This is a genomic window from Arthrobacter rhamnosi (genome assembly GCF_054510855.1).
The window spans coordinates 1-55,140 of record NZ_JBTNDT010000011.1 but is presented as its reverse complement, the minus strand read 5'-3'; the positions used below and the strand labels follow the sequence as shown (position 1 = coordinate 55,140).

The following is a 55,140-nucleotide window of genomic DNA, read 5'->3' as shown; positions in this document are numbered from 1 at the left end:
GAGGAAGTGGCGCGTCATGAGATTGCCTCCCGGGCTGGGGTCTTGGCGGTGGCGAGGATCCCGGGCAGGGCGTCGAGGAAGGTCGCCGCCTGCTCCGTGGTGAGGATGAGGGGTGGTGCGAGGCGGAGGGTCAGCGGGCCCGTCGCGTTGATGATGAACCCCGCGGCGAGGGCGGCCTGGACCGCCGCCGGTGCGTACTCGCCGTCGAGGTCGAAGCCGATCAGCAGCCCCTCCCCGCGGACGGCGACGACGCCCTCGATGGTGGCGAGGCGCGACCGCAGGAAGGCACCGACCTCAGACACGTGCCGGAGGGCGTCGGACGCTTCGAGGGCATGCAGCGTGGCGAGGCCGGCCGCCGTGGCCACCGGGTTGCCACCGAAGGTGGTGCCGTGCTGTCCGGCACCGATCAGCGACGACGTGTCCTCGCCGAAGGTGATGAGGGCACCGATCGGGAAGCCGCCGCCGAGCCCCTTGGCGAGCGTCATGGCGTCGGGCACGACGCCGTCGACCGCCTGGTGCGCGAACCAGCGGCCGGTCCTGGCGATGCCCGTCTGGACCTCGTCGAGGATGAGGAGTGCGCCGTGGCGGCGCGTCAGCTCGCGTGCGGCCCGCAGGTACTCCGGCGAGAGCGGCCGCACGCCGGCCTCACCCTGGATGGGCTCGATCACCAGGGCCGCCACGGTATCGTCCATGGCGCTCCGGAGCGCCTCGATGTCGTTGAACGGTATGTGCTCGACGCCGGCAGGGAGCGGTTCGAACGGTTCCCGATAGGCCTTCTTCGATGTGAGGGCGAGCGCCCCCATCGTCCTCCCATGGAAGGCACCGTCGAGCGCGAGGATCCGGGAGCGGCCGGCCGTGCTGTTGCGCCGGGCCAGTTTGACGGCGGCCTCGAGTGCTTCGGTGCCGGAGTTGGTGAAGAACACGCGCGATCCCGCGGGAGCCTGGGACAGCGTCAGCAGTTTCTCGGCGAGCGCCACCTGGGTGGGGCTCGTGAAGAAGTTGGAGATGTGCCCGAGGGTCGCCAGCTGGCTCGCGATGACGGACGTGACGAACGGGTGCGCGTGGCCGAGCGCATTGACGGCGATGCCGCCGAGGAGGTCCAGGTACTGGTTGCCGTCGGCGTCCCACACATGGCAGCCCGAGCCGCGGACCAGCACACGCTGCGGGGTCCCGAAGACGCCCATCAGTGAGCCGCTGTAGCGCGAGAGCCAGGCGGCGCCCGAGTCGCCGCCCGTGAGGACGTCCACCGTCCCGTCGCTGCCGGCGGCGGGTTCGGCGGCGTGCCGGCCCGTCACGGTGCCGGTCGCGGTGCCGGTCTCGGTGCCGGTCACAGTGCCGGTCGGGGTGCCGGTCTCGTTCATGGGTGCACTCCTGCAGTGTCGTCCACGGCGTTGTCCGTGGTGTCGGCGTTGTTCGCTGTGCCGGCGTCGTCGGGCACCACCTGGGTGCCGATCCCTGCGGTGGTGAAGGTCTCGAGCAGCATGGAGTGTGCCAGGCGGCCGTCCACGATGTGCGCGCGCTCCACCCCGGACTCGACGGCCTGCAGGCAGGCCGTCATCTTGGGGATCATGCCGGACTCGAGGCTCGGCAGGAGCTCGCGGAGCTGGGATGCCGAGAGGGAGGAGATGAGCGACCCGCGGTCCGGCCAGGCGGCGTACAGGCCCTCGACGTCGGTGAGGATGACGAGCTTCGACGCGCCGAGCGCGGCGGCCAGCGCAGCTGCGGCGGAATCGGCATTGACGTTGAGGACCTGCTGCGTCGCGTCGCCGTCGGCGTCGTACTCCGGGGCGACCGTGGAGATCACCGGGATGCGCCCGGCCTGCAGGATGTCGAGGATGGCGCCGGGATGGACCGCCGTCACCTCGCCGACTAGGCCGAGGTCCACCTGCTCGCCGCCGACCACGGTACCGGTGCGGATGGCGCGCAGCAGGCCGCCGTCCTCGCCGGACAGTCCGACGGCGTAGGGCCCGTGGGAGTTGATGAGGCCGACGAGTTCGCGGCCCACCTGCCCGGTGAGGACCATCCGGACGACGTCCATGGCCTCGGGGGTCGTCACGCGCAGGCCGCCCTTGAACTCGGACTCGATACCCAGGCGCTCGAGCATCGCGTTGATCTGCGGTCCGCCGCCGTGCACGACGACGGGACGGATGCCCACGTGGTGGAGGAACACGATGTCCTCCGCGAACGCGCGGCGCATCTCGTCGTTCACCATGGCGTTGCCGCCGTACTTGATGACCATCGTGGTGCCCGCGAACCGCTGGATCCAGGGCAGGGCCTCCATCAGTGTGGCGGCCTTGTCCTGTGCCTTCAGCGTCGACGCCGACGGCGACGACGGGGCAGGAGCCTTGCCGGTCGATACCTCGCTCATGGTGTCTCCCGTCAGCTCGAGTAGGCGGAGTTCTCGTGCACGTACTCGTGCGTGAGGTCGTTGGTCCAGATGGTCGCGCTCGCAGGTCCGGCCGCGAGGTCGATCTCGACCGTGACGTCCCGCCCGGTGAGGTCCACGAGGTCGCGCGACTCGCCGATGCCGCCGTTGCGGCAGATCTGCACGCCGTTCATCGACACGTTCAGCCGGTCCGGCTCGAACGCGGCGTCCGTCGTCCCGACGGCGGCGAGCACACGTCCCCAGTTGGGGTCGTTGCCGAAGATCGCGGTCTTGAACAGGTTGGACCGGGCCACGGCGCGGCTGACCGTCTCGGCGTCGCGCTCGGAGGCAGCATTCACGGTCCGGACGGCGATCGTGTGACTGGCGCCCTCGGCGTCGTGGATGAGCTGCGCGGCGAGGTCGAGGCAGACATCCGTCAGGGCTGCGGTGAACTGCGCCGGGTCGGGGTTCACGCCGGCGGCGCCGGAGGCGAGGAGCACGACGGTGTCGTTGGTCGACATGCAGCCGTCGGCGTCCGTGCGGTCGAAGCTGACGCGCGTGGCGTCCCGCAGGGCGGCATCGAGGGCCGCGGGGTCGAGGACGGCGTCCGTGGTCAGGACCACGAGCATCGTGGCGAGGCCGGGCGCCAGCATGCCGGCTCCCTTGGCCATGCCACCGATCGTGTAGCCCTCGCTCGCGGCATCGGCGCTCGCGGGATAGCGGGCCTCCTTGGCCACGGTGTCCGTGGTCATGATGGCCTCGGCGGCACCGGGACCGCCTCCCCTGCCCAGGGAACCGGCGGCGTCCGTGACCCCGGCGAGGAGCCGGTCCATGGGGAGCTGTTCGCCGATGAGGCCCGTGGAGCACACGAAGACGTCGGTGGCCGAGACCCCGAGGAGCTCGGCCGTGACCTCGGCCGTCCGGTGGGTGTTCTGGAAGCCCTCCGGGCCGGTGCAGGCGTTGGCGCCGCCGGAGTTGAGGACGACGGCGTCGACGCGCCCGTCCGAGACGACCTGACGGGACCAGAGCACGGGAGCGGCGGCCACGCGGTTGGAGGTGAAGACGGCGGCCGCGGAGTGCAGCGGCCCGTCGTTGACGACGAGCGCGACGTCGGGCTTTCCGGTGCTCTTGAGGCCGGCGGCGACGCCCGCGGCGCGGAACCCGCCCGGGTAGGTGATACTCACGGTGCGATCCCCTGGATGGTCAGGCCGGCGGTCTCGTCGAGGCCGAGGGCGATGTTCATGGACTGCACGGCTCCGCCGGCGGTCCCCTTGGTGAGGTTGTCGATGACGCTGCTGACGATCACGCGGCCCGCGTGCTCGTCGAAGGCGAGCTGGAGGTTCACGTAGTTCGAGCCCAGCACGGACTTCGTCGAGGGCCACTGGCCCTCGGGGAGGACGCGCACGAAGGGCTCCTGCGCGTACGCGGACTTCCAGGCCTCCCGTAGCTGCGCATAGCCGACGCCGGGCCGCACCTTCGCGGTGGCGGTGGTGAGGATGCCGCGCGCCATGGGGGCGAGGGTCGGCGTGAAGGACAGCGAGACGCGCTCGCCGGCCGCGAGGCTGAGGCCCTGCTCGATCTCGGGCGTGTGGCGGTGCCCGCCGCCGACGCCGTAGGGGCTCATGCCCCCCATGACCTCGGACCCGATGAGGTTGGGCTTGGCCGCCTTGCCCGCACCGGAGGTGCCGGACGCGGACACGATGACGACGTCGTCGGACTCGAGGAGTCCGGCGGCGAAACCGGGAGTGAGCGCGAGGAGCGCGCTGGTGGGGTAGCAGCCGGGGACCGCGATGCGCCGCGCCCCTGCAAGGTCGGCGCGGTGGCCCGGGAGCTCCGGAAGCCCGTAGGGCCAGGTCCCGGCGTGCGCCGAGCCGTAGAACTTCTCCCAGGCCGCGGGGTCCTGCAGGCGGTGGTCGGCCCCGGCGTCGATCACGAGAGTGTCCGGTGACAGCTGCGCGGCGATCTCCGCGCTCGCGCCGTGCGGGAGGGCGAGGAAGACGACGTCGTGTCCTGCGAGCGCCTCGGGCGTGGTCTCCTGCAGCACGCGGTCGGCAAGGGAGTGGAGGTGGGGCTGCAGGTCCCCCAGCAGCGCGCCCGCGTTGCTGTGGGCCGTGATCGCCCCGACCTCGATGTCGGGGTGGTTCGCCAGGAGGCGCAGGAGCTCGCCTCCTGCGTAGCCACTGGCCCCGGATACTGCTGCGGTGAACGTCATTCCCCAAGCGTACAACAAAGGTATGCGTAGCTAGACATAGTTATGCATCCCCACGGTCGGAGCCCCGGGAATAGCATGAGGGAACACCATCGAAAGGACTAGCACCATGCCCTCAGCCATCGTCGTCTCCGAACCGGGCGGTCCGGACGTCCTCGCCGTCGCGACCGTCGAGCGTCCCGAGCCGGGGCCGGGCCAGCTCCTGGTGAAGGTGGCGGCGGCCGGCGTCAATTTCATCGAGACCTACCAGCGGAGCGGCGCCTACGCCATGGAGCACCCGTTCACTCCGGGAGCCGAGGCGGCAGGGACGGTGGAGTCGGTGGGCGAGGGTGCCCGGGGGTTCGCCCCCGGCGACCGGGTCGCATTCGCCGAAGGCCGGGGCACCTACGCCCAGTTCGCCGTGGTCGACGCGGAAAAGGCGCTCCCGGTACCGGAGGGCGTCGACCTCGAGACCGCGGCCGCCCTCCCCCTGCAGGGCATGACGGCCCACTACCTCATCAATTCCACGTTCCCCGTGCAGCCCGACTCCACCGTGCTCGTCCATGCGGGAGCGGGCGGGGTCGGACTGCTGCTCATCCAGCTGATCAAGGCCAGGGGTGCCCGCGTGTTCACCACCGTGTCCACGCCGGAGAAGGAGGAGTTGGCCCGCGGCGCGGGCGCGGACGAGGTGCTGCCGTACGAGGGATTCGCCGACGCGGTCAGGACCGGAACGGACGGGACCGGGGTGGACGTCGTGTACGACGGCGTCGGCAAGGCGACGTTCGACGAGTCGCTGGCTTCCCTCCGGACCCGCGGCACCCTCGTGCTCTACGGGGCCGCGTCGGGGCCCGTTCCGCCCGTCGACCCGCAGCGGCTCAACAGCGGGGGCTCGCTGTTCCTCACGCGGCCCACGCTCGCGCACTACCTGCTCTCACCCGAGGAGCGGCGCTGGCGGTCCGAGGAGCTCTTCGGCGCGGTCGTCGCCGGCCAGCTCGACGTCCGGATCGGCGCCCGCTACCCCCTCGCCGATGCCGCGCGGGCCCATGAGGACCTCCAGGCGCGGCGGACCACCGGCAAGGTACTGCTGATCCCCTGACCTGCCCGGCTCCCCTGAGCTGCCGAACGACCGAAGGCCCGTCCATCCGGACGGGCCTTCGGTCGTTACCTGCTGCGGTCAGCGCTGGACGGCGCCGAACCGTTCGGCGGCCAGGGCGACCGCGGCATCGCGTGCCGCGCTCGCCTCGTCGGCGGTCAGGGTGCGGTCCGGGGCACGGAAACGCAGGGCGAAGGCCAGCGACTTCCGCCCCTCGCCGATGCCCTGTCCCGTGTACACGTCGAACAGGCTGACGTCCTCGAGGAGCTCCCCTGCGCCCTCGCGGAGCGTCTCGAGCACATCCCCCGCCACCACGCCGGACTCCACGACCAGCGCCACGTCCTGCGTGGCCGGCGGATAGGTGGACAGCGGCCGGGCGACGATCACGTCGGCGGCGGCGTCGAACAGGAGGTCCGCGTTGATCTCGAGGGCCACCGTGCGCGCCGGCAGGTCCTGCGCGGCGATCAGCTTCGGGTGGAGCTCCCCCGCGTAGCCCAGCACCTCGCCGCTGCGCAGCGAGAACTCGGCGGTGCGTCCCGGGTGGAACGCCTGGTGGCTCCCCTGCCGGACGACGACGTCGACGCCGGTGACCCGCCCCATGAGCTGGACGACGTCGATGGCGTCGGCCCAGTCCCATGCACGGGGGACGATGCCGGCCGACGGCGTGGTCTCGTGCCCGGTGAACAGCGCCGCGATGGTCTGCGGCTGGTCGGGGATGCCCGCGTACAGCCCGTCAAGGACCTCGTCGTCGGGCCGGATGCCCAGCGGCGGGATGGAGTCCGTCCCCAGGGCTGCGCCCGGCAGGAACACCGCACCCGACTCGAACAGGGCGAGGTCCCTGAAGCCGCGCGAGGAGTTGCGCTTCGCGAGCTCCACGAGGCCGGGGAGGATCGACCGGCGCAGGTAGCCGAGCTCCGCGCTGAGCGGGTTCGCGAGCTTGACCGAGGCCGCGGGGGCTCCCTCGTCCGGCGTGCCGAAGACGGCATTCGCGTGTGCGCTGACGAACGGGTAGGAGAGGACCTCCGTCAGTCCTGCCCCGGCGAGCGCGTTCAGCAGGCGCCGCCGCTGCTGCTGGAGGCGCGTCAGGCCACGCCCGGGAGGGGCAACGGGCAGGGTCGAGGGGATCGTGTCGTACCCGACGAGCCGGATGATCTCCTCGGTGAGGTCCTCGCGCGTCTCGAGGTCCGTGCGCCAGCTCGGAGCGGTGACGCGGTAGCCGCCGTCGACGGCGTCCACGGTCGCGCCGAGGTCGGTGAGGGTTCCGCGGATCTGCTCGTCCGTGAAATCGCGCCCGATCAGGCGGGCCGGGAAATCTGCCGCCAGATCGATGACGCGCGGTGCCGGCGCCTGTCCGACGTCGGTGACGGCGTCGTCGGCCGTGCCGCCGGCGAGGTCGAGGAGGAGTTCGACGGCGCGCTGCGCGGCCACGTCCGCGACGTTCCAGTCCACGCCGCGCTCGAAGCGCTTGGAGGCCTCCGAGGGCAGCCGGTGGCGGCGGCGGGAGCGGCCGATGCCCACTTCCTCGAAGTGGGCGGACTCGATCAGGACGTTCCGTGTTTCGTCCGAGACCTCGGTGGCGGCCCCACCCATGACGCCGGCGATGCCGATGGGCCCCGATCCGTCCGTGATGAGCAGGTCCTCGGCGTCGAGCGTGCGCTCGCGGTCGTCGAGTGTCCGCAGCGTCTCCCCGGCAACGGCACGTCGCACCACGATGTCGCCCGACAGACGGTCGAGGTCGTAGAAGTGCAGCGGCTGGCCGAGTTCGAGCATCACGTAGTTCGAGATGTCCACCACGAGGGAGATGGAGCGGATCCCGGCGAGGCGGAGGCGCGCCGACATCCACGGCGGGGTCGGCCGCGACGGGTCGACGCCGCGGACCGTCCGGGCGACGAACCTGTCGCAGCCGGGCCTGCCGTAGATCGGTGCGGAGTCCTCGAGGCGCACCGGGTAGCCGGCGTCCTTCGCCTGCGGCACGACGACGGCGCCTGCGGGGTCGGTGAAGTCCGTCCCGGTGGCGTGGGCGTATTCGCGTGCCACGCCGCGGATGGAGAAGCAGTACCCGCGGTCAGGGGTCACGTTGATCTCGGCGGCCTCGTCGTACAGGCCGAGGAGCTCCAGGGCGTCGGTGCCGACCTCGGGGTCCAGCCCGAGGGTCGAGAGCACGAGGATGCCGTCATGGTCGTCGCCGATGCCGAGTTCGCGCACCGACGCGATCATGCCGGCGGAGACGTGGCCGTAGGTCTTGCGCGGGCTGATCCGGAAATCCCCGGGCAGCACGGCGCCGGGCAGGGTCACGACGACCTTGTCGCCCTCGACGAAGTTGTGGGCGCCGCACACGATGCCCTGCACGCCCGACGGGTCGATGCCGTCGCCGGTGAGGGTCTGCTCGGCGCCCTCGGGCACCACGCGGACCTCGCACCAGTTGATGGTCTTGCCGTTGGACTGCGGCTCCTTGACGACGCTGAGGACCTGGCCGACGACGACCGGACCCCTCAGCTCATCGGTGGGACGATGGACGTCCTCCTCCTCCAGGCCCACTTTCACGAGCTCGGCCATCACGTCTTCCGCGGTCGCATCCGCGGGCACGGCTGCGTACTCGCGCAGCCAGGACAGTGGGATTCTCACCTAGATCTCCATCCCGAAGTGTTCGCTGAAACGTACATCGCCCTCGATCATGTCCCTCATGTCGCTGACCTCGTTGCGGAACATGAGCGCCCGCTCGATCCCCATGCCGAAGGCGAACCCGGAGTAGACGTCCGGGTCGATCCCCGTGGCGCGCAGGACGTTCGGGTTGACCATGCCGCAGCCGCCCCACTCGATCCAGCGGGGGCCGCCCTTGGCACCCGGGTGCCAGATGTCGAGCTCGGCGCTCGGCTCCGTGAAGGGGAAGTAGTTGGGGCGCAGGCGGACCTTCGCCTCGTCGCCGAAGAGCTGCCGCGTGAAGTGCTCGAGGGTGCCCACGAGGTCGGCCATGGTGAGGCCCTTGTCGATGGCGAGGCCCTCGAACTGGTGGAACACCGGGGTGTGGGTCGCGTCGAGCTCGTCGGTACGGAACACCTTCCCCGGGCACAGCACGTAGATCGGCAGGTCGCGCTCGAGCATGGAGCGGACCTGCACGGGCGACGTGTGGGTCCGGAGCACGAGGTGGGCTTCGGGAGGCTCCACGAAGAAGGTGTCCTGCATCTCGCGGGCGGGGTGGTCCGGCTTGAAGTTGAGCGCGTCGAAGTTGAACCATTCCGACTCGAGCTCGGGGCCTTCGGCGATCTCCCAGCCCATGCCGACGAAGACGTCGCTGACCCGCTCCTGCAGGGTGGACAGCGGGTGCCGTGCCCCGGCCCGGCGACGGCGGGGGGCGGCCGTGACGTCGACGGCTTCCTCGACGAGGATCCGGGCGTCGCGCTCCGCTTCGAGCTCGGTGGTCCGGGCGGCGAGGGCCTGGTTGATCCGGCCGCGGGCCGGGCCGATGTTCTTGCCGGCGGCGGACTTCTGCTCCTTCGGGAGCGCACCGATCCCCCGGTTCGCGAGGCTCAGCGGCGACTTCTCGCCGGCGTGCGCGATCCGGACCGCCTTGAGCGCGTCGAGGTCGGCTGCGGCTGCGATGTCCGCGAGCGCGGCGTCGACGGCAGCGGCGACCGACGAGGCGTCCAGCGGATCGGGGACCTGGGCATCGGGGCTGCCGGGCCCGGCGTGCTCTGGGGTTTCGGACATGGGGATTGCTTACCTTGCACTCTCGGATGTGCGGCGGGCGGCGTGCAGCCGCGCCGTGGACAGGAAAACGCCGGGTCGCAGCGTGGCGCACCGGCGGATCAAGTCTAGGCGACCGGTTCGGCGGCGCTCCACCCCGACGGGAGCCGGTCGGTCCGCGGGACGGGCCCTGCGGCGTCCCCGTACGATGACGGCATGAAGCGCAGGCTCGTGCCGTTCCTGAACTGGATCAACCTGTCGACGCCGTGCGGCCTCGCCCTGGCCGCCCTGACCGGCTGCCGCGTGTCGGCCGGCCCCTCCGGGGTCCTGCTCGCAGAGGGGTACCGGGGCCGGCTGCCGAAGGCCCGCGCCTTCACGGTGGGCAGCGTGGTGCTGCTGCGGGGACACGTGCCGCGGGGCGCCTCCGCGGGCTTCACCCGCCTGCTGGAGCACGAGGCGCGCCATGCCCGCCAGTACGCGGCGTTCCTCGGGCTGCCGTTCCTTCCCGCGTATCTGCTGGCGGCGGCGTACTCCCTCCTGCGGACCGGGGACCCGGCGTCACGGAACCCCTTCGAGCGGAGGGCGGGGCTGTCCGACGGGGGGTACCGCGAGCAGCCGCTCCGGCCGATCGGAGCAGCGATCGGCGCCGTCCTCCCCACCCGGTGGGCACGGCGCTCCTAGATCCTCAGTGCTCGGCTCCGGCAGGAACCCGCAGGTCGGACGTCCTGCCCGCGGTCGTGCTCGCGATGGCCGCAAGGGCGCTCGCCATGTCCTCGACGGCGAGTCCCGGCTGCCGGTTGGCCTCGCCCTGTTCCGTCGAGTACGGGACGTGGATGAAGCCGCCACGGGTTCCGGGACGGGTCGCGAGGAGGTCCATGAGGCCGTAGAAGACGTGGTTGCAGACATAGGTGCCCGCCGTCTGCGACACCTCGACGGGCACTCCGAGGCGCAGGACGGCCTCGCGGCACGCCTTGAGAGGAAGGGTGGAGAAGTAGGCGGCCGGCCCGCCCTGGACGACGGGCTCGTCGACGGGCTGCCGGCCGGCGTTGTCCGGGATCCGTGCGTCGTCCACATTGATGGCCACGCGTTCGAGGGAGATGCGTTCGCGCCCGCCGGCCTGCCCCACGCACAGGACGATCCCCGGCCGGACCCGCTCGAGGGCGCCTTCGAGCACGTCGATACTCGAGCCGAAGACACAGGGCAGCTCGACGGCCACAGCCTCGTGTCCCTGCCCGGCCAGGAGCCCGGCAGCCCGCCGGGCCGCGGACCAGGACGGATTGGTGGACTCTCCCCCGAAGGGTTCGAAGCCTGTCAGCAGGATCATGCTCCCAGCCTAGGCGTGCGATCGACGCACGGTGACACGGTATTAGTACGCGTGTTCTAATTGCGGAATGCGGTGGGAAGGCCAGAAAATCCAGGACGACGGCGGAGCCGAGTCCGCCCTGCTGCCCCTTGCGGGGTTGGTGCGGACGGTCCGAACCCCGGAGTTCGCCGGGATCACCTTCCACGAGGTGACCGCGAAGTCAGTCCTCAACAGGGTGCCGCCTACGTCGTCGATGCCGTTCTCCTGGACGATCAACCCCTTCCGGGGCTGCTCCCACGCCTGTGTGTACTGCTTCGCCCGGAAGACGCACAGCTACCTCAACCTCGACACCGGACTGGATTTCGATGCGCAGCTCGTCGTGAAGATCAATGCGGCGGAGGTGCTCCGCCGCGAACTGGCCCGCCCGTCCTGGTTGCGCGAGCATGTGGCCCTCGGGACCAATACCGATCCCTACCAGCGCGCAGAGGGCCGGTACGCGCTGATGCCGGGCATCATCTCGGCCCTGGCCGATTCCGGCACGCCCTTCTCCATCCTGACGAAGGGCACCCTCCTCGCCCGCGACATCCCGTTGCTGAAGGCCGCTGCGAAGTCGGTGGGCGTCGGGATGGGCATCTCGCTCGCACTCGTTGATCCGGTCCTCGCCGAGGCGATCGAGCCGGGCACCCCTGCCCCGCGGGCCCGGCTCGCCCTGATCTCGCGGCTGCGCGAGGCAGGACTGCCGTGCGGCGTGATGGCCATGCCGATCCTGCCCTGGCTCACGGACGGCGACGAATCACTCGACCGGCTGTTCGGCGAGCTGGCCGCCGCTGGAGCCACGGGTGTGACAGCCGGCCCCCTGCACCTGAGGCCGGGCTCGCGCGAGTGGTTCATGCAGTGGCTCGCCGCCCACCATCCCCACCTCGTCCCGAAGTACGAGGCGCTCTACCGCGGCGGGAGCTACGCGTCCAAGGAGTACCGGGAGTGGCTCTCGGGCAGGATCCGGATCTTCCGCCGGAAGCACGGACTCGCCGCGGGCGCGGGCTTCTTCCGCAATCTGTCCCCGGGCGGCGGGCAGGAGCCGGTTCCACCGGCGCCGGCCCCTGCGTCCCGCGCCGTGCAGGCGTCGCTGTTCTAGCCCGTCGCTGTTCTAGCCCGTCGCTGTTCTAGCCCGTAGCTGTTCTAGCCACTCGCTGTTCTAGCCAGTCGTTGTTCTAGCGCTGGCTTCCTCCGCCGGCCTGGACCTGCAGTCCCGTCCTGGCTCTCAGCGCGACGAGGATGGGTCGATCGGCGGGAATCCAAGGCAGGGCATCCAGCTCCTGGGCGGGGTGTAACGGCACCCAGCGCAGTTCGTCGTGGTCCTGCAGCGGCGCTGCGTCGCCGGCGGTCGCCTCCACGAACCAGACCCGCATCGCGGCCGCCTCGTTGAGCGGCCAGCCCTGTGCACCCGGACCGGGGATCTCCTCACCGAGGCGTGCCTGGATCCCGAGTTCCTCCTCGAGTTCACGCCGCAGCGCGGCCTCGCAGGTCTCCCCGGCCTCGACCTTCCCGCCGGGGAACTCCCACATCCCGGCGAACTGCGGCGGTGCCGTCCGCCGCGCCACGAGCAGGCGGGTCGGACGGTCGAGGGAGTCGACGACGGCTCCGCCGACGATCTGGCGGAGCTGGTCCGGTGCTGGTTGCGTCACCCGCCGAGTCTATCGACGCCGTCGTCCTGTCTCGGTGCCCCTCGGTGCCGTCAGCTCTCCTCGGGCGAGGCGAGCTTGCCGCCCGCGGCCGTCTGGTGTTCCGGGTTGTCTCCGCGCCGGTACTCGCCGTGGGGACTCAGTCCGGGGACCTGCTGCCCTGCGTTGAGTTCCGTCGAGGTGTAGGTCTCCTCCGAGAATTCCGCGGCGCTCTCGGCCTCGGGCTCCTGCGGCAGGTTGATGTCCTCCCGCAGGTGCTCGCTCTGCGGCAATTGAAATGAATGCGGTGTCCAGCCCATGGTTCGATCCAATCATCCGGTGGTGCGTTGTTCCAGCCTTCGGTCCGCGTGCGTGCGCCCTTGACGGTCGCACGTCTCCTCAGGAGGACGACGCGCGACCCCAGCCCCCTGTCCTCACGAGGCTCCGGCGTGCGGGTCGGCGTGCCGCCTCGTGGTGCTCGGCGATCCCTCCGCGTGCCAGGTTGGTCACCCGGACCGCTTCCGAGACGACGTCGCCCAGCTCGCCCCTGCGGAGCAGCAGCTTGCCGTCCATGCCGAACCTGCCGGCCCGCCACGATGCCATGCGCACGGTGGCGGTGGGCACGGGGAGCGGCGCACCGCCCGCACGCCACTCGCGCACGGCGGTCTCGACGAGCCCTCGGGTCAGGAGCGCTATCAGGACGGCGTCGTCCGAGTAGAGGCACATCGCTGACGCGCACCTCCACGGTGGGGTGGTGATGGCTCAGGCGCGCATCGAAGTAGATCTGGCCGAGATCCACGGGAACGGCAGTATCCAGGAGGCCGCTCACCATGGCGTGGTAGCGCTCGGCCGTTCCGAACACGTCGCACGGGCCGGCCATGGGCCAGCGGCTCCAGGCCTGCGACCGGTAGCTGGCGTATCCGGTGTCCGTGCCGTTCCAGAAGGGCGAATTGCCCGAGAGCGCGAGCAGGACCGGCAGCCAGGCGCGGATGCGGTCGAGTACCGCCACCCCCTCGTCGTCGTCCTCGACACCGACGTGGACGTGGCAGCCGCACGTCAGCTGCTCGCTCGCGGTCAGGGCGAACCTGTCCTGCGTCTCCTCGTACCTGCTGCCGGGCGAGGCCAGCGGGGCTGCGGGCTGGGGCGACGTCGCCAGGGCCGCCGCCCGGGCTCCGATCCGCAGGGCGGCCGAGTCGGCGAGGGCTCGGCACCGCGCGATGTCCAGCGCGAGGTCGTTGACGTCCGTGTGCGGCCGTGTGCCCGTCTCGATCTGCTCCTGCTTGATCTCGCAGGTGAGGCGATCGTCCGTGCACCCGCCGAAGGCCACCTGGCCCAGCGGCACGGGATACCCGGTCTCGGCGTCCACCAGGAGGAACTCCTCCTCCACTCCGAAGGTCCTCATGACGCCACCACGCTGGTCGATGGGTGTGCTGCACGCGACGCTGCGGGCCGGACGGTTGTTTCCATGGCGGAACTCTTGAGCAGGAGAATCGACTGGCCGCTGCTCGACCAACGTCGTCCATCAACGGTAAGTGGGCTGATCATTCTGCCGCAGACTCTGCGGGGCGTCGTTGGTGGTTGCATTTCGGGACGGAATCGGGTCATCACCTAGGCTGGAAGGCGACGACGGCGTCCGCGTCGCCGTCCCGCTCCGCCCGATGCAGGGTGCTCCGGCGACCGATCTCCGTCCCCGACCGATCCCGCCGCTAGGACACCCATGACTTCCTCCGCTCCCCCTCCCGTTCCGCTCCAGCGCCTTGCAGGCCGGCGGCTGGCCCTGGCCATCGGCGCCCTCGCCGTGGGCGGCTTCGCGATCGGGACCACGGAATTCACCATCATGGGCCTGCTCGAGGACATGCGCGCCGACCTGGGCGTGGACTACGCGCAGGGCGGCCACGTCATCTCCGCCTACGCGCTGGGCGTCGTCGTGGGAGCACCGGTCCTCGCGACGCTGGGGGCGAAGAAGCCCCAGCGCACGGTGGCCCTGGCCCTGATGCTGGTCATCACGCTCGCCAATCTCTCGTCCTTCTTCGCCTCGGGTTTCGGCTGGATGCTCGTATCGCGGTTCCTGTCCGGTCTGCCGCACGGCGCCTACTTCGGCGTCGCCGCAGTGATCGCAGCGTCCCTCGCCGACCCGGCGAAACGCGGCCGGGCGATCTCGATGGTCATGCTCGGACTCAGCATCGCCAATGTGGTCGGCGTCCCGTTCGCGACCTGGCTGGGACAGCAGTTCGGCTGGCGTTCCATGTTCCTGCTCGTTGGGCTGATCGGGGCCGGCACCCTCGTCCTCATCAGGACTCTCGTGCCGGTCGTTCCCGTGCGGCCCGGTGCGAGCATCCGGGGAGAGCTCGGAGCCCTGCGGCGCCCGCAGCTCTGGATGACCCTGCTCATCGGCATCGTGGGCTTCGGGGGGTTCTTCGCCGTCTACTCGTACATCTCACCGGTCATGACCGAGGTGGCGGGCGCGGGCGCTTCGCTCCTGCCGCTCGTCGTCGCGCTGTGCGGGGTGGGCATGGTGGTCGGCAACGTCCTGGGGGGACGGCTGGCGGACAAGTCCATCATGGGGAGCATCTACGCCGTGATGGCGACGATCGCGGCCGTGCTGCTGCTGTTCCCCCTCGCCGCCACCAGACCGTGGAGCGCATGCCTCTTCGTGTTCCTGGTCGGCGCGACCGGATCGACGCTCATCCCGCCCCTGCAGGCGCGCCTGCTCGACGTGTCACCCGGCGCACCGTCGCTCGCGTCCTCGCTGAACCACTCCGCGCTGAACATCGCGAACGCCCTGGGCGCGACCCTCGGAGGTGCCGTCATCGCCGCGGGCTGGGGCTTCACCGCGCCGGCGCTCGTAGGAGCAGTGCTCGCCGTGCTCGGACTCGGCGTCGCCGTCCTCAGCGGGCGGCTGGACCGCCGGGGCCAGGGCCGGCCTGTCGCCGGCGACGTGGCATCAGCGCTGCGCGCGGGCTGAGGCGTAGAGGCACACCGTGGCGGCCGTCCCGACGTTCAGGGATTCGGCGCTTCCGTAGATGGGGACGGCCACGCGCGCGTCGGCGCCGGCGGTCACCTCGGCGGGAAGCCCCTGCGCCTCGTTGCCGAAGAGCCAGGCGCCGGCGTCCTCGAGCCGTACCGAGCTCGCCGACGGTCCGGCAGCGCCCTCGTCCGGCCCGCGTCCGGATTCATCCCGGCCGTCGTCGTCCCCGGCACCGAACCTGCGCGCCGCGCTGGCGTCCTGCAGGTCGTCGAGGTTCGTCCCACCGTAGCCGTCGGCCGCCAGGACCGTCAGCCCTGCGTCCCGCAGCCGGTCCGTCAGTCCGTCCAGCTCGACCCCGATCACGAGGGGGAGGTGGAACAGCGAACCGACGGTGGACCGCACGGTCTTCGGGTTGTAGGGGTCGACGCTGGCGCCCGTCAGTATGACCGCGCCCGCTCCGGCCGAATCGGCGGCGCGGATGATGGTGCCGGCATTGCCCGGGTCCCGGACCTCGACCAGCACGGCGACGAGGCGCGGCCCTGCGGCGAGCACGTCCTTGAGCGGGACGTCGACGAACCTGCAGACCGCCACGAAGCCCTGAGGGGTGACCGTCGACGACATCGCCGCCAGCACGTCGGGGGTCACCCGCCGGAGGGAGGGCGCACCCTCGCGGTCGAGGAGAGCCGCGACATCGGTGTGCCGTTCGAGGGCCTCCGCCGTCGCGTACACGTCGACCACGACGCCGTCCCTGCCCGCGTCCTGCCGGTCGAGGTGCAGTCGCACGGCCTCCCGCACCGCCTGCGGCCCCTCGGCCAGGAACTCCCGGCGCCTTAAACGCGACGGACGCCCGGCCAGGCGTGCCACCTCCTTCACCCGGTCGGCCTGGGTGTTGGTCATTAGTGGCGCCTGGGGGCGTCCGTGTGCGCTCATCATGTATCGGTGCGCGGGCCGGAAGGCCCGCAGCGTCCGATGGTCCTAGGCCGAGGCCTTGAGGGGAGCCGACGTGTCGGCCGGCAGGGAATCCTTGGCGATCTGGACGAGGGCTGCGAAAGCAGCGCCATCGGTGACGGCAAGGTCCGCGAGCATGCGGCGGTCGACCTGGATCTCGGCGGCCTTGAGGCCCTGGATCAGGCGGTTGTAGGTCAGGCCGTTGGCGCGGGATGCAGCGTTGATGCGCTGGATCCAGAGGCGACGGAAGTCACCCTTGCGCTTGCGGCGGTCACCGTAGCTGTAGACGAACGAGTGGAGCAGCTGCTCCTTCGCCTTGCGGTACAGGCGCGAACGCTGACCGCGGTAACCCTTGGCGCGCTCGAGGATGACCCGGCGCTTCTTGTGGGCATTGACTGCCCGCTTCACACGTGCCACGTGCGTACTCCTTTTGTTCTTCTTCGGTCACGGCCGCAGCCGCAGCGTCGCACCTTCAGGTGCGTGCGCTTTCCCGAGGGGGTGGATTGGTGGTTAGACGCCCAGCATCTTCTTGATGACCTTGGCGTCGGCCTTCGAGACGATCTGGTCGCTCGCGAGGCGGCGCGTCACGGTCGAGGACTTGTGCTCGAGGTAGTGGCGGCGGTTGGCCTGCTGGCGCTTGAGCTTGCCGCTACCGGTCAGCTTGAAGCGCTTCTTGGCGCCGCTGTGGGTCTTCATCTTCGGCATGGGAACCGATCTCCTTTTGATAGCCGGGGCGGTTGCACCCGGAATTCGGCACCCGAAGGTGCCTGCTGGTGTTCGAACGTGCCCGTAAGGACAGGGCCGAGGCCCTAGTCCTCGGTTCCGGGCTTCGGACGGCTGGTGGGGCTCGTGGGCGCCGTCCTGCCGGCAGGCTTGGGCGTCGCCGACGGTTTCGGCGCTCCAGGCTTGGGCATGGCCGAAGGCATGGGGGCTGCGGACGGCTTCGGTGCCGCTGCCGCCGGCCTCGGGACCGGGGCCGCGGCGGGACGTGGTGCCGGTGCAGCCGTCGCCGGGCGCGGCGCCTGCTGTGCCGGTCGCGACACGGCCGGACGCTCGGCCGCAGGCCGTGGGGCCGTCGACCGCGGAGCCGACGACGTCCGCGACGGAGCCGACGAGGTCCGCGCCGGAGCAGCCTTCGGTGCCGGAGCGGCGACCGGGGCTTCCGTGGCCTGCGGAACAGCCGTGGGCTCCGCTGCGGGTGCCTCCGGAACGTCCGCGGCGGGTGCTTCCTGGGCGGGAGCCTCCGGTGCGGCGGGCTCGGGCTCGCTCGTGATCGAGTAGCCCTCGGGCAGCAGGTCGGCGAGCGACTGCGTCAGCGGGGCAGTGCTCGCCCGGGAGGTGTCGATGCGCTTGACCTCTCCGCCGGCCTTCACCGCTTCGTTGGCAGCCTTCGCCTCGGCCCGCTGCGTCTCCCGGCGTGCCTCCGCCTTCGCTTCGGCCTTGTTCTTGGTCGGACCGATGACCATGACCATGTTGCGGCCGTCGATCCGCGGCGACGACTCGACCACACCGACCTCGGCGACGTCCTCTGCGAACTTCTGGAGCAGGCGGATACCCATCTCCGGACGCTGCTGCTCGCGACCGCGGAACTGGATCATGGCCTTTACCTTGTCACCAGCGCCGAGGAAGCGCATCGCGTGCCCGCGCTTGGTCTCGTAGTCATGGGTGTCGATCTTGAGGCGGAACCGGATTTCCTTCAGGACCGTGTTGGTCTGGTTCTTCCGCGCCTCGCGGGCCTTGACGGCCGCTTCGTACTTGTACTTACCAAAATCCATGAGCTTGGCCACCGGAGGCTTTGCCTGCGGTGCTACCTCGACAAGATCCAGGTCGGACTCGGCAGCAAGTCGGAGCGCGTCCTCGATACGGACGATTCCTACCTGTTCGCCGGCAGGTCCGACCAACCGCACCTCGGGAACGCGGATACGATCGTTGATTCTTGGCTCGCTAATGTGTGACTCCTGTGGATTCTCAAACCGGAACCGCCTGCAAACGAAAGAAGGCCTCCCATTGCATGCGCAATCGAAGGCCTCGGCAGCCGGTTCAGGGGGGTCGGCGGAAGCGTAGGCTTCCCGCACGATCGTCCGCAGGACCGACCAGGTGACCCGGCTACCTGCAATGCGGCCAAGGGCTGCACCAGGCAAACGCGGGTGGGAGAGGACTCCGCTTGCATCCCGGCCCGTTGCCTCCGGCTCCCGGAAGGAGCACAGCAAGTAACAGCGACCGGTTGGTCTATGCCAAGCTTACCAGTATGAACACCCCACACGACAATCCGCAGCACGCCTCCGACGTCGGGCCGGCCACGCCCTCCCGACGCAGCTTCGCGGAGGAGCAGGAACACGCAGCCGGCCCCTCGGCGGCCGAGCAGGACGTCCGCCAGCAGATGCGCGACATCTCCGAAGTGGCCGCCGTGGAGGTCATCGTGACCTCGGCGGTCCACCTGATGAGTGCTGCCGCTGTGAAGTGCGGGCTCGGGCACGAGGAGAACGCCGAGCAGCTCAAGGACCTCGACGAGGCGCGCAAGCTGATCACCGCCCTCGCGGGCTTCGTCACCGCGGCCGCGCCGGAGATCGGGTCCCAGCACGCCGGTCCCCTGCGCGACGGACTCCGCTCGCTGCAGCTGGCGTTCCGGGAGGCCTCGATCATCCCCGATCCTCCGGGACAGGGCCCCGGCGAGAAGTACACGGGTCCGGTCAACTGACCCGATAGTCCCACCCCCGCGGGCCGAAGGCGCCGCACCGGTTCCCGGTGCGGCGCCTTCGTGGTCCCGGCACCTACACCTGTCGGGCCACCCGCTCAGGATCGGTCGCCGGGTGCCGGCCCAGGCCGCGCGCCGCAAACCCGGCCGCGCCGATCAGCGCCGAGACCACGGCCACCGTGATGAAGCCGCCCCACGGGCCCGTGGCATCGATGAGGACGCCCGCCAGGGGAGCGCCGAGAGCGACCCCCGAGGTCAGCGCCGAACCGTACCAGCCCATCGCCTCACCCCTCCTGTCCTCGGCGACAAGGTCGGCGACCTTCTCCGAGGCGGCCGAGAGCACCGGCGCGCACAGCAGGCCCGCGGGGATCGACAGCAGGGCCAGCGACAGGGTGCTCTCCGCGAACGCCATCGGCAGCGTGAGCAGCGCCATGCCGATCAGCAGGAGCGACGGCGGTACCGGTCGGTGCAGTGCCCCGTAGAGGAGCCCGCCCACCACGGATGCGGCGCACCACGCCACGAAGACGAGGCCGAGCTGACCCTCGTTCCCGGAGAGCTCGAGCGTGGCGACGATCCCCACCTCGGAGCCCGACAGGACCAGTCCCGCCCCCGCGGCGATGACCATGACCACCACGAGGGGCACCGTCAGCCAGGGGAAGGCCCGGCTGATGCCGCGGCGGAGCAGCGAGGGACCGCGGCGGAGCCCGGAGGCGGCGTTCCGGGAGCCGATGAGGTCCGCGGCGGTCTCGCCGATCCCCGCCGGCGCCACTGCCGGGACGGTCCCGTCGTCGGGCAGTTGCGCCGACCGGGTGGGTGGGTTGAACCACATGAGGAAGAGCCCGGCACAGGCCGTGGCGAGTCCCACCAGCGTCAGGCCGAGCACGGTGGAGACCTGGGTGGCCAGGACGACGCCCACAGCCGGCCCTGCCATGAAGATTACCTCGGTGGCGATCGCATCGAGCGTGAACGCCGTCCGGCGCCGGTCGCCGTCGACCAGGACCCCGAGCGCCTGGCGGATGACGGAGAACGCGGGCAGGGTGAAGAGGCCGCCGACCAGCGCGGCGACGAGCAGCCACTGGTAGGGCAGGTGCGGAGCGACGGACCAGATGACGGCCTCCGCGAGAACGGAGGGAAGAAGTGCGCGGCGCAGGCCCACGCTGTCGATGCGCCGGCCACGCCAGGGCGCACCGGCGGCGATGCCGATGGTGACGATCGCAGCGACGGCTCCCGCTTCGGCGTACCCCCGGTCCAGGGTCTGCACCACGTGCAGCGTCAGCAGCACTCCGGCCGCCGAGTGCGGGAAGCGGGCGATCATCCCGACGATCAGCAGCGTCCGCACGGAGCGGATGCGCAGCAGATCCCGGTACACGGCGAAGTTCACGGCCAGTCCTTCTCCGCCGACGGCTGCGTCAGCGGGTGAGTTTGATGTCGAGCGAGTCGACGCGTTCCACGAATTCGGTGAGGTCCAGGAGCCTCGCACGGAAGGCCGACACGGCGTCCCGCACCTCCTGGGGCGAGAGTCCCGCGCGGAGCCGCAGGTCCATGCGCAGCTCGGGGCCCGGTCCCCCACCGGAGGCAATGCTACCGCCGGCCGACCGCGTGAGGACGCCGGCCCCGGGCCTCAGGGCCACGGAGAGGATGTCCTCCCCCTTGTCCGCCGCGACCTCGACCAGCGACGCCAGCGCCGGGTCCTCGTAGGACGGAGTCCATTCGGCCTGCTGGGCCAGCGCCCACACGGCAGGACGACGGACGACGAACGTCACGTCGGCACCGGGGTCGAGTACCAGGAGCTCCGCCTGCTCGGCCGCGGCGGCGAGGGCCGCACGCGGGGCGTAGGCCGCCACGGGCCGCGCGTCCGGGTGCCAGCGCCCGAGCGCCTGCGTCGAGGAGAACACCGGCAGGGCCTTCCGCCCGTCGGGCGCCGTCAGCGTCACGAGGGCCATGTCCGCCTCCTTGTCGGCCTGCAGGCCGGAGGAGGTGTCCCCGCCCTCCCCGAGCTGGGCCACGATGGGGATGAAGACCCGCGCGGTCCGGAGGGCGGTGAGGACGGCCCGTTCGTGCGGCCCCGGCTGGTCCGCCGGCCCGAGGAGCCCTGCCACCGCCTCGGCGAGCCGCGGGTCCGCTGCCCCGTCGTCGTCGTCGAAGGAGTGCAGCGGGTTCTCCGGACCGGACAGGTCCCGCCCGGCCCAGGGCCGGCCGGCGGAATCGGCGGTGTTGCCTGCCAGCGCCGCCGCGATGTGAGCGGGCAGCTGCCGGCCGGTCACGCGTCCGCGGCGGGCAGTCCTGCCACGTCCAGTGCCTGGGGCAGGGTGAAGGCACCGGCGTAGAGGGCCTTGCCGACGATCGCTCCCTCGAGCCCGAGCGGCACCAGGTCACGGAGTGCCGCGATGTCGTCGAGGCTCGAGATGCCGCCCGACGCGACGACGGGACGCGTGGTCTTCGCGAGGACCTCCTTCAGGAGCTCGATGTTCGGGCCCTTCAGCGTGCCGTCCTTGGTCACGTCCGTCACGACGTAGCGTGCGCAGCCGGCGTCCTCGAGGCGCTGCAGGACCTCCCAGAGGTTCCCGCCCTCCTCGGTCCAGCCGCGCGCCGCCAGCGTGGTGCCGCGGACGTCGAGTCCGACGGCGACTGCGTCGCCGTAGCGCGCGATGGCGAGCTCGGTCCACTCCGGGTTCTCGAGCGCGGCGGTCCCGAGGTTGACGCGGGTCGCGCCGAGTTCCAGCGCGGCGTCCAGTGACGCGTCGTCACGGATACCACCGGAGAGCTCTACCTTGATGTCCAGGTGCTTGACCACGCGCTCGAGCAGGTCCCGGTTCGAGCCGCGGCCGAACGCGGCGTCCAGGTCCACGAGGTGCACCCACTCCGCGCCGGCTTCCTGCCAGGCGAGCGCGGCGTCGAGCGGGTCGCCGTAGCTGGTCTCGCTGCCCGCTTCGCCCTGCACCAGGCGGACGGCCTGGCCGTCGGCGACGTCGACGGCGGGAAGGAGCTCGAGCGTGGGTGATTCGGTCAAGGGGCTCATCGTCTGCTGTGTCTGCTTTCGTAGGTGCGGCGAGGGCCGCTGGGTCTGGGCGGTCGGGTGCGGGATCCGGCTAGTCGCCGGGAAGGGTGAAGAGATAGGCGGCGAGCAGCGAGAGCGCGGCCAGCACCAGGAACGCGATCCACACCCAGCGGGGGAAGTCCTGGCTGCGCAGGGAGAACGCTCCGCCGATGAGGAGGCCTGCGGCTCCCATGAGCACGAGGCTCAGCATCCGCTCACCGGAGTCCTTCGATCCAGTTCCTCAGCAGCTGGGCTCCCGCGTCCCCGGACTTCTCCGGGTGGAACTGGGTGGCGCTGAGCGGGCCGTTCTCGACGGCGGCGATGAAGCGTCCTCCGTGGTCGGACCAGGTGACCTGCGGCGGCTTCATGGCCGGCTGGGTCACGTCGAAGGACCAGTCCTGGACGCCATAGGAATGCACGAAGTAGAAACGCTGGTCCGCGATGCCGTCGAAGAGGACGGAGTCCTCCGGTGGCTCCACCGTGTTCCAGCCCATGTGCGGAACGACGTCGGCCTTCAGCCGCTCGACCGTCCCGGGCCACTCGCCCATGCCCGGCGTGCGCACACCGTGCTCCACGCCTTCGTCGAACAGCACCTGCAGTCCCACGCAGATCCCGAGGACAGGGCGGCCGCCCGCCACGCGCCGCCCGATCATGCGCAGGGCGTCGACGTCCTTCAGCCCCTTCATCACGGCGGCGAACGCACCGACGCCGGGCACGAGCAGTCCGTCCGCGGTGAGGACGTCGTCGGGCTTGGCGCTGAGCACGACCTCCGCGCCCACGTGCTCGAGCGCGCGGACCACGGAGCGCACGTTGCCCGATCCGTAGTCGAGCACGGTGACGGTACGCGCGGTCATAGCGCTCCCTTCGTGGACGGGATGCCCTCGACCCGGGGGTCGGGCTCCACGGCCGCGCGCAGCGCGCGGGCGAGGGCCTTGAACTGGGCTTCGACGATGTGGTGGGGGTCCCGTCCCGCGATGACGGTGACGTGGAGGCAGATCTGGGCGTGCAGGGCGATGGCCTCCAGCACGTGGCGGGTCAGGGACCCGGTGAAGTGGCCGCCGATGAGGTGGTATTCCTGCCCGGCGGGCTCGCCGCCGTGCACGAGGAACGGGCGGCCGGAGATGTCGACGACGGCGTTGGCCAGGGCCTCGTCCAGCGGGACGGTCGCCTCGCCGAAGCGGCGGATGCCGGCCTTGGTGCCCAATGCGAGCCGGAGGGCCTCACCGATCGCTATGGCCGTGTCCTCGACGGTGTGGTGGACGTCGATGTGCGTGTCTCCGGAGGACCGGATCGTCAGGTCGATCAGCGAGTGCTTCGACAGCGCCGTGAGCATGTGGTCGTAGAAGGGCACGGTGGTGTCGATCGACGAGGCACCGGTGCCGTCGAGGTCGAGTTCCACGAGGACACTGGACTCGCTCGTGACGCGCTCGATGCGGGCCGTGCGGCCGCGGGCGGCATCAACTGTCATTGCATTCCTTCTGTGCGCTTCCGGGCTTGCCGGACGCTGATCGACGGGCTGGGCGACGCGGGGTCGCGGGTGGTCCCTGCACTCCAAGTCTAGGAGAACAGCACCCGGCGCCGGTGCGGGGACCCCTGCAGGGAGAGGGGACGTGCTACAGCAGCGTCCTCAACGCAGTGAGGAACACCGTGGTCTCCTGCTCTGTTCCCGCGGTGACCCGCAGGGACCCGGGGATGCCGACGTCGCGGATCAGCACGCCCGCCTCGAGCAGGCCCTCCCACACCCGGTGGGGGTCCTCGAGGCCGGAGAAGAAGACGAAGTTGGCGTCCGACGGAGCCGGGGAGAGCCCCAGCTCGCCGAGCTCCCGCACGATGCGGTCCCGCTGCACCTTGATCGCCTCGACGTTGGACAGCAGCGTGTCCGCGTGGGTGAGGGCCGCGTTGGCCGCCGCCTGCGTGATGGCGGAGAGGTGGTACGGGAGGCGCACCAGCCGGAGGGCGTCGGTGACCTCCGGGGCTGCTGCGAGGTAGCCGAGCCTCGCCCCGGCCAGGGCGAAGGCCTTGCTCATCGTGCGGGACACGAGGAGCCGGGGACGCCCGCGGAGCAGCGTGAGGGCGCTCGGCGTCCCCTGGTGCGCGAACTCCCCGTAGGCCTCGTCCACGATGATGACGGCCCGCGCATCCTCCCCGGCCTCGTAGGCGGCTTCGATGACGTCCAGCCCGAGGGCCGTGCCGGTCGGGTTGTTCGGCGAGCACAGGAAGACGATGTTCGCGGCCGAGTTCCGCACGGCCTGCGCCGTCGCCTCTGCCGTCATGGTGTACGCGGAGCCGCGCTCGGCGGTCACGTACCGGGTACCCGTGCCGCTGGCAAGCAGCGGGTACATGGAATAGGTGGGAGGAAAGCCCAGCGCGGTGCGTCCCGGTCCGCCGAAGGCCTGGAGGACCTGTTGGAGCACTTCGTTGGAGCCGTTGGCCGCCCACAGCTGGTCGGGCGTCAGCCCGTGCCCCAGGTAGTCGGCGAGGTTCTTCCGGAGCTCGCTGAACTCCCGGTCCGGGTAGCGGTTGAGGCCCTGCGTAGCCTCCGCCACCGCCGCGACGATGGCGGCGTGGACGTCGGCGGGGACGCCGTGGGTGTTCTCGTTGACGTTCAGCAGGATGGGTACGTCCAGCTGCGGGGCGCCGTACGGGTGCAACCCGACGAGGTCATCACGCAGGGGAAGGTTCGCGAGGGCGTCGACGGAGGATGGCACCCTTCGAGTTTAAGGGATGCTTCCGGTCTCAGCTAATGCCGCGTCGCCGCACCGGGCGCCCACTCCGCCCCGACTATGCGCCGGCGGGCACCGCGATACTCTGCCCCGCCCGGACGAGGGAGGTGTGCAGGTCGTTGAGTTCCACGATCTCCGCCACCACGTCCCGCGGGTCGCGCTCCGGCGCGTACCGGATGGCGAGGTCCCACAGCGTCTCCCCCGCCGTGACACTCACCTCAACCGTCGACGACGATGCGGGAGCCGACTCCCCGGCCTTGGCCTGCGAGGTCAGGAAGGCGCCCAGGAGGATCAGGGCGGCGACGCCCAGCGCGATCGGCAGGCCGACCAGCAGCAGGCGTCCGCGGCGCGTCAGGGTCAGCGCATGCGCCGCACTCCGCTGCGTGGAGGTGCGGGACGCATCCGGCTGTACGTGCGGAAGCCGCACGAAACCGGACGCCGACCGGAGGGACGGTGCGGGGGTGGAGCGAGGCGCGGCATGGACGAGCCGGAGGCGGGCCTCCGAACGAACGGGCGCCAGTGCCCACAGCGCGGTGCTGCCGTGCAGTGCCGGTGCTTCAGCCATTGCCTTACCTCTTTCCCTTCGAATGTCCTCCTCGAACAATCCGTTCGATTCGAACACGCGTTCTAATTCCACGTTGCCTATTTCTAGCACTCACGGACGAGCGTTGTCGAGACTCGCTCGAACATATGTTTGATAACTGCGCCTGTCTGTCCTAGCGTGAACAGGACAGGACATCACCGGCGGAAGCTGCCGCTCAGGGCAGGCAAGCCGGTGGTGTATCTCAGACAACCACCCGCCTCTGACAGAAAACCTCCCAGTGATCGGCAGGCGGACGACATGGGATCTGCAGTCCCAGGCGAAAGGCACAACAGTGGCGGAATCAACACCGGCAGCCCGGCAGGAATCGAACACCGCCGACGTTCCGACCGACGCCGTGCCGATCTCGGCGGGCCGTGGACGCCCGCGCGGCCGCTCGGCGTCCAAGGGGCTCACCGCGCGCCAGCTGACGATCCTCGAGACCATCCAGCGGTCGATCGCCGACAAGGGCTACCCGCCGTCAATGCGGGAGATCGGGGATACTGTCGGCCTGGCGAGCCTCTCGAGCGTGACCCATCAGCTGTCGCAGCTCGAGCGCCTCGGGTACCTGCGGCGCGACCCGAAGCGCCCGCGGGCCATGGAAGTGCTGCTGCCGCTGACGCTCGCCTCCGAAGCGGCTCCGAGCGAGGACGGCTCGTCCGCCGACCGCAGGGCAGGACACCAGATCGCCGTGGACACCGCCCTCGTGCCGCTGGTCGGGCGCATCGCCGCGGGTGGGCCGATCCTCGCGGACCAGGTCGTCGAGGACGTCATGCCCCTGCCGCGACAGCTCGTCGGGCACGGTGACCTCTTCATGCTCAGGGTCTCCGGGGACTCCATGGTGGATGCCGCCATCTGTGACGGCGACTGGGTGGTCGTCCGGCGCCAGCAGAGTGCCCAGAACGGTGACATCGTCGCGGCACTGCTCGACGACGAGGCGACCGTGAAGACCTTCCGCCAGCGCGACGGCCACACCTGGCTCCTGCCGCAGAACACCCGCTACGAGCCGATCCTCGGCGACCACGCCAGCATCATGGGCAAGGTCGTCTCGGTGATGCGCGCCCTCTAGCTGTACTGGGCCGGGGTCCGCCGGCAGGGAAGCCTGATGGGTGCCCTGCCGGGGGCCCTGCCGGGACCATCGGGCAGGAACATCTGGCCGGCAGGGCCGCCCGGGCCGCACGCGCGCGGCCCTGCCGCGGCTCAGCGGGCCGAGAGCCGCTCGAGGATGCCAGTGACTGTCGCCCTGTCCGTCGTCGCCCAGAAGGGCGGCAGTGCCGCCCTGAGGAAGCCGCCGTAGCGCGCGGTGGCGAGACGGCTGTCAAGAACGGCGACGACGCCGCGGTCGCCCGTCGCGCGGATCAGGCGTCCCGCGCCCTGCGCGAGCCGCACCGCCGCATGCGTGGCGGACACACTCATGAAGCCGTTGCCTCCATTGCGCGCCACGGCCCTTGTCCGGGCCGTCATGAGCGGATCGTCCGGGCGCGGGAACGGGATGCGGTCGATGACCACCAGGCGGCATGACGAGCCCGGCACGTCGACGCCCTGCCACAGGGACATCGTCCCGAACAGGCAGGTGTCCGGTTCGTCGGCGAACTGCGTCACGAGGGCGTTGAGCGAGGACTCACCCTGGCACAGGATCCCGAAGTCGACCTTGGGCCGCAGGGCCTCCGCCGCTTCCTCGGCGGCCCGTTTGGAGGAGAACAGACCGAGCGCTCCCCCGCGCGACGCCGTGAGGAGCGCCAGGAGTTCCTCCAGTTGCGCGTCCGAGGTGCCTCGTTCGGGTTTGGGGAGATCCTTCGCCACGTAGAGGACACCCTGGCGCGGATAGTCGAACGGGCTGCCGACGTCGACACCGGTCCAGGCGGGGGCGCCGGGCCCGCTCAGCCCCAGGGATCCCGCGACGGGCCCGAACTCGGAGCCGATCGCGAGGGTCGCCGACGTGAGGATCACCGTGTGGTCCTCGAACAGTCCCTCGCGCAGCCTGCCCGCGACGGAGAGCGGAGCGACGTTCAGCGTCGCGGGCGCGCTGTCGTCCGGCTGTGCGTACCCGGAGCCGGGCGTGAACGTGCTCGGGCGCGAGGCCCACACGACCTCGTTGAGATCGGCGGCGGCGAGGATCCGCTCCGCGAGCTCGAAGACCAGTGTCGTCCGGGAGCGGGCGACCTGCCGGCCGCCGTCGGCGTCGGCCTCGGATTTGCCGTCGGTCTTCGTGTCGGATAGTGCGGCGCGTGCCGCGTCCCGCACCTGCGCCAGGGCCTGCTCGAGGTCCTCCGGCAGGGCGCCGGGCAGCAGCCCGGACGGGACGAGCTCGGACGCGGCCTCGAAGGCGTCGGCAGCGGTATCGAGGGATGCGGTGCCGATGGATGCATGGCGGCGGAGCGCGGTTGCGGCCGCCGTGACCATGGAGGCCGAGAGCTGTCCGGAGACGGCCCCGGTCACCCGGTCGTGGAGCTCGTGCGCCTCGTCGATGACCACGACGTCGTATTCGGGCAGGACCGCGAGCCCCTCGAAGGCGCTGATGGCGAGCATCGCATGGTTCGTGATGATGATGTCGGCGTCGGCTGCGGCCGCGCGTGCCTTCTCGCTGAAGCACTCCTGCGCCACCGGGCAGCGCGCGGCGCCAAGGCACTCCATGCTGGAGACGGAGACCTGCCGCCACGCGCGGTCGCTGACACCGGGCACCAGGTCGTCGCGGTCCCCCGTCGTCGTCTCCTCCGCCCACTCGCGGAGCCGGACCACCTCCCTGCCGAGCGCCGACGCGGGCGCGCCGCCTCCGCCTGCGGGCGAGGGATGCGGAGCCGCGTCCTCGCCGAGGCTGAAGAGCGCACCGGGGGCGTCCTCCTCGGGGAAGCCTCCGCCCGTCTTGTGCAGGCACACGTAGTTGGAGCGGCCCTTGAGCAGCGCGACGTCGACCGGACGTTCGAGCGCCGGCCGCACGGCGTCGAGGAGCCTCGGGAGGTCCCGGCCGACGATCTGCGCCTGCAGGGCGAGCGTCGCGGTCGAGACGACCGAGGGGCGATCGCTGTCCATCGCATGGGCGATCAGCGGCACGAGGTACGCGAGCGACTTGCCGGTACCGGTGCCGGCCTGGACGAGCAGATGGTCTCCCGTCCGGATGGCCTCGCTCACCTGCCGCACCATCTCGTGCTGGCCGGCGCGCATCTCCCCGCCCATGGACCCGACGGCGGCATCGAGCAGGTCGAGGGCCTGCTGTGCCTCGGATGAGTGTCGCGGCGCGTCCGGCGCTGCGACGGCAGCACCGGACGGCGCGCTGTCACTCATGCCGGACGAACTGCTCCAGCTCGGCGGCCAGGCCTTCCCGCACCATCACTCCGAGGCGGGTGCCCTCGTCGAGGTGTTCCGTACTGAGGATCTCGACGTCCTCCTCGTGGAGGCGGCTCACGACCTCGCCCCGCTCGTAGGGCACCAGAAGGTCCAGCTTCACGGCCGGGCGCGGGATGTTCGTGCTGATGAGCTGCTGGAGCTCCGTCAGTCCTGCACCCGTGCGGGCGGACACGACCACGGACCGCGGCTCGCGCTGCCGGAGCCGCTCGATGACGAACGGATCGGCCGCGTCGGCCTTGTTCAGCACGATGATCTCGGGCACCTTGCGCGCATCCACCTCGGTCAGGACGGCGCGCACTGCGGCGATCTGCCCCTCCGGATCCGGGTGCGAGGCGTCGACGACGTGGAGGATCAGGTCGGCGTCCGCCACTTCCTCGAGGGTCGAGCGGAAGGCCTCGACCAGCTGCGTCGGGAGCGACCGAACGAACCCGACGGTGTCGGCCAGCGTGTAGCCGATCCCGTCCGGGGTCTCGGCCCTGCGGATGGTCGGATCCAGTGTCGCGAAGAGCGCGTTCTCGACGAGGACGCCCGCGTCCGTCAGCCGGTTCAGCAGTGACGACTTGCCGGCGTTCGTGTAGCCGGCGATCGCCACGGAGGGCACCTGGTTCCGACGGCGGTTGGACCGCTTGGTCTCGCGTGCGGGCTTCATCCCTGCGATCTCGCGACGCAGCTTCGCCATGCGGGTCCGGATCTTCCGACGATCGAGTTCGATCTTCGTCTCGCCGGGGCCACGGGAGCCCATGCCGGCGCTTGCGCTACCGACCTGGCCACCCGCCTGGCGGGACATCGACTCGCCCCAGCCACGAAGACGCGGCAGAAGGTACTCGAGCTGCGCGAGCTCCACCTGCGCCTTGCCTTCCCGGCTCTTGGCGTGCTGCGCGAAGATGTCCAGGATCAGTGCCGTGCGGTCGATGACCTTGACCTTGACGATGTCCTCCAGGCCGCGGCGCTGCGACGGCGACAGCTCGCTGTCCACGATCACCGTGTCCGCTCCGGTCGCGTGCACGATCTCCTTCAGCTCCTGGGCCTTGCCCGAGCCGAGGAACGTGGCGGGGTCCGGCTTCAGGCGTCGCTGCACGATACCGTCGAGCACCTCGGATCCTGCGGTCTCGGCGAGTGCGGCCAGCTCCTGCAGCGAGTTCTCCGCGTCCTGCGCGGTGCCTTCGCTCCACAGTCCCGCGAGGACGACCCGCTCCAGCCGCAGCTGCCGGTACTCGACCTCCGTGACGTCCTCGAGTTCGGTGGACAGTCCCGCCACGCGGCGACGTGCGTTCCGCTCGGCCAGGTCCTGCTGGTCACCGTCGGCGTCGGAAGCGTCCTCGTCGCCCGACAGTGCGAGGGCATGCGATCGCCACGTCTTCTCGGCGGGCGCCGTCGTCTCCTCCGGTTTCGCTGTTCCGTCCTTCGCCCTGGTCTTCGCCGCTGCAGCTTCGTCGCTGGCGAGGATCCGGTCGATGACGGCCTGGATCTCCTCCCGGCCCATGTCGGACCCGGTGGAGTGTCCGTTATTCGTGGTCATAGTCTCCCTCAATGGATGTAGTCCGATTCTACGGCCGCCCGCCTGACGCGTTCCAGCCACTTCTCCCAGCGCGAAACCTCCCCGCAGCGACGGGTTCCGGCGTGGCACTAGGCTTTTCGTCATGGAGTCACAGCACTATTTCAGCGCCCAGCCGGCCGGCCCGGATACCCGCAGGCCCCTGTCCGTAATCCTTGCCGGCACCCGCCGGGACCTCGTGACGTCGTCGGGGCTCTTCAGTCCCGATGGCGTCGACAAGGGGACTGCCATTCTCCTCGGCTCGGTCCCGGACCCCGAGGGACACCGGATGCTTGACATCGGCTGCGGCTGGGGACCGATCGCCCTCACGATGGCGCTGAAGGCCCCGGAGGCGGAGGTCCATGCGGTCGACGTGAACGAGCGGTGCATCGCCCTCACCGCCGAGAACGCCGAGCGCCTCGGGCTCCGCAACGTGATCGCGGGCGCACCCGACGACGTCGACCCCGCGCTCGAGTTCGACACGATCTGGTCCAACCCGCCCATCCGGATCGGCAAGCAGGAACTGCACGGCCTGCTGCTCCGCTGGCTGCCGCGCCTCGCTCCCGGAGGACGGGCCTGGCTCGTGGTGCAGAAGAACCTCGGCGCGGACTCCCTGCAGCGATGGCTCGGGGAGGAACTGCCCGAAGGGTTCAGCGTGCGTCGCGCGGAGACCTCCAAGTCGTTCCGCATCCTCGAGGTGCACCGCCCCGCCTGACCCGAGGTGCACCGCCCGGCCCGACTCGAGGAACACCGCCCGACCCGAGGCGGGCGCCTGGACCGGGACGGCCGGGGCGTCAGCCGGTCGGCAGCAGCACGACGTCGGCCACGAGGACGGCCGGCCCGCTGAGCTGGACGTGCTCTCGCCCCTCGGGACCGTCGAAGAACGTCACACCGACGACTCCACCGGGCACGCTCACCAGCCACTGTGCGGGGGCGCCCTCTCCTGCCCAGTACCTCGTCGCCGCGGCTGCGGCACACGCTCCGGTTCCGCAGGACTGGGTCTCGCCGACGCCGCGTTCGTGCACGCGCATCCGGAGGCGCCCGACGCCGTCGTCCCCCACCAGCGGATCGGCCGGAACCACCAGTTCGACGTTCGTGCCGGCCGGCGGAACGGGCCGGACCGCGGGTGCCCTGTACAGCTCGGTCCGTTCCAGTTCGGCGTGCTCGGCCAGCGCCACCACGGTGTGCGGGTTGCCCATGCTGATGGACAGGGCGGGCCGGTCGACGTCGAGCCCTCCGATGCCCACGAGGGAATCCGTGCCGCGCGCCACGGCGGCATCCGGGAAGATGAATTCCCAGGGTCCCATGTCCACGGCGTACCCGTCCCCGGAACGGGTGACGCGCTTGACCCCTGCGCGGGTCCCGATCGCGAGAGCGCCGCCCTCGGGCAGTGCGGCGACGCCCTTGGCGAGGAGGAAGTGGGCGAAGACCCTCACGCCGTTGCCGCACATCTCCGAGACGGAGCCGTCCCCGTTGCGGTAGTCCATGAACCATTCTGCAGCAGGGTCGGTCTGCAGCAGGGCACGGCCTTCGGGAAGCGCAGCGGACCGGACGGCGCGGATATACCCGTCGGCACCGAGGCCCCGGTTCCGGTCGCACAGGGCGGCGACGAACGAGGCGTCGGTGGGAGCGGCGCCCTCGGGGTCGAGGGTCAGGAGGAAGTCGTTGCCGGTGCCGTGGCCCTTGGTGAAGGACAGGCCCGCGGCGTCGGAAGGGCGCGGGGCTGCGGAGGACGGTGCTTCGGCGAGGGAATCGGTCACCGTCCTAGGATAGGTCCCGGCGCCGTTCGACGATCCCGACCGCCCGCTCGACGAGGCCGGGGTCCTGCCAGTCGGTCCAGGCGACACGGGGGTCGCCGCGGAACCAGGTCAGCTGGCGTCGTGCGAACCGGCGGGTGGCGGCGATCGTGTCCTCGATGGCCTCCGCTTCCGTGAGGGAGCCATCCAGCACCCGGAGGAACTGCGCGTAGCCGAGGGCGCGCGACGCCGTCCGACCGTCCCGGAGCCCGGCTGCGGCGAGGCGCTCCACCTCCTGTCCGAGGCCGGCGCGGACCATGGCGTGCACGCGGTCGGCGAGTCTCTCCCGCAGCACCTCGCGGTCGACGCCGAGACCGATCTGCACCGTCGGCTGGTGGTACTCGCGCCTCGGCATGAAGGCGCTGAAGGGCCGTCCGCTGACCTCGAACACCTCGAGGGCCCGGATGAGCCGGCGGTCGTCGTCGATCCGTTCCGCGGACACGCTGTCCACGGCGCGCAGCCGCTCGCGGAAGGCCTCGCTTCCCACCCGGGCGATGTCCACCTCGAGCTGCGCACGCACCGCGGGGTCGGTGGGCGGGAACTCCAGCCGGTCCAGGGCTGCCCGGACGTACAGCCCGGATCCGCCGACGAGCACGGGAACGCGCCCGCGGCTGCGGATCTCGTCGATGATCCTGCGGGCGTTCTCCTGGTAGGCGGCCACGCTGGCCTCCTCGGTGACGTCGAGCACGTCCAGCAGGTGGTGCTCGATGCCCCCGCGGTCATGCTCGGGAAGCTTCGCCGTGCCGATGTCCATGCCGCGGTAGAACTGCAGGGCGTCGGCGTTGATCACCTCTCCCCCGAGCCGCTGCGCCAGGGCGACGCCGAGGTCGGACTTGCCCGACCCGGTGGGACCGACGACCGCGACGACCGGAAGGGTCAACGGCCGCTCCCCCGCACCGGCAGGGACGGCATGCCGAGGGACACGGCGCGGGGGGCCCCACCGGCCGGCGCCGTGGCAGCGCAGGAGTCGGCCTGGCTCCTGTCCCAGGCGTCGCCGGCGCGTGAGCGGCGCAGGGAGTACTGCTCGGTGGTCGGGTCGGACAGCAGGTGGAACGACGCCGCCTCCGTGACGGGCAGGGTGACGAAGTCACCCGGGCGTGGCACGTCGGCGCCCGCCGGGACCGAGAAGTGCACCAGGCGCTGGTCGCGGGCGCGGCCCGTCAGGCGGTGCGTCTCGCCTCCCTTGCGGCCCTGCTGGTCGGTGACGAGCACCTCGACGAGCGTGCCCACCTGGCGTGCGTTCTCCTCCCGGGCGATGCGGTCCTGGAGGGCGGTGAGGCGTTCGAAGCGTTCCTGCACGATGGCTTTGGGCAGCTGGTCGGGCAGCTCGGCCGCGGGTGTGCCGGGCCTCTTCGAGTACTGGAAGGTGAAGGCGGTGGCGAAGCGGGACTGCTCGACGACGTCGAGGGTGGCCTGGAAGTCCTCCTCCGTCTCGCCGGGGAAGCCGACGATGATGTCGGTGGAGATGGCGGCGTGCGGCATCCGCTCCCGGACGCGGTCGAGGATCCCGAGGAAGCGGCTCGACCGGTAGGAGCGGCGCATGGCCTTCAGGACGGGGTCGGAGCCCGACTGCAGGGGCATGTGGAGCTGCGGCATGACGTTGGGCGTCTCGGCCATGGCGTCGATGACGTCGTCGGTGAAGGCGGCGGGGTGCGGGCTCGTGAAGCGGACGCGCTCGAGCCCCTCGATCGACCCGCACGCGCGCAGCAGCTTCGCGAACGCGCCGCGGTCGCCGAACTCGACGCCGTAGGAATTGACGTTCTGTCCCAGCAGCGTGACTTCCACCGCGCCGTCGGCCACGAGCGCCTCGATCTCGGCGAGGATCTCCCCGGGCCTGCGGTCGCGCTCCTTGCCCCGCAGCGACGGCACGATGCAGAAGGTGCAGGTGTTGTTGCAGCCGACCGAGATGGACACCCACCCCGCGTAGACGGATTCCCGCTTGGTGGGCAGCGTCGACGGGAAGACGTCGAGCGACTCGAGGATCTCGAGCTGCGCGTCCTGGTTGTGCCGGGCGCGCTGCAGCAGGGCGGGAAGTGCGCCGATGTTGTGCGTTCCGAACACCGCGTCCACCCAGGGAGCCTTCTTCAGGATGGTCTCGCGGTCCTTCTGCGCCAGGCAGCCGCCGACGGCGATCTGCATGCCCGGCCGCGCCTCCTTCACGGCCTTCAGGATGCCGAGGTTGCCGTAGAGCTTGTTGTCGGCGTTCTCACGCACGGCGCAGGTGTTGAAGACGACGACGTCCGCCTGTCCGTCCTCGACCCTGCTGAGGCCGGCGCCCTCGAGCAGCCCGGAGATGCGTTCGGAGTCGTGCACGTTCATCTGGCAGCCGAAGGTCCGCACCTCGTAGGTGCGCCGGTCGCCGGCGTCCTGCGCTTCGTCCTGCGCCTCCGGGGCGCTGCTGGGGGTCTCATCGAGGGGAACGGGAAGTGTCATGCTCACGCCCTCAAGCGTACGGCTGGGACGGTGGGGGCCCACAATCGCCGGAAGGCCGCTCAGTCCTGCGCCTCGGCCTCCGCGAGGACATCCTTCACGATGGAGAAGGCGGTCCCCGGACTGTACCCCTTGCGTGCGAGGACCCCGACGAGCCTCCGCACCTCCTTGTCCCGCGCGGCACGGTCCGCGAGGTCGGCGCTTCCGCGCAGCTTGCGGCGGACGACGTCGCGCGCCTGGGCATGCTCGTCCTCGTCGGAGACCTGGAGCAGCGCGTCTTCCGCAAGGTCGGGATCGATGCCCTTGTCCGCGAGCTCTCGCCGCAGCGAGGACCGGGAGAGCGCCTTGGCCGCGGTGCGGGTCCGTACCCACATCCGGGCGAACTCGGCGTCGTCGATCAACTGGACTTCCTCGAACCGGTCCAGGAGTGCTGCGGCCACGGCTGCCGGGATCTCCCGGTCGGCGAGCTTCCGGGCGAGCTGGTGCCGGCTCCGTGCACCGAGAGCCAACTGGCGGAGCAGGATGGAGCGCGCCTCGGACGCCCAGTCCTCGTCGCTCCTGGTCGGCTCCGTACCGCCCGAAGGATCCCCGGACGGCGGGCTGCCGGGACCCGGCAGGGTGCCGTCAGGCAGGGATCCGTCGCTCCCGCCTGGACCACGCGCTTCGCCCGTGGAGTCCTCCCCTGAGCTGCCACCTCTTCGGCTCGTCGCGGATCGACGCGCCGCTTGGCCACCGGTCGATCCTCGACGTGCCGTCCGGCCACCCGAGACACCACGGGCGCGGCGGCCAGCGCGGAACCCGCCCTCGTCGGCAGAACCGCCGTGGGCAGAGCCGTGATCGACGGGGCCATCGGCGGACGAGCCGACGACGGGACCGAACGGATCATCGGCAGGGGGCCGCCCCGACGATCGCCGGCGACGGCCCGGAGCGCCCCGTCCCGCTCCACCCGCGCTGCGCGCACCGGAACTCGGGGCGCCGAACGAGGCAGACCGGGTCAGCCCCTGTCGCTTCGCCGCAGGCTGTCGGGAAGCCCTGTCGGCATCAGAAGAGCTGTCGGAGCCGAACCGGCCGAACGAGGTACCCCACTCGACCGGCTCGGATCCGGCATCCATTGGCATGCGACCTACTCGCCGCTGACAGCCTTGAGCTTGGGTGCGTCGGGCTCTTCTTCGACCTGCACTCCGATGCCCAGCTTGACCCGGATCTTCTGCTCGAGCTCATCGGCCAGATCGGGATTGTCGATGAGGAACTTCCGGGCGTTCTCCTTGCCCTGCCCGAGCTGGTCGCCGTCGTAGGTGAACCAGGCACCGGACTTCTTCACCAGTCCGTTCTCCACTCCGACGTCGATCAGGCCACCCTCGCGCGAGATGCCGTGGCCGTACAGGATGTCGAACTCGGCCTGCTTGAAGGGCGGAGCCATCTTGTTCTTGACGATCTTGGCGCGGGTCCGGTTACCCACCGGGTTCACGCCTTCCTTCAGGGTCTCGATGCGGCGCACGTCGATACGGACCGACGCGTAGAACTTCAGCGCCTTGCCACCCGTGGTGGTCTCGGGGCTTCCGAAGAACACGCCGATCTTCTCGCGCAGCTGGTTGATGAAGATCGCGGTGGTCTTGGTCTGGCTCAGGCGGCCGGTGATCTTCCGGAGGGCCTGGCTCATCAGGCGGGCCTGGAGGCCGACGTGACTGTCACCCATCTCGCCCTCGATCTCGGCACGGGGCACGAGCGCGGCGACGGAGTCGATGACGACGATGTCGATCGAGCCGGAGCCGATCAGCATGTCCATGATCTCGAGCGCCTGCTCACCCGTATCCGGCTGCGACACGAGGAGTGCGTCCGTGTCCACGCCGAGCTTCTTCGCGTACTCGGGATCCAGGGCGTGCTCGGCGTCGATGAAGGCTGCGATGCCTCCGTTGCGCTGTGCGCTCGCGACGGCGTGCAGGGCCACGGTGGTCTTACCGGAGGATTCCGGACCGTAGATCTCGACGATCCTGCCGCGCGGAAGACCGCCGATGCCGAGTGCGGCATCCAGGGCGATGGAACTCGTGGAGATGGTTTCGATGGGCGCCCTGGTCTGATCACCAAGACGCATCACGGAACCCTTGCCGTACTGCTTGTCGATCTGGGCGAGAGCAGCTTCTAGGGCTTTCTCGCGGTCTGGAGCGGCCATTCTTCACCTCGGTCATTCATGGCCAACCGGCCTGTTTAAGTGTTCGATTCGACTGTAGTAGCCTGCGCCGACAGTTTGAGGTGGGGCCGCCGCTGTGTGCACAAGAGGGCGCCGCCTCCGCCTCCATCATATCGCGGCCCGAACAAGTATTCGATTATTCGATGGGATCAGCGTGTTCCCCCGGGGGCTGTCACCCTGCTCAGCGGGGCTTCACGTCGCGTCCCAGCCAGCGCTCGCGCGGCACGTCCTGTGCCCGGCACACAGCCTCCCAGACCGCCTTCGGATCGACCCCGGCGCCCAGCGCCTCGGAGGCCGTCCTGTCGCCCAGTCGATCGACCACCAGGTCCCGGGCGAGGGTCCGCGAGTACCGCTCGCCGAACTCGTCGTCCATCAATCGCCAGAAATCACTCAGCCGCATCTACAGTTCCCTGCTCTCGTGTATGGGTCGTACGGGCGCAGCCGCACGGCCCCCTGTCCCGCTCATGGGTGGCTCCTCCGGCGGCACGCACGGCAGACCGTACCCGGTATGTGCCCCGGGAACCACCGCAGGTCGTCCCGCCGGGTCGGACCATCGGATCGGACCGGCTCACATGGTGCCACTCCCACCCCGGAACCCTACAATTGGCCCATGAACGCGAAGCCGAGCACCACCCACCCCGGCCCGGGCCTTGCAGCCTACCCCGGGGAAGATGCCGACACCGACGCGGCCATCGAGGCCCTCGAACAGCAGCTGAGCATGCTGTGGCGTCGCGCCAGGTCGAACTCCTACAAGGTGGCCCGTCGCGTGCACCCGGACATGGAGCCGGCCGCCTACGGGCTCCTCGTGATCCTGCAGCGCGAGGGCTCCATGCGCCTCACGGACATCGCGGCGAGCGTCGGCGTCGGCAAGCCCTCGGTCAGCCGCCAGATCGCGATGCTGGAACAGCTCGGGCTCGTGCACAAGGAGGCCGATCCGCTGGACGGCCGGGCCCAGTCCATCTCCCTCACCGACGCCGGTACGCGTCAGCTCGTGGCCGCCCAGACGGCCCGCAAGCAGGCGTTCCACCAGCTCATGGAGGACTGGGACGTGGAGGACCTGACCCGTCTCGGCACGCTGATCGCCCAGCTGAACAGCACCTACACCAAGGACAACTGGTAGGAGACGGCAGGAAGGCCCGTCCCTGAGGGGGCGGGCCTTCCTTGTCGCGGGCGACTAGCGGTTCGTTGCCGCGAGTCCCCGACGGAAATCGTCGTTCAGATCGTCGGTGAGATCCTCCCCGAACTCACGGGAGAACTCCTGGGGGATGGTGTCCGGGATCGACACGCCTTCTGCTTCTGCCAGGCGGTCACTGACTTCCCGCAGCATCGAGGAAAGCGGCACCTCGAGTGCACTGCAGATTGATGAGAGGAGTTCAGAGGATGCTTCCTTCTGTCCACGCTCGACCTCGCTGAGGTATCCGAGGGAGACCCTCGCACTGTGCGACACCTCGCGCAGGGTACGGCCCTGGCGCTGGCGGACGTCACGGAGGACGTCGCCGATTTCATGGCGAAGAACTACCATTTTGCGCTCCTTAGGCTTGCGTTGTGCATCATCCGCCAACCCCACATCACGCCAACGGACAACGCCGTTTACGGATACGGGCTGCTTTACCATCTGTATCGCCTTGCTCCCTCATAAATGCGGCACCGCCGGATCGACGAGTGCCCCGTGATGATGACCTGCCCGATCTGCCTGAGCCTAAGTCGCCAACCCTATCAACGGCCGACAGTGTTTATAACTACCCCCGGCCACTGTTTGTTCCCTTGGACAAAGTCCCGAGGAGCTCGGTAAGCACCGCCTCGCAGGAGGCTGCCCGGATGCTTTCGCGGTCGCCGGGGAAGTGGTGTTCGAAGGTCTCCGTGCCCGCGGAGGACGAGATCGCCGTGAACACGGTGCCCACGGGCTTGCCCCCGTGGGGTGCGGGACCCGCGACGCCGGTGGTCGCGAGGCCGATATCGGCGGAGAACGCGGCCCGCGCGCCGTCGGCCATCGCGGCAGCGACCCGGGGATCCACGGCTCCTGCCGTCGCGAGGAGGTCCGCGTCGACGCCCAGGAGTTTCTGCTTGACTTCCAGCTGATAGGCGACCAGACCTCCCTGGAGGACGGCCGAGGCGCCGGGCACCCCTGCGATCGAGGAGGCCACCAGGCCGGCCGTCAGGGACTCGGCGGTCGCCACGGTGACGCCCAGATGCGTGGCCCGTGCGACCACCTCGGACGCGGCACCGATGTCGCTCACCGGCGGCCTGCCGCCCGGAGGCGGATCGCCTGGAGCACGTAATCGACACCCGTCACCACCGTGATGACGACCGCCAGGGCCATGACCGCTGCGGCGAGCCACCATGCCCAGGCTCCCGCGATGGCCTGCAGCGGGATGAGGAACAGCAGGATGGCAGCTGTCTGGACGACGGTCTTGAGCTTGCCGCCGCGGGATGCCGGCATGACGCCGTACCGGATGACCGCGAAGCGCAGCACCGTGATGCCGAGCTCCCGGACGAGGATGACGACGGTGACCCACCACCACAGCTCGCCCAGGACCGACAGGAGCACCAGCGCCGATCCGATGAGCAGCTTGTCGGCGATCGGGTCCGCGATCTTGCCGAAGTCCGTGATGAGGCCCCGGCTGCGCGCCAGGTCGCCGTCGAGCTTGTCGGTGTAGATGGCCACGACGAAGGTGGCGACCGCGAGCCAGCGGAACAGCCCGGCCCGCCCGTCGTCGAGCAGGAGGAACCAGATGAAGAACGGGACCAGCAGGATGCGCACGACGGTGAGGACGTTCGCGATGTTCAGGACCGGCACCGCCGGGCTCGGGGAGGTACTCACGATGTCAGGCTACCTGCCGGTGAGGTTCCACGCGTCGTTGTCGCCGTCATCGCCGCTGTCCGAACCGTCCGCGCCGTCGTAGTAGTCCACGGCCTGCGCCCGCGAGGCGAGGTCGTCGGCGACGAGGTCGATCGGTTCGGAGGCTGCACGGAGCGCGACCGGGGCCTCGTCGCCGCGCATGGCCGCGAGGACCGGTGCGAGATCGTCGGGCTTGACGAGCACGTCGCGGGCCTTCGACCCCTCCGACGGGCCGACGACGCCGCGTGACTCGAGGAGGTCCATGAGCCGTCCGGCCTTGGCGAAGCCGACCCTGAGCTTGCGCTGGAGCATCGAAGTGGACCCGAACTGGGTGGTGACCACGAGTTCCGTCGCCTGCAGCAGGACGTCGAGGTCGTCTCCGATGTCGTCGTCGATCTGCTTCTTCGGGGCATCGACCGCGACGTCCTCGCGGTACACGGCCTGCAGCTGGCCCTTCACGTGTTCGACGACGCGGTGGATCTCGGATTCCGTGACCCAGGCGCCCTGGACGCGCATGGGCTTCGAGGCACCCATCGGCAGGAAGAGGGCGTCGCCCTGGCCGATCAGCTTCTCCGCGCCCGGCTGGTCGAGGACCACCCGGGAGTCCGTGACGGAGGACGTCGCGAACGCCATGCGTGACGGGACGTTCGCCTTGATCAGGCCGGTGACGACGTCGACCGACGGCCGCTGCGTCGCGAGCACCAGGTGGATGCCGGCGGCACGTGCCAGCTGCGTGATCCTCACGATGGAGTCCTCGACGTCGCGCGGCGCGACCATCATCAGGTCGGCGAGCTCGTCCACGATGACCAGCAGGTAGGGGTAGGGCCGCACGACCCGCTTGGACCCCTCGGGCGGGACGACCTTGCCGTTGCGGACCGCCTTGTTGAAGTCGTCGATGTGCTTGTAGCCGTAGTTCGCGAGGTCGTCGTAGCGCGTGTCCATCTCCCGGACCACCCACTGCAGCGCCTCCGCGGCCTTCTTCGGGTTCGTGATGATGGGCGTGATGAGGTGCGGGACGCCCTCGTACGCGGTGAGTTCCACCCGCTTGGGGTCCACCATGACCATGCGCACCTCATCGGGGGTGGAGCGCATCAGGATGGACGTGATCATCGAGTTCACGAAGGAGGACTTGCCGGCGCCCGTAGCACCCGCGACGAGCAGGTGCGGCATCTTGGCGAGGTTGGCGACGACGAAGCCGCCCTCCACGTCCTTGCCCACTCCCATCACCATCGGGTGGTCCGTCTTGCGGGCGTTGCCGGAGCGCAGCACGTCGCCGAGGGAGACGGTCTCGCGGTCCGTGTTGGGGATCTCGATGCCGATGGCCGACTTCCCCGGGATCGGTGACAGGATGCGCACGTCCGAGCTCGCCACGGCGTAGGAGATGTTCTTCGACAGGGCGGTGACCCGCTCCACCTTGGTGCCGGGTGCCAGCTCGATCTCGTAGCGCGTCACCGTGGGGCCGCGGGAGAACCCGGTGACCTTGGCATCCACGTTGAACTGGTCCATCGTGTGCGTCAGGGCGGCGACGACGGCGTCGTTGGCCTCCGACCGCTCCTTCGGCGGGGTGCCGGCGGGCAGGTAGTCCGACGGCGGCAGCGTGTAGGCGACGTCGCCGGCGAGCTGCAGCTGCTCCGTGCGCTGCGGGATCGGCGTGGGCGGGACCTGCGGCTGCACGGGCGTGGAGGGGACGATCAGCGCCTTCGCGGCGGGAACGACGTCGATGGCCTCCGTGGCGCCCTCCGGAGCGCGCTCCGGCGCCTCGGGCACGGGCGGGCGGGCAGCCTGGGACCGCTTGAGTTCCTCGGCGGCGAGTTCCTGCTTGGTGGGTCGACGGACGCCCGGGGGGACGGCTGCCTCCGCCTCGCGGGCGCGGCGTTCCTCGTCCTCGATGACGGCGCGCTCGAACGCCTCGTCGCCGACGTACCCGTCCCAGTCGGCGTCGTGCCCGGCCTCCTGCTCGGCGTCGAAGGGGGCCTCCTGCTTGTCCTTGCCGAAGAGGCGCTTGCGCTTCTTCGGTTCGGGCTTGGCGGTGGCGCCGTGCGTCTCGTACAGGTAGCTCTGGTCGTGGCCGTCGTCGCGGTGGTTCCCGGCGCCATCGGGGTCCTGGCCCATGAGGTGCTCGTAGAGCGTGCGCAGGCGGCCCGGGATGTGGCGGAAGGGCGTGGCCGTGACGATCAGGAGCCCGAGGAAGATCGCCGCCGCCAGCAGGACCCCGACCGGCCAGGCCGTGAGGACGCTGCTGAGCGGACCTGCGGCGAGGAAGCCCGCGACGCCGCCTGCACGCCAGAGCGCGTACAGCCCGTCCGCGAGGCTAGGCCGGCCGCCCACGAGGTGCGCGATGCCGGAGCCGGCGAAGAGGATCACGAGCAGCCCGATGGCGATCCGGTTGTTGGCCCGGTGGCGCTCCGGATAGCGGAACAGCCGGACGGCGCCGATACCGAGCAGGAAGGGGACGAGCAGGGCCATCCAGCCGAAGGTCCCGCCGGCGGCGGCGTGGACGATGTCGGCGGCGACGCCGGTCAGCGCCCACCACTCGACGGCCGCGACGGCCAGGGCGACCAGGAGGAGGAAGAAACCGGAACCGTCCCGGCGGAGCTCGCGCTCCGGGCTGACGTCGTGCCCGAAGGTGCGGACGCCGGAACCGACGACGTGCGCCATGCCCATCCAGACCGCCCGGACGGCCCTCACCGGAAGGGCCTGGCGGTCCTCCGGTTCCGGCGGGGCGGGGAGCGGACGGGTCTTCGCCGCGGTCCGCGCCGTCCCCTTCGCCGGGGCCTTGCTCCGGGAGGGTCCTGCAGCGGCGGTCGCTCCCTTGCTGCGGGTCTGGTGCTGGCCCCGCGGGGCAGGGGACGTTCGAGTGGCCATGCTCCTCACGGTACCCGACGAAGCCCCCTGAACCTCGAATTCCCGCACGCTGCAGCGCCCCTCACGGGTGGGCATGACCCGCAGGGCCCGGCGGCACGGAAGGGCGTGTCAGGCCTCGAGGACGACGGGGATGATCATCGGGCGCCGGCGGTGGCGCCGGTTGACCCAGGTGCCGACGACGCGGCGTACCACCTGCTGCAGTTGGTAGGTGGTGTGGTCCTGGTTGTTCATGACGGCCTCTTCGAGGGCCTCGTTGATCCTCGGCTTGATCTCGTCGAACACGGAGTCGTCCTCCGCGAAACCGCGCGCGTGGATGTCCGGTCCGGACACGATCTTCCCGGTGGTGCGGTTGACGACGGTGATGATCGAGATGAAGCCCTCCTCCCCGAGGATCCGGCGGTCCTTGAGGTCGGCGTCCGTGATCTCGCCGACGCTCGATCCGTCCACGTACACGTACCCGCACTCGACGGCGCCCACCACGCGGGCCCTGGCGTCCACGAGGTCGATGACCGAGCCGTCGTCGGTGAGCAGCACGTTCGACGCCGGGACGCCCGTCTGCTGCGCCAGCCTGCCGTTGGCGATGAGGTGCCGTGTCTCGCCGTGCACCGGCATGACGTTCTTCGGCTTCAGGATGTTGTAGCAGTAGAGGAGCTCGCCGGCCGCGGCGTGGCCTGATACGTGCACCTTCGCGTTGCCCTTGTGGATCACGTCGGCGCCGAGCTTCAGGAGCCCGTTGATGACCCGGAAGACGGCGTTCTCGTTGCCGGGGATGAGCGACGACGCGAGGATCACGGTGTCACCCTTGCCCACGGTGATGCGGTGGTCGCCGTTGGCCATGCGGGACAGCGCCGCCATGGGCTCGCCCTGCGAGCCGGTCGACATGAGGACCACGCGCTCGTCGGGCAGGTCGTCCAGGTTCTTGATGTCCACGAGGATGCCGTCGGGCACCTTCAGGTAGCCGAGCCGGGCCGCGATCGCCATGTTGCGCACCATGGACCGCCCGGCGAAGCAGACGAAGCGCCCGTGGGCGTGCGCGGCGTCGAGCACCTGCTGCACGCGGTGCACGTGGGAGGAGAAGGACGCCACGATGATGCGCTTGCGGACCTGCCCGAACAGGTTCTCGAGGACCGGGCCGATCTCGCGCTCCGACGTGGTGAAGCCCGGGACGTCGGCGTTCGTCGAGTCCACCATGAACAGATCGACGCCCTCCTCGCCGAGCCGGGCGAAGGCGCGCAGGTCGGTGATGCGCCCGTCGAGCGGGACCTGGTCCATCTTGAAGTCGCCCGTGTGCAGGACGTTGCCCGCCTCGGTGCGGATGAACACCGCGAGGGCATCGGGGATGGAGTGGTTGACCGCGACGAATTCGCACTCGAAGGGCCCGAACTGCTCGATCTGCCCCTCCGACACCGTGAGGGTGTAGGGGCGGATCCGGTGCTCCTGCAGTTTCGCCTCGATCAGCGCGAGCGTCAGCTGGGATCCGATGATGGGGATGTCGCCCTTGAGGCGCAGCAGGTACGGGACCGCCCCGATGTGGTCCTCGTGGCCGTGCGTGAGGACCAGCCCGACGACGTCGTCGAGCCTGTCCTCGATGTAGGAGAAGTCGGGCAGGATCAGGTCCACGCCGGGCTGGGTCTCCTCGGGGAACAGGACTCCGCAGTCGACGATCAGGAGCTTTCCGGAGATCTCGAAGACCGCCATGTTGCGGCCGATCTCCCCGAGCCCGCCCAGCGGCACGATGCGCAGGGTTCCCGGCTCGAGGGCCGGCGGCAGGACCCGGAGTGCCGGTCCGACGCCGGCCGCGTCGCTCATGCCCGGACGCCCTCGCGGCCGCCGAGCGCGTCGAGGTCCCAGCCCGCCTCGGTCAGGTCGGCGAGGACGGGGGCCAGTTCATGCTCGTCGGGCTCGACGAGGGGCAGGCGCACGACGGCGTTCGGGATGGCGCCCTGGAGGTGCAGGATGTGCTTGGCGGACACCGCGCCGGGGAGGTGCGTCATGACGGCCCGGATCACCGGGTCGAGGTCGAAGTGGATGCGCCGTGCCTCGTCGAAGTCCCCCGCCGCCGCGGCGTCCACCAGGCGGCGGAACGCGGCGGTCGCGACGTGCGCGCTGACGCTGACGACGCCGACGGCCCCTGCCGCCATCCAGGGCAGCGTGAGCCCGTCGTCGCCCGAGTAGACGTCGAGGTCGGTGCTGGCGAGGACCCGCGTGACGGCTGCGAAGTCGGCCTTCGCATCCTTGAGCGCCAGGATCCGGGGGTGCTCGGCGAGGCGGAACATGGTCTCGGTGGTGATGGGGATCGCGGACCGGCCGGGGATGTCGTAGATCATGATCGGCAGGTCGCTGGCCTCGGCGACGGCGGAGAAGTGGGCAAGCACACCCGCCTGGGTCGGCTTGTTGTAATACGGCGTCACAACGAGCTGCGCGTGGGCGCCTGCACGCTCGGCGCGCCGTGCCATCTCCACCGAGTGCGAGGTGTGGTTCGTCCCCGTGCCGGCGATGACGCGGGCCCTGTCCCCCACGGTCTCCACGACCACGCGGTAGAGGTCCTCCTTCTCGGAATCCTCCAGGGTGGAGGTCTCCCCCGTGGTACCCGAGACGACCAGGCCGTCGCAGCCGTCGTCGACGAGCCGTGCGGCGAGGGCGGCGGTGGCATCGAAGTCCACGGAGCCGTCGGCCGTGAACGGGGTGACCATGGCGGTCACGAGCGAGCCGAACGGGAGGGTACGCGAGGGGGTTTCAACCATGGGTAAAACGTTACCCGGTCGAGCGGCGCCCGGTGGGCGTGCGGTTCCGCAGGAGGGGCAAGAGTGCCTGTGGGACGATGACCGGATGCACACCAAGCCCTCCCGACGGTTGACCGGGATCGACGCGGCCCGGGGCGTGGCGCTCTTCGGGATGATGAGCACGCACGTCCTCCCGCTGTACAGCCCGGGCACCACCGAGGCCACCTGGACGGCCCTGCTCTTCTCCGGTCGCGCGTCGGGCCTGTTCGCCGTCGTCGCCGGCATCGGCCTCGCGCTGCTGACGGGCGGACACGCCCAGCACCGGGACCGGACGCTGTCCGCGGACCGCCGCGGCATCGCGGTCCGTGCGCTGGTGATCGCACTGATCGGGCTGGTCCTCGGCGGTGTCGAGACGAACATCGCCATCATCCTCTTCCACTACGGCGTGCTGTTCCTGGTGGCACTGCCGTTCACCGGGCTCAGGGTCCGGGCGCTCGCGGCCTGGGCGGCGGGCTGGCTGCTGCTGGCTCCCGTCGCGGCCTACCTGCTGCGCCCGGTCGTGGCCGCCGCCGTGGACCCGCCGTCGCTCGGCGCGAATCCGATCTTCGAGCACTTCCTGGAGTCGGGGACCCTCGCCGCGGACATCTTCCTGACCGGCTACTACCCGGTGCTGCAGTGGCTCGGCTTCCTCCTGGTGGGGATGGGGATCGGCCGGCTCGACCTCTCGCGCCTCGGCATGCAGCTGGCCCTCCTGGGGGCGGGGGCCTCCGCGGCGATCGGGGCCAAGCTCCTCAGCGCCCAGCTCCTGGGGCCCGGCGGAGGCCTCGCGGCGCTCCTGCAGACACCCGACGGGAGCCGCTATCCGCTGGAGGCGATGCTCGACGTCGGGCTGGCGGGTGTCGATCAGTCCGGGTCCTGGTGGTGGCTGGCCGTCAGCGCCCCCCACTCCGGAACCACCCTCGACCTGGTGCACGTGGCCGGGTCCGCGGCGGCCGTCGTCGGCCTGTGCCTGCTGCTGACGCGGCGGTTCCCCTCGGCCCTGCTGCCCCTGTCGGCGCCCGGGGCGATGACTTTGACGCTCTACAGCCTGCACGTGTGTGTGATGAGCTGGGCGGACCAGCTGGACCCCCTGCCCGACCCGATGCAGCTCTTCTGGCTGCAGGTGGTGGGAGCGGTGGCGATCGGCCTCCTGTTCCAGCGCGTGGGGTCGCGCGGACCGCTCGAACTCATCGCCTCCGGTGCCGCCACGGCGGCCCGCGACGGCGGAGCCGACGTACGGCGCTGACCCAGGGGCTCAGCGGGACGTGCCCGCGGGATCGGCCCGCCGCCGCTCCCAGGAGAGGTGCCCTGGGGACGCTCAGCGGGACGTGCCCGCGGGACCCTGTCTGTACAGCTTTCCGGCGTCGCGCATCGCCTGCCGGGCCCGCTTGCGGTCGCCGGCGGCGTCGTAGGCGTAGGAGAGCCGGAACCAGCTGCGCCAGTTGTCGGGGTGGGCCTCCGTCTCGGCCTGGTAGGCGGGGAAGGCGGCATCCGCCGCGGACCGCACGATCCGGCCGGAGGGTGTCCTCGGGAGGTCGTCGACGGGCAGGCCGCCCTCGCTCTCCAGCTGCCGGGCCATCCTCTGCGTCTGTGCCCCGAAGAGGAGTTCGCGGATGAGCGCCCAGGCGCCGATGCACGGCAGGATCAGGTAGCCGGCCCCGATCGCCTTCGCCAGGAGTTCGGGCGCACCGAGCAGCAGGAAGCTGCGCTGGAAGGACACGGCGAGCCAGAAGACCAGGAGCACCGTGACGAGCAGGACGCCGAGCTTGACCTTGTGCTCCCGGTAGAACCCGGCCGCCGTCCTCATCGGCCGGTTCCCGGCAGGTCCAGGTAGCCGTCCAGTCCCACGGTGAGCCCAGGATACCGGGCCACCGAACGGATCCCGAGGAGCACGCCGGGCATGAAGGAGGCCCGGTCGAAGGAGTCGTGCCGGATGGTGAGCTGCTCCCCCGGGCTCCCGAGCAGGACCTCCTGGTGGGCCGTGAGCCCACGGAGGCGCACCGAGTGGACGGGGACGCCGTCGACGCTCGCACCCCTGGCGCCGTCGAGCTGGTCCCGGGTCGCGTCGGGCGCCTCGGCGATGCCGGCCGCGGCGCGGGCCGCGGAGACGAGCTGCGCGGTCCGCACGGCGGTGCCGGACGGCGCGTCCACCTTGTCCGGATGATGCAGTTCGATGATCTCGACCGATTCGAAGTAGCGTGCCGCGCTGGCGGCGAAAGCGGTGGCGAGGACCGAGCCGAGCGCGAAGTTGGGGGCGATCAGCACCCCGGTGCCGGGGCTGCCGGCCAGGAGTTCCCCCAGCCGGTCGAGGCGCTGCGGGGTCCAGCCGGTGGTGCCGACGACGGCGTGCATGCCGTGCTCGACGGCGAAGGCCACGTTGTCGAAGGTGGCGTCCGGGACGGTCAGGTCCACGACCACGCGGGCCCCGGCCGACACGAGGGTCTCGAGCGGGTCGCTGCTGCCGAGCGCCGCCACGAGGTCGAGGTCGGCGGCGGCGTCGACGGCCCGGACGGCCTCGGATCCCATGCGCCCCCTGGCGCCCAGTACGGCCACGGGCAGTAGTTCAGTCATGCCGTCCAGCCTACTGTCAGGCCCCTGCGCCGACCCATTCCACGCTGCCGTCGGTGAAGAACTGCTCCTTCCAGATGGGGACGCGTTCCTTGACGAGGTCGACGAGGTCCGAGCACGCCCGGAACGCCTCGCCGCGGTGCGCCGCGCCGACGGCGGCGACGAGCGCCTGGTCGCCGATCGCGAGGGGACCGACGCGGTGGGCGACCCAGATGCGGATGCCGTCATGGCGGGAGGCGATCTCCTCGGCCACCTCCCGGATGACGCGCTCCGCGCTCGGATGCGCGGAGTAGGTCAGGGACACCACGTCGCGTCCGCCGTCGTGGTTCCGGACGACGCCGCTGAAACCGACGATCGCTCCGCAGCGCGGGGAGTCGACGCCGGCATGCGCCTGGTCGGGCGTGATGGGGGTGTCCGCGACGGCTGCGTGGACGACTTCACCGGTGGTCATGGGAGCCCTCCAGTTGGGAGCAGATGTGGTCGATGAGGGGTGAGAGCACGGCGAGTCCGTCGCGGACGCCTCCGGGCGAACCCGGCAGGTTGACCACGAAGGTCGAGCCGGCTGTGCCGGCGAGGCCGCGGCTGAGGACGGCGGTCGGGACCTTCTCGGAGCCCGCGCGGCGGATGGCCTCCATGATGCCCGGGAGGCTGCGTGAGAGGTAGGGCACTGTCTGTTCGGGCGTGGTGTCGTCGGGGCTCAGCCCCGTCCCCCCGCTCGTGATGAGCACGGCCGGCCGGGCCTCCAGGGCGGCACCGATCGCCGATCCCACGGCATCGCCGTCGGGGACCACGACGGCGTCGGCGACGGCGAAGCCGTGCTGGTAGAGCCATTCGGCGATGGCCGGCCCGCACTCGTCCTCGTAGGTGCCGGCGGCGGCGCGGGTGGAGGCGATGACCACGGCGGCGGGGCGGAGGGTTGTCATACGCTCCAGTCTCCGCTCTTGCCGCCGGACTTCGATACCACGCGCGTGCCGTTGATGACGGCGCGCTTGTCCACGGCCTTGATCATGTCGTAGAGGGTCAGCGCCGCCACCGACGCCGCGGTCAGGGCCTCCATCTCGACCCCGGTCAGCGCGGTGGTCTTGACGAGGGCCACGATCCGGACGGTCCCGCCGTCGGGTTCGAAGTCCACCGTCACCTTGGCGAGCGGCAGGGGGTGGCACAGCGGGATCAGCGTGGAGGTCTGCTTCGCGGCCATAATGCCCGCGATGCGCGCGACGGCGAGGGCGTCGCCCTTGGGCAGGCTGCCCTCGGTGATGAGGGCGACGACGTCGGGCGTGGTCTCGAGGGTCGCTTCCGCCACGGCCTGGCGGGTGGTGGCCTGCTTGCCGGAGACGTCGACCATGTGGGCCGTGCCGTCCGCGCGGACGTGGGACAGGCCCTCGGCGGAGGATGGGTTCACGATGGGATCCTTTCTGCGGGGTCCATTCAATCAGGAACTGCCGGCCCGGTGGCGGGCACGTCCCGGACGGCGAAGGGATCCGCCGGTACCGGCCCGATGAGCGTGACCCCGACGGAGTCCCCCGCCGCCAGCGACCCGACACCCTCCGGCAGGTGGACCAGGCAGTTGGACGCCGCGAGGGCGTGCAGCAGGTGGGAGCCCGGGCCGCCCACCAGCGCGACCTCGCCGTTGCGGTAGAGGCCGCGCCGGACCTGGTGCTTGGCCTCCGGACTCCGGACGTCCTCGACCAGGACGGCGTCCAGGACGAGGCGGGGAGCCGGGGCCCCGGTGACCCGGGAGAGGGCCGGGCGGAGGAACATCTCGAAGGAGACCAGGGCGCTGACCGGGTTGCCGGGGAGCCCGAGGAACGGCATGCCGGAGAGGGTGCCGGAGGCCTGCGGTCCCCCGGGCTGCAGGGCGACCGAGCAGAACTCCACGCTGCTGTCGGCCAGGGCCTGCTTCACCACCTCGTACGCTCCCTGGCTGATCCCGCCCGTGCTGAGCACGAGGTCGGTGCTGCCGGCCGGAATGGCAGCGAACGCATCCCGGAGGAGCGCGGGGTCGTCGCCGAGGAGCCGGTGGCGGGTGACGTCGGCTCCCGCGTCACACAAGGCTGCCTCGAGCAGCGTGGTGTTGGCGTCGTAGATGGTCCCCGGAGCGAGCGGCGCGCCGGGCTCGGCGACCTCGTCACCCGTGGAGAGGAGCAGCACGCGGAAGCGCGGGCGGACGGGGACCCTGGCAACACCGCAGCCCGCTAGCAGCCCCAGCTGCGCCGGCCCGAGGAGCGTCCCCGCCGGGAGTGCGGTCTCGCCCTCGGCGATGTCGCTGCCGGCCCGGCGCACGAACAGTCCGGCCTCGACACCACCCGGAAGTGCCACGGTCGCGCCGCCCGCGCGCTCCGCGGCGGAGTAGAACCGGGGAGGGTCCGCGCGCTCGATGGGGACGACGGCGGCAGCACCTGGAGGCAGCATCGCACCCGTCATGATCGGCGCTGCCGTTCCGGGCTCGAGGGCGGGCGGTACGAAGCCCGCGGGGATGGCGTCCACCACCACCAGCCCTGCCGGGTCGGCGAGGTCGGCGGCGTGGACCGCGTACCCGTCCATCTGCGAGTTGTCGAACGGCGGCAGGCTCACCGGCGCCCGCACGTCTTCTGCCAGGGCGCGGCCGAGCGCGTCGGCGAGAGGGAGCACCTCCGGGCGGCCGGCGTCGTACCCGCTGCGCAGGAGCCCGGCGACGGCGGCCTGGTGTTCGGCGACGGTTCTTCTCATTCCTGCCTTTCGGGCATCGGCCGGCCCTCGTTCCATGCTGTCCGGTCGGTCCTGCACGTCGTCGCGCACATCGTCGTCCGGGGACGCCGGGCCCAGGAGGGTCCGGGGTGGCCTAGGTCACCGTGAACGTTACCGTGTGCAGTCCCTCGGCGCCGTCCGGGGCGGGGGCCACGACGGCGTCGGACTGCACCCCTCCCCTCCGGTCCGTGGCGCGGGCCTGCACGGTGTGCCGGCCGGCGCTCAGCCGCAGGGTCGCGCTGTACTGGCACCAGGTGTCGGCGGAGATGGGCCTGGCGAGGGTCGCGCGCTGCCAGGCGCCGCCGTCGACCCGCACCTCGACGGCCCCGATGCCCCGGTGTTGCGCCCAGGCGACTCCCCCGACGACGACGTCGCCCGCGGGAACGCTCGCGCTCGGTCGCGGGACATCGATCCGGGAGGAGGTCTTCACGGGGCCCCGCTCGGACCAGCCGCGCGTGGACCAGTACGCCGTGTCGTCGGCGAAGCGGGTGACCTTGAGCTCCTCCACCCATTTGGTCGCGGACACGAAGCCGTAGAGGCCCGGGACCACGAGCCGGACCGGGAAGCCGTGCTCGATCGGCAGGGGCTCTCCGTTCATGCCGACCGCGAGGAGGGCGTCCCGCCCGTCCGTCAGGGCTTCGAGCGGTGTGCCCGCGGTGAAGCCGTCCACGCTCCGCGAGAGCACCATGTCCGCTTTGGGACGTACTCCTGCCCGTGCGAGGAGCTCCCGGACCGGAAAGCCGAGCCAGCGCGCGGTGCCCGTAAGGTCCCCGCCTACGGGGTTGGACACGCACGCGAGGGTGACGTGGCGCTCGACCAGGGGCAGTGCGAGCAGCTCGTCGAACGTGATCACGACCTCGCGCTCCACGAGTCCCGTGACCCTCAGGGACCAGCGTGCCGGGTCCACGACGGGCACCACGAGGGCCGTGTCGATGCGGTAGAAGTCGTCGGACGGCGTCACGAGGTCGCTCAGTCCGTCGATCCCCAGGTCCGCTCCCTCCGGCACGAACGATCCCTCCGGCGGGAGGACGGCGGTCTCCGGCGCGGGAAGGGTGATCGAGGAGCGCTGCACGGTGACGGTGGACTGCGTCGACCGCACGCCCGTCGCGGCGGCCCCCGTGGCGGCCGCGACGACGGCGGCGCCGCCGGCTCCCTGCAGGAACCGGCGGCGGGCCGGCGCGGAGTCCCCGCCGTCGGTTCCCGCCCGGGCGCTTCGGGCCCACGCGCGGAGCGCCTGCACGAGGGCACCCAGGACGAGCGCCGCCACCACCGCGGCGACGACCGGCCCCGCGAAGGACACGAGGGAGGACTGCGGCCGCGATGCCACAGCGACCACGCCGACCACGCCGAACCCGACGACGATCGCCCGTCCCGTGAACGCACGGCGGTATTCGAGCACCCCGGCGGCGACGGCGATCCCGGCGATGAGGACGGCGATCGTGACCAGGAGGACGGTCTTGTCCGCGGTTCCGAACCAGGCGATGGCCCAGTCCTTCACCCCCGGGGGCAGGAGATCGATCACGGATGAACCGACAGCGCTCACCGGGGTGACGGAGGGGCTCAGGGCGGCTGCCGCCAGCTCTCCGGCAATCACGCCCAGGCCCACCGCGAGGACGCCCGAGGCCGCTGCCCATGTCCGCCGCCGCATTCTTCCTGCCTTCCGTCCGGGCCCCGGCGACGGCACGCTACCGGGCAGGGACAGTCCTCCTGGTACACGAGCGCCGGAGCACCCAGGTTCCCGAGGCAGGCACGGGGCCGTGCCGGTCCTGCCGTGCCGGTCCCTACCGTGTCCTGCCCCTACCGTGTCCGGGCGGGCTGCGGAAGACGGCGCCGTGCAGCGCCACGGCTAGGGCCGCCGGCTGTGGAGGGCGTACGCTCGTTGCATGGGAATCCAACTGGGAATGCCGGGACCCGCCCGCGGGGCTCAGGCCTCCGGCCTCCTGGACGCCCACGGCAGGCAGGCGACGGACATGCGCCTGTCGCTCACGGACAAGTGCAACCTGCGCTGCACCTACTGCATGCCCGCGGAGGGCCTGAACTGGCTCCAGAAGGACCAGGTCCTGTCCCGTGCCGAGATTGTGCGCCTGGTCCGCATCGGCGTCGACGAGCTCGGGATTCGGGAGCTGCGGCTCACGGGCGGGGAGCCGCTGGTCCGGGCCGACCTGCTCGACATCATCCGGGACATCCGCGCCGCCCACCCGGAGCTGCCCATCTCGATGACGACCAATGCGCTGGGCCTCGACCGCCGCGCCGTCCAGCTGAAGGAGGCCGGGCTCACACGCATCAACGTCTCCATGGATTCCTTGCACCCCGGGACCTTCGCCCAGCTGACCCGCCGGCCGTTCCTCGACCGCGTGCTGCGGGGCATCGAGGCGGCCGCCGACGCCGGCCTCGGGCTCGTCAAGATCAACGCGGTGCTGATGCGCGGCATCAACGACCACGAAGCGCCCGACCTCGTGGAGTGGGCGGTGGCACGGGGCTTCGAACTGCGGTTCATCGAGCAGATGCCCCTGGACGCCGATCACGGTTGGACCAGGGAGGGCATGGTGACGGCCGCCGAGATGCGCGAACTCGTCGAGACCCGCTTCGTCCTGACCCCTGATCCCCGCAACCGCGACGGCGCCCCCGCGGAACGGTGGGAGGTGCGGGCTCGATCCGCCCCCGACGTCGTCCTCGGCACGGTGGGCATCATCGCGTCGGTGACCGAGCCGTTCTGCGCGGACTGCCGGCGCACGCGCGTCACGGCGGAGGGCAAGGTCATGAGCTGCCTCTTCTCGCGCGAGGAGACGGACCTGAGGGACCTGCTGCGGTCCGATGCGGGGGACGCGGCCGTTGCCCAGCGCTGGCGCGACGCCATGTGGCTCAAGCCCCGGGCCCACGGCATGGACCACACGGGGCTCGGCGCCGTGGACTTCGTCCAGCCGGACCGATCGATGAGTGCCATCGGTGGCTGATGTGCTCGTGAGGTATTTCGGGGCGGCCAAGGCCGCATCGGGCGTCGATGAGGAGCGCCTGCCGGGCGGGCGCGCCCTAGCCGTCGTGCTGGCCGACCTGCGGGAACGTCCGGCCGTGCCGGGCGGGCCGTCGCTGGCGAAGGTCCTGGACCGCAGCAGCTTCCTGCTGAACGAGATCGCGCTCCGCGACCCCTCGACCGTCCTGCGCGACGGCGACGTGCTGGACATCCTCCCGCCCTTCGCCGGAGGGTAGCGCCGGTCGACGCCGGGGCTCAGCGCCGGTCGACGACGGGGGTCAGCGCCGGTCGACGACGGGGGTCAGCGCCGGTCGACGACGGGGGTCAGCGCCCGCCGAGGGTCAGCGCCGCTCGTCGCGTTAACCCCTGTTGTGACGGCAGGGCCGGCCGATCCGCCCTAGCGCGCGAAGTCGGCGGCGGAGTCGAACGGCCCGACGACGACGGTGGTCCGCGGAGCGGCCGCGAGCTCCTGCGCCAGCGCCTGGACCTCCTCCGCCGTCACGGACCGGATGCGGTCGAGGGAGGCGTCCATGTCGACGAACTCGCCGGACACCAGCTCCGACCGGCCCAGCCGCGACATGCGGGAGCTGCTGTCCTCGAGTGCCATGACCAGCCCGCCGGAGAGCTGTCCGATCGCCTTGCGCAGTTCCTCGGCGTCGATGCCGCCCGCGGCCAGCCGGTCCAGTTCCGCGCCGAGGAGGTCGATGACCTGCCCCGTCTTGGCCGGCGAGCATCCCGCGTACATCCCGAAGTAGCCTGCGTCGGCGTAGGCGGCCGAGAAGGAGTAGGTGGAGTACACGAGGCCGCGCTTCTCGCGGACCTCCTGGAACAGGCGGGAGGACATGCCGCCGCCCAGGACGGCGTTGAGGACGCTCATGGCGAAGCGGCGCTCGTCCGTCGCGGTGAGGGACGGGCAACCGATGAGGATGTTCGACTGCTCCACGGCCCTGCGGATCACGTGCACGCCCGTCGCCCCCCGGACCGGGACCTCGGTGGCAGCACGGCGGGGAACGGGCAGGGCCCCCTCCTCGAGCGCCCACCCGGCGGACACGAGGGCTTCCTGCACGAGCCGGCAGACGACGTCGTGGTCCAGTCCGCCGGCCGCTGTCACGACCAGTTCCGCGGGCGTGTAGTACCGCCGGTAGTGGGCGAGGACGGAGTCCCGGGGCACGGCCCGGATGGCCTCGGGGGTACCGCCGATCGGGCGTCCGAGCGGGTGGTCCCCCAGCACCAGCTCGACGAACTTCTCGTGGGCTACGTCGGCGGGGTCGTCGCTGTCCATCGCGATCTCCTCGAGGATCACGTCCCGCTCCTGCTCGAGCTCGTCGGGGTCGAGGACCGCGGAGGTGACCATGTCCGCGATGACGTCGATGGCCATCGGCAGGTCGGAGTCGAGCACCCTCGCGTAGTAGCAGGTGTTCTCCTTCGCCGTCGCGGCGTTGGACTCGCCGCCGACCTCGTCGAAGGCGGACGCGATGTCCATGGCGCTGCGGCGCTCGGTGCCCTTGAACAGCAGGTGCTCGAGGAAGTGGGTGGAGCCGTGCTGGCCCTCGGCCTCGTCCCGGGAGCCGACGCCGACCCAGAACCCGATCGTCGCCGAACGCTGCCCCGGCATCGCCTCGGTCAGCACCCGGACACCACCGGGGAGGACGCTGCGCCGGACGACATTGCCGCCCGGGTCCCCGGCCACGAAGGTGGGATCGGAGCCGTCGCTGCCGGGACGGGGCGTCGGCAGCAGGGGCAGGGACACTATGGAGGACAGGGGCATCCTGGTCTTTCTGGTCGGTCGGGGGAAGAGCAGACGGCCCCGGGGGGGGGGAGGATGGTGGCGTGGTTGCTGTGGGGGCGGGTGCTCTTGTTAGAGGGGGGG

At 70.9% G+C, this 55,140-nt stretch carries 56 protein-coding genes and 1 pseudogene (1 of these 57 only partly in view); 11 read left to right on the top strand and 46 right to left on the bottom strand.

Annotated features, from left to right (window positions below):
* The 5 genes in view from argF to argC are tightly spaced (at most 11 nt apart) and all read right to left on the bottom strand, a layout consistent with a single transcriptional unit that may run on beyond the window.
* On the bottom strand, positions 1-18 hold the 5' portion of the coding sequence (argF, locus tag ACX80I_RS16660; protein WP_459346215.1) for an ornithine carbamoyltransferase. The gene continues 957 nt to the left of window position 1, outside the view; the window shows 18 of its 975 coding nt (coding positions 1-18); it begins with the start codon at positions 16-18; its stop codon lies beyond the left edge, outside the window.
* Positions 15-1,361, bottom strand: a complete 1,347-nt coding sequence (locus ACX80I_RS16655; RefSeq protein ID WP_459346214.1) for an acetylornithine transaminase — start codon at positions 1,359-1,361, stop codon at positions 15-17. Before ACX80I_RS16655 ends, argF begins: the two co-directional genes overlap by 4 nt.
* Positions 1,358-2,368: an acetylglutamate kinase gene (argB, locus tag ACX80I_RS16650; RefSeq protein ID WP_459346213.1), complete on the bottom strand. Its 1,011-nt coding sequence runs from the start codon at positions 2,366-2,368 to the stop codon at positions 1,358-1,360. The genes ACX80I_RS16655 and argB overlap by 4 nt, the downstream gene beginning before the upstream one ends.
* An 11-nt stretch (positions 2,369-2,379) precedes the next feature.
* The gene (gene argJ / locus ACX80I_RS16645; protein ID WP_459346212.1) at positions 2,380-3,549 is read right to left on the bottom strand and encodes a bifunctional glutamate N-acetyltransferase/amino-acid acetyltransferase ArgJ; all 1,170 of its coding nucleotides are present in this window, start codon (positions 3,547-3,549) and stop codon (positions 2,380-2,382) included.
* A complete protein-coding gene (argC, locus tag ACX80I_RS16640) occupies positions 3,546-4,577 on the bottom strand; it encodes an N-acetyl-gamma-glutamyl-phosphate reductase (protein ID WP_459346211.1) in 1,032 nt (343 codons plus the stop codon). Before argC ends, argJ begins: the two co-directional genes overlap by 4 nt.
* A gap of 106 nt (positions 4,578-4,683) precedes the next feature.
* On the opposite strand from argC, the gene ACX80I_RS16635 reads away from it, so the two are divergent.
* Positions 4,684-5,649, top strand: a complete 966-nt coding sequence (locus ACX80I_RS16635) for a quinone oxidoreductase family protein (protein WP_459346210.1) — start codon at positions 4,684-4,686, stop codon at positions 5,647-5,649.
* Positions 5,650-5,727: 78 nt separating this feature from the next.
* On the opposite strand, the gene pheT is transcribed toward ACX80I_RS16635, so the two are convergent.
* Both pheT and pheS read right to left on the bottom strand, forming a co-directional pair.
* Complete coding sequence (pheT, locus tag ACX80I_RS16630; protein ID WP_459346209.1) at positions 5,728-8,271, bottom strand: phenylalanine--tRNA ligase subunit beta; 2,544 nt, start codon at positions 8,269-8,271, stop codon at positions 5,728-5,730.
* Positions 8,272-9,354, bottom strand: a complete 1,083-nt coding sequence (gene pheS, locus ACX80I_RS16625; RefSeq protein ID WP_459346208.1) for a phenylalanine--tRNA ligase subunit alpha — start codon at positions 9,352-9,354, stop codon at positions 8,272-8,274.
* A gap of 192 nt (positions 9,355-9,546) precedes the next feature.
* On the opposite strand from pheS, the gene ACX80I_RS16620 reads away from it, so the two are divergent.
* Positions 9,547-10,011, top strand: a complete 465-nt coding sequence (locus ACX80I_RS16620; RefSeq protein ID WP_459346207.1) for an eCIS core domain-containing protein — start codon at positions 9,547-9,549, stop codon at positions 10,009-10,011.
* Positions 10,012-10,015: 4 nt separating this feature from the next.
* Here the strand turns inward: ACX80I_RS16620 and pcp are convergent, their stop codons facing one another.
* The gene (gene pcp / locus ACX80I_RS16615) at positions 10,016-10,654 is read right to left on the bottom strand and encodes a pyroglutamyl-peptidase I (RefSeq protein WP_459346206.1); all 639 of its coding nucleotides are present in this window, start codon (positions 10,652-10,654) and stop codon (positions 10,016-10,018) included.
* Between the two features lie 67 nt (positions 10,655-10,721).
* On the opposite strand from pcp, the gene ACX80I_RS16610 reads away from it, so the two are divergent.
* Positions 10,722-11,768 (top strand): Rv2578c family radical SAM protein, encoded by a 1,047-nt coding sequence (locus ACX80I_RS16610; protein ID WP_459346205.1) that lies wholly within the window; start codon positions 10,722-10,724, stop codon positions 11,766-11,768.
* Positions 11,769-11,844: 76 nt separating this feature from the next.
* On the opposite strand, the gene ACX80I_RS16605 is transcribed toward ACX80I_RS16610, so the two are convergent.
* From ACX80I_RS16605 to ACX80I_RS16590, 4 genes and pseudogenes are all read right to left on the bottom strand, one after another.
* On the bottom strand, positions 11,845-12,318 hold the full coding sequence (locus ACX80I_RS16605) for a (deoxy)nucleoside triphosphate pyrophosphohydrolase (RefSeq protein WP_459346204.1): 474 nt from the start codon (positions 12,316-12,318) through the stop codon (positions 11,845-11,847).
* A gap of 50 nt (positions 12,319-12,368) precedes the next feature.
* Positions 12,369-12,587: a hypothetical protein gene (locus ACX80I_RS16600; protein WP_087072173.1), complete on the bottom strand. Its 219-nt coding sequence runs from the start codon at positions 12,585-12,587 to the stop codon at positions 12,369-12,371.
* 106 nt (positions 12,588-12,693) lie between these two features.
* Entirely contained in the window at positions 12,694-13,020 is a 327-nt protein-coding gene (locus ACX80I_RS16595) for a hypothetical protein (RefSeq protein WP_459346230.1), read from the bottom strand.
* A 49-nt stretch (positions 13,021-13,069) separates the two neighbouring features.
* Positions 13,070-13,696: pseudogene (locus ACX80I_RS16590) on the bottom strand (carboxylate-amine ligase); the annotation flags it as partial.
* 315 nt (positions 13,697-14,011) lie between these two features.
* Here ACX80I_RS16590 and ACX80I_RS16585 point away from each other — a divergent pair.
* Positions 14,012-15,259, top strand: coding sequence for an MFS transporter (locus tag ACX80I_RS16585; RefSeq protein ID WP_459346203.1), 1,248 nt, complete (start codon positions 14,012-14,014; stop codon positions 15,257-15,259).
* Here ACX80I_RS16585 and ACX80I_RS16580 read toward each other — a convergent pair.
* From ACX80I_RS16580 to infC, 4 genes are all read right to left on the bottom strand, one after another.
* Complete coding sequence (locus ACX80I_RS16580; RefSeq protein ID WP_459346202.1) at positions 15,239-16,192, bottom strand: TrmH family RNA methyltransferase; 954 nt, start codon at positions 16,190-16,192, stop codon at positions 15,239-15,241. The two genes, ACX80I_RS16585 and ACX80I_RS16580, sit on opposite strands and share 21 nt — an antisense overlap.
* Positions 16,193-16,237: 45 nt before the next feature.
* Complete coding sequence (gene rplT / locus ACX80I_RS16575) at positions 16,238-16,627, bottom strand: 50S ribosomal protein L20 (protein ID WP_301230091.1); 390 nt, start codon at positions 16,625-16,627, stop codon at positions 16,238-16,240.
* Between the two features lie 93 nt (positions 16,628-16,720).
* Positions 16,721-16,915 (bottom strand): 50S ribosomal protein L35, encoded by a 195-nt coding sequence (gene rpmI / locus ACX80I_RS16570; protein WP_459346201.1) that lies wholly within the window; start codon positions 16,913-16,915, stop codon positions 16,721-16,723.
* A gap of 104 nt (positions 16,916-17,019) precedes the next feature.
* Positions 17,020-18,117 carry a translation initiation factor IF-3 gene (infC, locus tag ACX80I_RS16565; protein WP_459346200.1) on the bottom strand — a complete coding sequence of 366 codons (1,098 nt, stop codon included), beginning with the start codon at positions 18,115-18,117 and terminating at the stop codon, positions 17,020-17,022.
* 341 nt (positions 18,118-18,458) lie between these two features.
* Here infC and ACX80I_RS16560 point away from each other — a divergent pair, with 341 nt between their 5' ends.
* Positions 18,459-18,908 carry a DUF1844 domain-containing protein gene (locus ACX80I_RS16560; RefSeq protein ID WP_459346199.1) on the top strand — a complete coding sequence of 150 codons (450 nt, stop codon included), beginning with the start codon at positions 18,459-18,461 and terminating at the stop codon, positions 18,906-18,908.
* Between the two features lie 73 nt (positions 18,909-18,981).
* On the opposite strand, the gene ACX80I_RS16555 is transcribed toward ACX80I_RS16560, so the two are convergent.
* The 8 genes from ACX80I_RS16555 to ACX80I_RS16520 all read right to left on the bottom strand — a co-directional run bounded on the left by ACX80I_RS16555 (position 18,982) and on the right by ACX80I_RS16520 (position 25,230).
* Positions 18,982-20,286: an MFS transporter gene (locus ACX80I_RS16555; RefSeq protein WP_459346198.1), complete on the bottom strand. Its 1,305-nt coding sequence runs from the start codon at positions 20,284-20,286 to the stop codon at positions 18,982-18,984.
* 28 nt (positions 20,287-20,314) lie between these two features.
* A complete protein-coding gene (locus tag ACX80I_RS16550; RefSeq protein WP_459346197.1) occupies positions 20,315-21,169 on the bottom strand; it encodes an SseB family protein in 855 nt (284 codons plus the stop codon).
* The gene (gene priA / locus ACX80I_RS16545) at positions 21,166-21,924 is read right to left on the bottom strand and encodes a bifunctional 1-(5-phosphoribosyl)-5-((5-phosphoribosylamino)methylideneamino)imidazole-4-carboxamide isomerase/phosphoribosylanthranilate isomerase PriA (RefSeq protein WP_459346196.1); all 759 of its coding nucleotides are present in this window, start codon (positions 21,922-21,924) and stop codon (positions 21,166-21,168) included. Before priA ends, ACX80I_RS16550 begins: the two co-directional genes overlap by 4 nt.
* A gap of 70 nt (positions 21,925-21,994) precedes the next feature.
* Entirely contained in the window at positions 21,995-22,153 is a 159-nt protein-coding gene (locus ACX80I_RS16540) for a CG2302 family histidine operon protein (protein WP_301230081.1), read from the bottom strand.
* Positions 22,154-22,157: 4 nt separating this feature from the next.
* On the bottom strand, positions 22,158-22,796 hold the full coding sequence (gene hisH, locus ACX80I_RS16535; RefSeq protein WP_459346195.1) for an imidazole glycerol phosphate synthase subunit HisH: 639 nt from the start codon (positions 22,794-22,796) through the stop codon (positions 22,158-22,160).
* Positions 22,793-23,410: an imidazoleglycerol-phosphate dehydratase HisB gene (hisB, locus tag ACX80I_RS16530; RefSeq protein ID WP_459346194.1), complete on the bottom strand. Its 618-nt coding sequence runs from the start codon at positions 23,408-23,410 to the stop codon at positions 22,793-22,795. The genes hisH and hisB overlap by 4 nt, the downstream gene beginning before the upstream one ends.
* A 145-nt stretch (positions 23,411-23,555) precedes the next feature.
* Positions 23,556-24,650 carry a histidinol-phosphate transaminase gene (locus ACX80I_RS16525; protein WP_459346193.1) on the bottom strand — a complete coding sequence of 365 codons (1,095 nt, stop codon included), beginning with the start codon at positions 24,648-24,650 and terminating at the stop codon, positions 23,556-23,558.
* 73 nt (positions 24,651-24,723) lie between these two features.
* The gene (locus ACX80I_RS16520) at positions 24,724-25,230 is read right to left on the bottom strand and encodes a LysM peptidoglycan-binding domain-containing protein (protein WP_459346192.1); all 507 of its coding nucleotides are present in this window, start codon (positions 25,228-25,230) and stop codon (positions 24,724-24,726) included.
* A 373-nt stretch (positions 25,231-25,603) separates the two neighbouring features.
* Here ACX80I_RS16520 and lexA point away from each other — a divergent pair, with 373 nt between their 5' ends.
* Positions 25,604-26,314, top strand: coding sequence for a transcriptional repressor LexA (lexA, locus tag ACX80I_RS16515; RefSeq protein WP_459346228.1), 711 nt, complete (start codon positions 25,604-25,606; stop codon positions 26,312-26,314).
* A gap of 131 nt (positions 26,315-26,445) precedes the next feature.
* On the opposite strand, the gene ACX80I_RS16510 is transcribed toward lexA, so the two are convergent.
* The gene (locus ACX80I_RS16510; RefSeq protein ID WP_459346191.1) at positions 26,446-28,527 is read right to left on the bottom strand and encodes an ATP-dependent DNA helicase; all 2,082 of its coding nucleotides are present in this window, start codon (positions 28,525-28,527) and stop codon (positions 26,446-26,448) included.
* The gene (hflX, locus tag ACX80I_RS16505; RefSeq protein ID WP_459346190.1) at positions 28,520-30,109 is read right to left on the bottom strand and encodes a GTPase HflX; all 1,590 of its coding nucleotides are present in this window, start codon (positions 30,107-30,109) and stop codon (positions 28,520-28,522) included. The genes ACX80I_RS16510 and hflX overlap by 8 nt, the downstream gene beginning before the upstream one ends.
* A 121-nt stretch (positions 30,110-30,230) precedes the next feature.
* Between hflX and ACX80I_RS16500 the strand changes: the two genes are divergently transcribed.
* Positions 30,231-30,839: a class I SAM-dependent methyltransferase gene (locus ACX80I_RS16500; RefSeq protein WP_459346189.1), complete on the top strand. Its 609-nt coding sequence runs from the start codon at positions 30,231-30,233 to the stop codon at positions 30,837-30,839.
* Positions 30,840-30,918: 79 nt separating this feature from the next.
* On the opposite strand, the gene dapF is transcribed toward ACX80I_RS16500, so the two are convergent.
* The 6 genes from dapF to ACX80I_RS16470 form a co-directional block, all read right to left on the bottom strand.
* Complete coding sequence (gene dapF, locus ACX80I_RS16495; protein WP_459346188.1) at positions 30,919-31,884, bottom strand: diaminopimelate epimerase; 966 nt, start codon at positions 31,882-31,884, stop codon at positions 30,919-30,921.
* Between the two features lie 4 nt (positions 31,885-31,888).
* Positions 31,889-32,800 (bottom strand): tRNA (adenosine(37)-N6)-dimethylallyltransferase MiaA, encoded by a 912-nt coding sequence (gene miaA, locus ACX80I_RS16490; RefSeq protein ID WP_459346187.1) that lies wholly within the window; start codon positions 32,798-32,800, stop codon positions 31,889-31,891.
* Positions 32,797-34,353 carry a tRNA (N6-isopentenyl adenosine(37)-C2)-methylthiotransferase MiaB gene (gene miaB / locus ACX80I_RS16485; RefSeq protein ID WP_459346227.1) on the bottom strand — a complete coding sequence of 519 codons (1,557 nt, stop codon included), beginning with the start codon at positions 34,351-34,353 and terminating at the stop codon, positions 32,797-32,799. The genes miaA and miaB overlap by 4 nt, the downstream gene beginning before the upstream one ends.
* A 59-nt stretch (positions 34,354-34,412) precedes the next feature.
* A complete protein-coding gene (locus tag ACX80I_RS16480) occupies positions 34,413-34,871 on the bottom strand; it encodes a regulatory protein RecX (RefSeq protein WP_459346226.1) in 459 nt (152 codons plus the stop codon).
* 602 nt (positions 34,872-35,473) lie between these two features.
* On the bottom strand, positions 35,474-36,520 hold the full coding sequence (gene recA, locus ACX80I_RS16475) for a recombinase RecA (RefSeq protein WP_301230059.1): 1,047 nt from the start codon (positions 36,518-36,520) through the stop codon (positions 35,474-35,476).
* Between the two features lie 199 nt (positions 36,521-36,719).
* The gene (locus tag ACX80I_RS16470; RefSeq protein WP_087072153.1) at positions 36,720-36,938 is read right to left on the bottom strand and encodes a DUF3046 domain-containing protein; all 219 of its coding nucleotides are present in this window, start codon (positions 36,936-36,938) and stop codon (positions 36,720-36,722) included.
* A 210-nt stretch (positions 36,939-37,148) separates the two neighbouring features.
* Between ACX80I_RS16470 and ACX80I_RS16465 the strand changes: the two genes are divergently transcribed.
* Positions 37,149-37,658, top strand: a complete 510-nt coding sequence (locus ACX80I_RS16465) for a MarR family winged helix-turn-helix transcriptional regulator (protein WP_459346186.1) — start codon at positions 37,149-37,151, stop codon at positions 37,656-37,658.
* A 54-nt stretch (positions 37,659-37,712) separates the two neighbouring features.
* Here the strand turns inward: ACX80I_RS16465 and ACX80I_RS16460 are convergent, their stop codons facing one another.
* From ACX80I_RS16460 to dapA, 6 genes are all read right to left on the bottom strand, one after another.
* Positions 37,713-38,153 carry a helix-turn-helix domain-containing protein gene (locus ACX80I_RS16460; protein ID WP_087072152.1) on the bottom strand — a complete coding sequence of 147 codons (441 nt, stop codon included), beginning with the start codon at positions 38,151-38,153 and terminating at the stop codon, positions 37,713-37,715.
* A 124-nt stretch (positions 38,154-38,277) separates the two neighbouring features.
* The gene (locus tag ACX80I_RS16455; protein WP_459346185.1) at positions 38,278-38,775 is read right to left on the bottom strand and encodes a CinA family protein; all 498 of its coding nucleotides are present in this window, start codon (positions 38,773-38,775) and stop codon (positions 38,278-38,280) included.
* On the bottom strand, positions 38,772-39,362 hold the full coding sequence (gene pgsA, locus ACX80I_RS16450; RefSeq protein ID WP_459346225.1) for a CDP-diacylglycerol--glycerol-3-phosphate 3-phosphatidyltransferase: 591 nt from the start codon (positions 39,360-39,362) through the stop codon (positions 38,772-38,774). Before pgsA ends, ACX80I_RS16455 begins: the two co-directional genes overlap by 4 nt.
* Positions 39,363-39,368: 6 nt before the next feature.
* Positions 39,369-42,242, bottom strand: coding sequence for an FtsK/SpoIIIE family DNA translocase (locus tag ACX80I_RS16445; protein ID WP_459346184.1), 2,874 nt, complete (start codon positions 42,240-42,242; stop codon positions 39,369-39,371).
* Between the two features lie 108 nt (positions 42,243-42,350).
* A complete protein-coding gene (locus ACX80I_RS16440) occupies positions 42,351-44,051 on the bottom strand; it encodes a ribonuclease J (RefSeq protein ID WP_459346183.1) in 1,701 nt (566 codons plus the stop codon).
* The gene (gene dapA, locus ACX80I_RS16435) at positions 44,048-44,986 is read right to left on the bottom strand and encodes a 4-hydroxy-tetrahydrodipicolinate synthase (RefSeq protein WP_459346182.1); all 939 of its coding nucleotides are present in this window, start codon (positions 44,984-44,986) and stop codon (positions 44,048-44,050) included. The genes ACX80I_RS16440 and dapA overlap by 4 nt, the downstream gene beginning before the upstream one ends.
* An 85-nt stretch (positions 44,987-45,071) precedes the next feature.
* Between dapA and ACX80I_RS16430 the strand changes: the two genes are divergently transcribed.
* Positions 45,072-46,250 carry a heparan-alpha-glucosaminide N-acetyltransferase domain-containing protein gene (locus tag ACX80I_RS16430; protein ID WP_459346181.1) on the top strand — a complete coding sequence of 393 codons (1,179 nt, stop codon included), beginning with the start codon at positions 45,072-45,074 and terminating at the stop codon, positions 46,248-46,250.
* Between the two features lie 72 nt (positions 46,251-46,322).
* On the opposite strand, the gene ACX80I_RS16425 is transcribed toward ACX80I_RS16430, so the two are convergent.
* The 7 genes from ACX80I_RS16425 to ACX80I_RS16395 all read right to left on the bottom strand — a co-directional run bounded on the left by ACX80I_RS16425 (position 46,323) and on the right by ACX80I_RS16395 (position 51,947).
* The gene (locus ACX80I_RS16425; RefSeq protein ID WP_459346180.1) at positions 46,323-46,811 is read right to left on the bottom strand and encodes a hypothetical protein; all 489 of its coding nucleotides are present in this window, start codon (positions 46,809-46,811) and stop codon (positions 46,323-46,325) included.
* Positions 46,808-47,575 carry a 4-hydroxy-tetrahydrodipicolinate reductase gene (dapB, locus tag ACX80I_RS16420; protein WP_459346179.1) on the bottom strand — a complete coding sequence of 256 codons (768 nt, stop codon included), beginning with the start codon at positions 47,573-47,575 and terminating at the stop codon, positions 46,808-46,810. Before dapB ends, ACX80I_RS16425 begins: the two co-directional genes overlap by 4 nt.
* A 16-nt stretch (positions 47,576-47,591) precedes the next feature.
* Positions 47,592-48,023, bottom strand: a complete 432-nt coding sequence (locus tag ACX80I_RS16415; RefSeq protein WP_459346178.1) for a molybdenum cofactor biosynthesis protein MoaE — start codon at positions 48,021-48,023, stop codon at positions 47,592-47,594.
* Positions 48,010-48,495 carry a MogA/MoaB family molybdenum cofactor biosynthesis protein gene (locus ACX80I_RS16410; protein WP_459346177.1) on the bottom strand — a complete coding sequence of 162 codons (486 nt, stop codon included), beginning with the start codon at positions 48,493-48,495 and terminating at the stop codon, positions 48,010-48,012. The genes ACX80I_RS16415 and ACX80I_RS16410 overlap by 14 nt, the downstream gene beginning before the upstream one ends.
* Entirely contained in the window at positions 48,492-48,917 is a 426-nt protein-coding gene (moaC, locus tag ACX80I_RS16405) for a cyclic pyranopterin monophosphate synthase MoaC (RefSeq protein WP_459346224.1), read from the bottom strand. Before moaC ends, ACX80I_RS16410 begins: the two co-directional genes overlap by 4 nt.
* A gap of 83 nt (positions 48,918-49,000) precedes the next feature.
* The gene (locus ACX80I_RS16400; protein ID WP_459346176.1) at positions 49,001-50,281 is read right to left on the bottom strand and encodes a molybdopterin molybdotransferase MoeA; all 1,281 of its coding nucleotides are present in this window, start codon (positions 50,279-50,281) and stop codon (positions 49,001-49,003) included.
* A 112-nt stretch (positions 50,282-50,393) separates the two neighbouring features.
* Positions 50,394-51,947, bottom strand: a complete 1,554-nt coding sequence (locus ACX80I_RS16395; protein WP_459346175.1) for a molybdopterin-dependent oxidoreductase — start codon at positions 51,945-51,947, stop codon at positions 50,394-50,396.
* A 235-nt stretch (positions 51,948-52,182) separates the two neighbouring features.
* Here ACX80I_RS16395 and moaA point away from each other — a divergent pair, with 235 nt between their 5' ends.
* Both moaA and ACX80I_RS16385 read left to right on the top strand, forming a co-directional pair.
* The gene (moaA, locus tag ACX80I_RS16390; protein WP_459346174.1) at positions 52,183-53,253 is read left to right on the top strand and encodes a GTP 3',8-cyclase MoaA; all 1,071 of its coding nucleotides are present in this window, start codon (positions 52,183-52,185) and stop codon (positions 53,251-53,253) included.
* Between the two features lies 1 nt (position 53,254).
* Entirely contained in the window at positions 53,255-53,506 is a 252-nt protein-coding gene (locus tag ACX80I_RS16385) for a MoaD/ThiS family protein (protein ID WP_459346223.1), read from the top strand.
* A 161-nt stretch (positions 53,507-53,667) separates the two neighbouring features.
* On the opposite strand, the gene ACX80I_RS16380 is transcribed toward ACX80I_RS16385, so the two are convergent.
* The gene (locus ACX80I_RS16380) at positions 53,668-55,038 is read right to left on the bottom strand and encodes a M16 family metallopeptidase (protein ID WP_459346173.1); all 1,371 of its coding nucleotides are present in this window, start codon (positions 55,036-55,038) and stop codon (positions 53,668-53,670) included.
* Between the last annotated feature and the right edge of the window lie 102 nt (positions 55,039-55,140).

Bases quoted from the DNA above. Each gene is read 5' to 3' on its own strand.
- argC (WP_459346211.1), bottom strand. From the start codon at position 4,577: ATGACGTTCACCGCAGCAGTATCCGGGGCCAGTGGCTACGCAGGAGGC.
- ACX80I_RS16410 (WP_459346177.1), bottom strand. From the start codon at position 48,495: ATGACAACCCTCCGCCCCGCCGCCGTGGTCATCGCCTCCACCCGCGCC.
- ACX80I_RS16440 (WP_459346183.1), bottom strand. From the start codon at position 44,051: ATGAGCGACGCGGCCGGCGTCGGACCGGCACTCCGGGTCCTGCCGCCG.
- pcp (WP_459346206.1), bottom strand. From the start codon at position 10,654: ATGATCCTGCTGACAGGCTTCGAACCCTTCGGGGGAGAGTCCACCAAT.
- ACX80I_RS16595 (WP_459346230.1), bottom strand. From the start codon at position 13,020: ATGTGCCTCTACTCGGACGACGCCGTCCTGATAGCGCTCCTGACCCGA.
- moaA (WP_459346174.1), top strand. From the start codon at position 52,183: ATGGGAATCCAACTGGGAATGCCGGGACCCGCCCGCGGGGCTCAGGCC.
- miaB (WP_459346227.1), bottom strand. From the start codon at position 34,353: ATGACACTTCCCGTTCCCCTCGATGAGACCCCCAGCAGCGCCCCGGAG.
- ACX80I_RS16445 (WP_459346184.1), bottom strand. From the start codon at position 42,242: ATGGCCACTCGAACGTCCCCTGCCCCGCGGGGCCAGCACCAGACCCGC.
- ACX80I_RS16560 (WP_459346199.1), top strand. From the start codon at position 18,459: ATGAACACCCCACACGACAATCCGCAGCACGCCTCCGACGTCGGGCCG.
- dapB (WP_459346179.1), bottom strand. From the start codon at position 47,575: ATGACTGAACTACTGCCCGTGGCCGTACTGGGCGCCAGGGGGCGCATG.
- ACX80I_RS16400 (WP_459346176.1), bottom strand. From the start codon at position 50,281: ATGAGAAGAACCGTCGCCGAACACCAGGCCGCCGTCGCCGGGCTCCTG.
- ACX80I_RS16425 (WP_459346180.1), bottom strand. From the start codon at position 46,811: ATGAGGACGGCGGCCGGGTTCTACCGGGAGCACAAGGTCAAGCTCGGC.
- hflX (WP_459346190.1), bottom strand. From the start codon at position 30,109: ATGACCACGAATAACGGACACTCCACCGGGTCCGACATGGGCCGGGAG.
- ACX80I_RS16415 (WP_459346178.1), bottom strand. From the start codon at position 48,023: ATGACCACCGGTGAAGTCGTCCACGCAGCCGTCGCGGACACCCCCATC.
- ACX80I_RS16380 (WP_459346173.1), bottom strand. From the start codon at position 55,038: ATGCCCCTGTCCTCCATAGTGTCCCTGCCCCTGCTGCCGACGCCCCGT.
- ACX80I_RS16500 (WP_459346189.1), top strand. From the start codon at position 30,231: ATGGAGTCACAGCACTATTTCAGCGCCCAGCCGGCCGGCCCGGATACC.
- hisH (WP_459346195.1), bottom strand. From the start codon at position 22,796: ATGACCGCGCGTACCGTCACCGTGCTCGACTACGGATCGGGCAACGTG.
- ACX80I_RS16610 (WP_459346205.1), top strand. From the start codon at position 10,722: ATGCGGTGGGAAGGCCAGAAAATCCAGGACGACGGCGGAGCCGAGTCC.
- ACX80I_RS16460 (WP_087072152.1), bottom strand. From the start codon at position 38,153: ATGGTAAAGCAGCCCGTATCCGTAAACGGCGTTGTCCGTTGGCGTGAT.
- rpmI (WP_459346201.1), bottom strand. From the start codon at position 16,915: ATGCCGAAGATGAAGACCCACAGCGGCGCCAAGAAGCGCTTCAAGCTG.
- pheS (WP_459346208.1), bottom strand. From the start codon at position 9,354: ATGTCCGAAACCCCAGAGCACGCCGGGCCCGGCAGCCCCGATGCCCAG.
- ACX80I_RS16395 (WP_459346175.1), bottom strand. From the start codon at position 51,947: ATGCGGCGGCGGACATGGGCAGCGGCCTCGGGCGTCCTCGCGGTGGGC.
- ACX80I_RS16470 (WP_087072153.1), bottom strand. From the start codon at position 36,938: ATGCGGCTGAGTGATTTCTGGCGATTGATGGACGACGAGTTCGGCGAG.
- ACX80I_RS16465 (WP_459346186.1), top strand. From the start codon at position 37,149: ATGAACGCGAAGCCGAGCACCACCCACCCCGGCCCGGGCCTTGCAGCC.
- moaC (WP_459346224.1), bottom strand. From the start codon at position 48,917: ATGGTCGACGTCTCCGGCAAGCAGGCCACCACCCGCCAGGCCGTGGCG.
- ACX80I_RS16430 (WP_459346181.1), top strand. From the start codon at position 45,072: ATGCACACCAAGCCCTCCCGACGGTTGACCGGGATCGACGCGGCCCGG.
- priA (WP_459346196.1), bottom strand. From the start codon at position 21,924: ATGAGCCCCTTGACCGAATCACCCACGCTCGAGCTCCTTCCCGCCGTC.
- ACX80I_RS16540 (WP_301230081.1), bottom strand. From the start codon at position 22,153: ATGCTGAGCCTCGTGCTCATGGGAGCCGCAGGCCTCCTCATCGGCGGA.
- recA (WP_301230059.1), bottom strand. From the start codon at position 36,520: ATGGCCGCTCCAGACCGCGAGAAAGCCCTAGAAGCTGCTCTCGCCCAG.
- ACX80I_RS16635 (WP_459346210.1), top strand. From the start codon at position 4,684: ATGCCCTCAGCCATCGTCGTCTCCGAACCGGGCGGTCCGGACGTCCTC.
- ACX80I_RS16510 (WP_459346191.1), bottom strand. From the start codon at position 28,527: ATGAGTGACAGCGCGCCGTCCGGTGCTGCCGTCGCAGCGCCGGACGCG.
- hisB (WP_459346194.1), bottom strand. From the start codon at position 23,410: ATGACAGTTGATGCCGCCCGCGGCCGCACGGCCCGCATCGAGCGCGTC.
- ACX80I_RS16580 (WP_459346202.1), bottom strand. From the start codon at position 16,192: ATGAGCGCACACGGACGCCCCCAGGCGCCACTAATGACCAACACCCAG.
- argB (WP_459346213.1), bottom strand. From the start codon at position 2,368: ATGAGCGAGGTATCGACCGGCAAGGCTCCTGCCCCGTCGTCGCCGTCG.
- ACX80I_RS16520 (WP_459346192.1), bottom strand. From the start codon at position 25,230: ATGGCTGAAGCACCGGCACTGCACGGCAGCACCGCGCTGTGGGCACTG.
- ACX80I_RS16620 (WP_459346207.1), top strand. From the start codon at position 9,547: ATGAAGCGCAGGCTCGTGCCGTTCCTGAACTGGATCAACCTGTCGACG.
- ACX80I_RS16655 (WP_459346214.1), bottom strand. From the start codon at position 1,361: ATGAACGAGACCGGCACCCCGACCGGCACTGTGACCGGCACCGAGACC.
- ACX80I_RS16585 (WP_459346203.1), top strand. From the start codon at position 14,012: ATGACTTCCTCCGCTCCCCCTCCCGTTCCGCTCCAGCGCCTTGCAGGC.
- dapA (WP_459346182.1), bottom strand. From the start codon at position 44,986: ATGGTTGAAACCCCCTCGCGTACCCTCCCGTTCGGCTCGCTCGTGACC.